The 57,671-nt window shown below is 38.0% G+C and carries 53 protein-coding genes, 1 other RNA gene and 1 pseudogene (1 of these 55 running past the window's edge); 18 read left to right on the top strand and 37 right to left on the bottom strand.

Annotation, left to right across the window (positions count from 1 at the left end; genetic code table 11):
- Positions 1 to 237, bottom strand: partial view of a sulfurtransferase gene (locus ACIQZG_RS14660; RefSeq protein WP_402756171.1) — the start only. The gene continues 573 nt to the left of window position 1, outside the view; only the first 237 of its 810 coding nucleotides appear in the window; the start codon lies at positions 235 to 237; the stop codon falls past the left edge of the window.
- A gap of 10 nt (positions 238 to 247) precedes the next feature.
- Positions 248 to 3,859, bottom strand: a complete 3,612-nt coding sequence (locus tag ACIQZG_RS14655; RefSeq protein WP_402756169.1) for a dynamin family protein — start codon at positions 3,857 to 3,859, stop codon at positions 248 to 250.
- A gap of 612 nt (positions 3,860 to 4,471) precedes the next feature.
- Here ACIQZG_RS14655 and ACIQZG_RS14650 point away from each other — a divergent pair.
- Together ACIQZG_RS14650 and ACIQZG_RS14645 are read left to right on the top strand one after the other, a co-directional pair.
- A complete protein-coding gene (locus ACIQZG_RS14650) occupies positions 4,472 to 4,963 on the top strand; it encodes a DUF4183 domain-containing protein (protein WP_402756167.1) in 492 nt (163 codons plus the stop codon).
- Positions 4,964 to 4,982: 19 nt separating this feature from the next.
- The gene (locus ACIQZG_RS14645; protein ID WP_402756165.1) at positions 4,983 to 5,303 is read left to right on the top strand and encodes a DUF4183 domain-containing protein; all 321 of its coding nucleotides are present in this window, start codon (positions 4,983 to 4,985) and stop codon (positions 5,301 to 5,303) included.
- A 76-nt stretch (positions 5,304 to 5,379) separates the two neighbouring features.
- Here ACIQZG_RS14645 and ACIQZG_RS14640 read toward each other — a convergent pair whose 3' ends face one another.
- The 6 genes from ACIQZG_RS14640 to ACIQZG_RS14615 all read right to left on the bottom strand — a co-directional run bounded on the left by ACIQZG_RS14640 (position 5,380) and on the right by ACIQZG_RS14615 (position 11,262).
- A complete protein-coding gene (locus ACIQZG_RS14640; protein ID WP_402756164.1) occupies positions 5,380 to 6,156 on the bottom strand; it encodes a sulfite exporter TauE/SafE family protein in 777 nt (258 codons plus the stop codon).
- A gap of 63 nt (positions 6,157 to 6,219) precedes the next feature.
- On the bottom strand, positions 6,220 to 6,888 hold the full coding sequence (locus ACIQZG_RS14635) for a response regulator (protein ID WP_402756162.1): 669 nt from the start codon (positions 6,886 to 6,888) through the stop codon (positions 6,220 to 6,222).
- Positions 6,885 to 7,922 carry a PAS domain-containing sensor histidine kinase gene (locus ACIQZG_RS14630; RefSeq protein WP_402756160.1) on the bottom strand — a complete coding sequence of 346 codons (1,038 nt, stop codon included), beginning with the start codon at positions 7,920 to 7,922 and terminating at the stop codon, positions 6,885 to 6,887. Before ACIQZG_RS14630 ends, ACIQZG_RS14635 begins: the two co-directional genes overlap by 4 nt.
- Positions 7,923 to 8,019: 97 nt before the next feature.
- Entirely contained in the window at positions 8,020 to 9,441 is a 1,422-nt protein-coding gene (locus ACIQZG_RS14625) for an MBL fold metallo-hydrolase (protein WP_402756158.1), read from the bottom strand.
- A gap of 20 nt (positions 9,442 to 9,461) precedes the next feature.
- The gene (locus ACIQZG_RS14620) at positions 9,462 to 10,031 is read right to left on the bottom strand and encodes a hypothetical protein (RefSeq protein ID WP_402756156.1); all 570 of its coding nucleotides are present in this window, start codon (positions 10,029 to 10,031) and stop codon (positions 9,462 to 9,464) included.
- A 37-nt stretch (positions 10,032 to 10,068) separates the two neighbouring features.
- Entirely contained in the window at positions 10,069 to 11,262 is a 1,194-nt protein-coding gene (locus ACIQZG_RS14615; RefSeq protein ID WP_402756154.1) for an NAD(P)/FAD-dependent oxidoreductase, read from the bottom strand.
- 560 nt (positions 11,263 to 11,822) lie between these two features.
- Here ACIQZG_RS14615 and ACIQZG_RS14610 point away from each other — a divergent pair.
- The 4 genes from ACIQZG_RS14610 to ACIQZG_RS14595 all read left to right on the top strand — a co-directional run bounded on the left by ACIQZG_RS14610 (position 11,823) and on the right by ACIQZG_RS14595 (position 14,926).
- Positions 11,823 to 12,278 carry a chemotaxis protein CheX gene (locus tag ACIQZG_RS14610; RefSeq protein WP_402756152.1) on the top strand — a complete coding sequence of 152 codons (456 nt, stop codon included), beginning with the start codon at positions 11,823 to 11,825 and terminating at the stop codon, positions 12,276 to 12,278.
- Positions 12,279 to 12,576: 298 nt separating this feature from the next.
- Positions 12,577 to 12,699, top strand: coding sequence for a hypothetical protein (locus tag ACIQZG_RS14605; protein ID WP_402756150.1), 123 nt, complete (start codon positions 12,577 to 12,579; stop codon positions 12,697 to 12,699).
- Positions 12,700 to 12,786: 87 nt separating this feature from the next.
- Positions 12,787 to 13,278: a cupredoxin domain-containing protein gene (locus ACIQZG_RS14600; protein WP_402756149.1), complete on the top strand. Its 492-nt coding sequence runs from the start codon at positions 12,787 to 12,789 to the stop codon at positions 13,276 to 13,278.
- Positions 13,265 to 14,926: a b(o/a)3-type cytochrome-c oxidase subunit 1 gene (locus tag ACIQZG_RS14595; protein WP_402756147.1), complete on the top strand. Its 1,662-nt coding sequence runs from the start codon at positions 13,265 to 13,267 to the stop codon at positions 14,924 to 14,926. Before ACIQZG_RS14600 ends, ACIQZG_RS14595 begins: the two co-directional genes overlap by 14 nt.
- 91 nt (positions 14,927 to 15,017) lie before the next feature.
- Here the strand turns inward: ACIQZG_RS14595 and ACIQZG_RS14590 are convergent, their stop codons facing one another.
- The 9 genes from ACIQZG_RS14590 to ACIQZG_RS14550 form a co-directional block, all read right to left on the bottom strand.
- Complete coding sequence (locus ACIQZG_RS14590; RefSeq protein WP_402756145.1) at positions 15,018 to 15,524, bottom strand: hypothetical protein; 507 nt, start codon at positions 15,522 to 15,524, stop codon at positions 15,018 to 15,020.
- 98 nt (positions 15,525 to 15,622) lie between these two features.
- Positions 15,623 to 15,982: a hypothetical protein gene (locus ACIQZG_RS14585; protein ID WP_402756143.1), complete on the bottom strand. Its 360-nt coding sequence runs from the start codon at positions 15,980 to 15,982 to the stop codon at positions 15,623 to 15,625.
- Positions 15,983 to 16,178: 196 nt separating this feature from the next.
- Entirely contained in the window at positions 16,179 to 16,349 is a 171-nt protein-coding gene (locus ACIQZG_RS14580; RefSeq protein WP_402756141.1) for an RNA polymerase sigma factor, read from the bottom strand.
- Positions 16,350 to 16,510: 161 nt separating this feature from the next.
- Entirely contained in the window at positions 16,511 to 18,418 is a 1,908-nt protein-coding gene (locus ACIQZG_RS14575; protein ID WP_402756139.1) for an ATP-dependent DNA helicase, read from the bottom strand.
- A 343-nt stretch (positions 18,419 to 18,761) separates the two neighbouring features.
- Complete coding sequence (locus tag ACIQZG_RS14570) at positions 18,762 to 19,898, bottom strand: THUMP domain-containing class I SAM-dependent RNA methyltransferase (protein ID WP_402756138.1); 1,137 nt, start codon at positions 19,896 to 19,898, stop codon at positions 18,762 to 18,764.
- 3 nt (positions 19,899 to 19,901) lie between these two features.
- The gene (locus ACIQZG_RS14565) at positions 19,902 to 21,647 is read right to left on the bottom strand and encodes an EAL domain-containing protein (RefSeq protein ID WP_402756137.1); all 1,746 of its coding nucleotides are present in this window, start codon (positions 21,645 to 21,647) and stop codon (positions 19,902 to 19,904) included.
- A 295-nt stretch (positions 21,648 to 21,942) separates the two neighbouring features.
- An RNA gene (gene rnpB / locus ACIQZG_RS14560) (RNase P RNA component class B) lies at positions 21,943 to 22,324 on the bottom strand.
- Positions 22,325 to 22,382: 58 nt separating this feature from the next.
- Positions 22,383 to 22,676: a cell division regulator GpsB gene (gene gpsB, locus ACIQZG_RS14555; RefSeq protein WP_402756136.1), complete on the bottom strand. Its 294-nt coding sequence runs from the start codon at positions 22,674 to 22,676 to the stop codon at positions 22,383 to 22,385.
- 109 nt (positions 22,677 to 22,785) lie between these two features.
- On the bottom strand, positions 22,786 to 24,048 hold the full coding sequence (locus ACIQZG_RS14550; protein WP_402756135.1) for a ribonuclease H-like domain-containing protein: 1,263 nt from the start codon (positions 24,046 to 24,048) through the stop codon (positions 22,786 to 22,788).
- Positions 24,049 to 24,465: 417 nt separating this feature from the next.
- Between ACIQZG_RS14550 and ACIQZG_RS14545 the strand changes: the two genes are divergently transcribed.
- Entirely contained in the window at positions 24,466 to 25,824 is a 1,359-nt protein-coding gene (locus ACIQZG_RS14545; RefSeq protein ID WP_402756134.1) for a flagellin N-terminal helical domain-containing protein, read from the top strand.
- Between the two features lie 90 nt (positions 25,825 to 25,914).
- Here ACIQZG_RS14545 and ACIQZG_RS14540 read toward each other — a convergent pair whose 3' ends face one another.
- From ACIQZG_RS14540 to ACIQZG_RS14530, 3 genes are read right to left on the bottom strand one after another with little or no spacing between them, the layout of a single operon-like run.
- Positions 25,915 to 28,194, bottom strand: coding sequence for a DEAD/DEAH box helicase (locus ACIQZG_RS14540; RefSeq protein ID WP_402756132.1), 2,280 nt, complete (start codon positions 28,192 to 28,194; stop codon positions 25,915 to 25,917).
- Complete coding sequence (locus ACIQZG_RS14535) at positions 28,169 to 28,552, bottom strand: YppE family protein (protein ID WP_402756130.1); 384 nt, start codon at positions 28,550 to 28,552, stop codon at positions 28,169 to 28,171. Before ACIQZG_RS14535 ends, ACIQZG_RS14540 begins: the two co-directional genes overlap by 26 nt.
- 53 nt (positions 28,553 to 28,605) lie before the next feature.
- Positions 28,606 to 28,803: an endonuclease gene (locus tag ACIQZG_RS14530; RefSeq protein WP_402756129.1), complete on the bottom strand. Its 198-nt coding sequence runs from the start codon at positions 28,801 to 28,803 to the stop codon at positions 28,606 to 28,608.
- Positions 28,804 to 29,036: 233 nt separating this feature from the next.
- On the opposite strand from ACIQZG_RS14530, the gene recU reads away from it, so the two are divergent.
- A complete protein-coding gene (gene recU, locus ACIQZG_RS14525) occupies positions 29,037 to 29,657 on the top strand; it encodes a Holliday junction resolvase RecU (protein WP_402756127.1) in 621 nt (206 codons plus the stop codon).
- A 25-nt stretch (positions 29,658 to 29,682) separates the two neighbouring features.
- Positions 29,683 to 32,352: a transglycosylase domain-containing protein gene (locus tag ACIQZG_RS14520; RefSeq protein WP_402756125.1), complete on the top strand. Its 2,670-nt coding sequence runs from the start codon at positions 29,683 to 29,685 to the stop codon at positions 32,350 to 32,352.
- 208 nt (positions 32,353 to 32,560) lie between these two features.
- Here ACIQZG_RS14520 and ACIQZG_RS14515 read toward each other — a convergent pair whose 3' ends face one another.
- The 6 genes from ACIQZG_RS14515 to ACIQZG_RS14490 all read right to left on the bottom strand — a co-directional run bounded on the left by ACIQZG_RS14515 (position 32,561) and on the right by ACIQZG_RS14490 (position 37,465).
- On the bottom strand, positions 32,561 to 32,920 hold the full coding sequence (locus ACIQZG_RS14515) for a YpoC family protein (RefSeq protein WP_402756123.1): 360 nt from the start codon (positions 32,918 to 32,920) through the stop codon (positions 32,561 to 32,563).
- A complete protein-coding gene (nth, locus tag ACIQZG_RS14510; protein ID WP_402756121.1) occupies positions 32,917 to 33,579 on the bottom strand; it encodes an endonuclease III in 663 nt (220 codons plus the stop codon). Before nth ends, ACIQZG_RS14515 begins: the two co-directional genes overlap by 4 nt.
- Positions 33,580 to 33,592: 13 nt before the next feature.
- Positions 33,593 to 34,321: a DnaD domain protein gene (locus ACIQZG_RS14505; RefSeq protein ID WP_402756120.1), complete on the bottom strand. Its 729-nt coding sequence runs from the start codon at positions 34,319 to 34,321 to the stop codon at positions 33,593 to 33,595.
- Between the two features lie 127 nt (positions 34,322 to 34,448).
- Positions 34,449 to 35,744, bottom strand: a complete 1,296-nt coding sequence (asnS, locus tag ACIQZG_RS14500; RefSeq protein ID WP_402756118.1) for an asparagine--tRNA ligase — start codon at positions 35,742 to 35,744, stop codon at positions 34,449 to 34,451.
- A gap of 28 nt (positions 35,745 to 35,772) precedes the next feature.
- A complete protein-coding gene (locus ACIQZG_RS14495) occupies positions 35,773 to 36,966 on the bottom strand; it encodes a pyridoxal phosphate-dependent aminotransferase (protein ID WP_402756116.1) in 1,194 nt (397 codons plus the stop codon).
- Positions 36,967 to 36,982: 16 nt separating this feature from the next.
- Positions 36,983 to 37,465 carry a cell wall elongation regulator TseB-like domain-containing protein gene (locus tag ACIQZG_RS14490; RefSeq protein WP_402756114.1) on the bottom strand — a complete coding sequence of 161 codons (483 nt, stop codon included), beginning with the start codon at positions 37,463 to 37,465 and terminating at the stop codon, positions 36,983 to 36,985.
- A 954-nt stretch (positions 37,466 to 38,419) separates the two neighbouring features.
- On the opposite strand from ACIQZG_RS14490, the gene ACIQZG_RS14485 reads away from it, so the two are divergent.
- Positions 38,420 to 40,225, top strand: a complete 1,806-nt coding sequence (locus ACIQZG_RS14485) for a multicopper oxidase family protein (RefSeq protein WP_402756112.1) — start codon at positions 38,420 to 38,422, stop codon at positions 40,223 to 40,225.
- Positions 40,226 to 40,299: 74 nt separating this feature from the next.
- On the opposite strand, the gene ACIQZG_RS14480 is transcribed toward ACIQZG_RS14485, so the two are convergent.
- Positions 40,300 to 41,739 carry a DHA2 family efflux MFS transporter permease subunit gene (locus ACIQZG_RS14480; RefSeq protein WP_402756110.1) on the bottom strand — a complete coding sequence of 480 codons (1,440 nt, stop codon included), beginning with the start codon at positions 41,737 to 41,739 and terminating at the stop codon, positions 40,300 to 40,302.
- Positions 41,740 to 41,905: 166 nt separating this feature from the next.
- On the opposite strand from ACIQZG_RS14480, the gene ACIQZG_RS14475 reads away from it, so the two are divergent.
- A complete protein-coding gene (locus ACIQZG_RS14475) occupies positions 41,906 to 42,460 on the top strand; it encodes a TetR/AcrR family transcriptional regulator (RefSeq protein ID WP_402756108.1) in 555 nt (184 codons plus the stop codon).
- A 42-nt stretch (positions 42,461 to 42,502) separates the two neighbouring features.
- On the opposite strand, the gene ACIQZG_RS14470 is transcribed toward ACIQZG_RS14475, so the two are convergent.
- The 3 genes from ACIQZG_RS14470 to ACIQZG_RS14460 form a co-directional block, all read right to left on the bottom strand.
- Positions 42,503 to 43,759, bottom strand: a complete 1,257-nt coding sequence (locus ACIQZG_RS14470) for an MFS transporter (protein WP_402756106.1) — start codon at positions 43,757 to 43,759, stop codon at positions 42,503 to 42,505.
- A 46-nt stretch (positions 43,760 to 43,805) separates the two neighbouring features.
- Positions 43,806 to 44,060, bottom strand: a complete 255-nt coding sequence (locus ACIQZG_RS14465; protein WP_402756104.1) for a hypothetical protein — start codon at positions 44,058 to 44,060, stop codon at positions 43,806 to 43,808.
- Between the two features lie 244 nt (positions 44,061 to 44,304).
- On the bottom strand, positions 44,305 to 44,892 hold the full coding sequence (locus ACIQZG_RS14460; protein ID WP_402756103.1) for an NAD(P)H-dependent oxidoreductase: 588 nt from the start codon (positions 44,890 to 44,892) through the stop codon (positions 44,305 to 44,307).
- A 118-nt stretch (positions 44,893 to 45,010) separates the two neighbouring features.
- Between ACIQZG_RS14460 and ACIQZG_RS14455 the strand changes: the two genes are divergently transcribed.
- Positions 45,011 to 45,442, top strand: coding sequence for a MarR family winged helix-turn-helix transcriptional regulator (locus ACIQZG_RS14455; protein WP_402756102.1), 432 nt, complete (start codon positions 45,011 to 45,013; stop codon positions 45,440 to 45,442).
- Positions 45,443 to 45,609: 167 nt separating this feature from the next.
- Positions 45,610 to 46,404, top strand: coding sequence for a YqcI/YcgG family protein (locus ACIQZG_RS14450; protein WP_402756101.1), 795 nt, complete (start codon positions 45,610 to 45,612; stop codon positions 46,402 to 46,404).
- Here the strand turns inward: ACIQZG_RS14450 and ACIQZG_RS14445 are convergent.
- Entirely contained in the window at positions 46,333 to 47,655 is a 1,323-nt protein-coding gene (locus tag ACIQZG_RS14445) for an amino acid permease (RefSeq protein ID WP_402756100.1), read from the bottom strand. The genes ACIQZG_RS14450 and ACIQZG_RS14445 overlap by 72 nt on opposite strands.
- Positions 47,656 to 47,658: 3 nt before the next feature.
- Entirely contained in the window at positions 47,659 to 48,597 is a 939-nt protein-coding gene (locus tag ACIQZG_RS14440) for an arginine deiminase family protein (RefSeq protein WP_402756099.1), read from the bottom strand.
- Between the two features lie 150 nt (positions 48,598 to 48,747).
- Between ACIQZG_RS14440 and ACIQZG_RS14435 the strand changes: the two genes are divergently transcribed.
- Together ACIQZG_RS14435 and ACIQZG_RS14430 are read left to right on the top strand one after the other, a co-directional pair.
- On the top strand, positions 48,748 to 49,482 hold the full coding sequence (locus ACIQZG_RS14435; protein WP_402756098.1) for a glucose 1-dehydrogenase: 735 nt from the start codon (positions 48,748 to 48,750) through the stop codon (positions 49,480 to 49,482).
- A 660-nt stretch (positions 49,483 to 50,142) separates the two neighbouring features.
- The gene (locus ACIQZG_RS14430; RefSeq protein ID WP_402756096.1) at positions 50,143 to 50,634 is read left to right on the top strand and encodes a hypothetical protein; all 492 of its coding nucleotides are present in this window, start codon (positions 50,143 to 50,145) and stop codon (positions 50,632 to 50,634) included.
- Between the two features lie 102 nt (positions 50,635 to 50,736).
- Here ACIQZG_RS14430 and ACIQZG_RS14425 read toward each other — a convergent pair whose 3' ends face one another.
- Both ACIQZG_RS14425 and ACIQZG_RS14420 read right to left on the bottom strand, forming a co-directional pair.
- A complete protein-coding gene (locus tag ACIQZG_RS14425) occupies positions 50,737 to 51,504 on the bottom strand; it encodes a CPBP family intramembrane glutamic endopeptidase (RefSeq protein WP_402756094.1) in 768 nt (255 codons plus the stop codon).
- Positions 51,505 to 51,798: 294 nt separating this feature from the next.
- The gene (locus ACIQZG_RS14420; protein WP_402756092.1) at positions 51,799 to 52,593 is read right to left on the bottom strand and encodes a MerR family transcriptional regulator; all 795 of its coding nucleotides are present in this window, start codon (positions 52,591 to 52,593) and stop codon (positions 51,799 to 51,801) included.
- 644 nt (positions 52,594 to 53,237) lie between these two features.
- Here ACIQZG_RS14420 and ACIQZG_RS14415 point away from each other — a divergent pair.
- Entirely contained in the window at positions 53,238 to 53,633 is a 396-nt protein-coding gene (locus ACIQZG_RS14415; protein WP_402756090.1) for a hypothetical protein, read from the top strand.
- A 104-nt stretch (positions 53,634 to 53,737) separates the two neighbouring features.
- On the opposite strand, the gene ACIQZG_RS14410 is transcribed toward ACIQZG_RS14415, so the two are convergent.
- A complete protein-coding gene (locus tag ACIQZG_RS14410; protein ID WP_402756088.1) occupies positions 53,738 to 54,016 on the bottom strand; it encodes a hypothetical protein in 279 nt (92 codons plus the stop codon).
- Between the two features lie 461 nt (positions 54,017 to 54,477).
- Between ACIQZG_RS14410 and ACIQZG_RS14405 the strand changes: the two genes are divergently transcribed.
- Positions 54,478 to 55,254, top strand: coding sequence for a YgaP family membrane protein (locus ACIQZG_RS14405; RefSeq protein WP_402756087.1), 777 nt, complete (start codon positions 54,478 to 54,480; stop codon positions 55,252 to 55,254).
- A gap of 143 nt (positions 55,255 to 55,397) precedes the next feature.
- Positions 55,398 to 56,189 carry a formate/nitrite transporter family protein gene (locus ACIQZG_RS14400; RefSeq protein ID WP_402756085.1) on the top strand — a complete coding sequence of 264 codons (792 nt, stop codon included), beginning with the start codon at positions 55,398 to 55,400 and terminating at the stop codon, positions 56,187 to 56,189.
- A 234-nt stretch (positions 56,190 to 56,423) separates the two neighbouring features.
- Here the strand turns inward: ACIQZG_RS14400 and ACIQZG_RS14395 are convergent, their stop codons facing one another.
- Together ACIQZG_RS14395 and ACIQZG_RS14390 are read right to left on the bottom strand one after the other, a co-directional pair.
- Positions 56,424 to 56,864, bottom strand: coding sequence for a cell wall hydrolase (locus ACIQZG_RS14395; RefSeq protein WP_402756083.1), 441 nt, complete (start codon positions 56,862 to 56,864; stop codon positions 56,424 to 56,426).
- Between the two features lie 618 nt (positions 56,865 to 57,482).
- Positions 57,483 to 57,671, bottom strand: a pseudogene (locus tag ACIQZG_RS14390) (group II intron reverse transcriptase/maturase); the annotation flags it as partial.

Genomic DNA, 57,671 nt, shown 5'->3' with positions numbered 1-57,671 from the left:
AAGGCCATACCCCTCAAATAGCGAAGCCATTTGTTCTTTACTTGGCATTGGGTGACGCCCATTACCACTCGCCATATCCGATAAATCTTGCTCTAAGTCAAAATACACCGCTCCAGGTGCATGCCCATTTTCAAATGCTTGCTTCCCTGCCGCTTTATCTTGTAAGTCGAAACGTGCATCAACAAAGCGAACTTGATCCACTTGAATTTCCTCAACTGTTTTGAATACTTTTCCCACTTGAATCACCTCATACGTATTGTAATTGTGCGTAAATTGACTTCCATGTTGCTAAGCGACTTTCCTCTTGTAGTACAAGTCTTTCCGTCTCAATTTGCTCTAATGCTTGCTGTAAAATGTAGCTGCGTAAGCGCTCTGCTTCCTCTTGAATAAAGGCATTTGCCCACGTCAGAAGCGACACTTTTTGTACATCTAAATAGCTTTGCGCATCTGGCTTCGTTAGTGCCTCAAGTGCTTCGCTTAGTTTCACTTTTTCATTTTTTTCAAAGAAGGCTTTTTGATTGCGGAAGTGTGATTTGACACTCGCATATTTTGCACTTTCTGCAAACGGCCCTTCAAAGTTCAATAAATCTGGCTCTGAAGATTCAAACGATAGGAACGAGAAGCTACGGTTGTATTCTTTTAGCTCACGTACTTCATCTTTAAAACGCAATTGCATTTTCTTACCGATGAACTGCGATAGACGGAAATTCGTCACGCGCATTTCCTGTGTAAAGTCAAAACGCAAACTTTGCAGTACTTCTTTTAAGGCGTGCTCAAGAGCTTGCTGCGCAGGCATCGCCGCAAAGGTAGACGGATTATAGCCTTCTTTAAAGAATTCAGGGTAACGGTAATAGACACGCTGAAGTACGTAGTAAAGTAACTCATCTAATTCTTGCTTTGTTTCACTTTCCATCATGCTAGTGTTAATCGTGCTAAACTTCGACTGTACATGTTTTTCTAGAGATGTCAGTTCTGCTAATCGCTCATCTTTACGTTTTAAGTTTTCTTCTGTTTGCGCGATTAAATCGCCTAAACGTTCCTCCGTTTTGTCGACTTCCTCAGCAAGTGCTTGCACAGCTAAGGCACTTAACTCTTCATTTAAGAATTTATGGAAGGCCCCCTCAAATGGCGGCATACCAGATGCGAAATTAGCACCCTCTACCTTTTCTTTCAATGCCATTAAGCTTGACACGCCATATAAACGCGGGAAACGAATTCCAAATCGTTGTAATTCTGAACGCACATAGCCTTTTACATCTTCTTGTTCTTCCTCTGTAGTTGCTAAATCGATGGCATTCACAATAAAGAACATTTTATCAAGTTCAAAGGCATCCTTTACACGACCAAGTTGAATTAAGAACTCACGATCAGCCTTCGCAAACGCATGATTATAGTACGTAATAAATAAAATCGCATCGGCATTACGGATATATTCGAAAGCAACGCCCGTGTGACGTGCATTAATTGAGTCGGCTCCCGGTGTATCAACAAGTGTTACACCCATTCTTGTAAGTGGACTATCATAATAGAAGTCAATATTATCAACGAAGCACGATTTATTTTCCTGCGCAACAAACTTTTCAAACTCCTCGCGCTCAACTCGTAGTACTTCACCTAGCTCTGATTTAAACGTCGGATAGCCTTCCTTATACGCACGAATAAAAGATTTGTGAACGTTTAAACGCTCATCCGTTAATTGCACCGCAAGTCCTTCATCTGCACGTTTAAACGCTTCTTCTAATGAAGAAACCGTCAACCCGATTGCCGCATAAGATCCTTGAATATCCTCTAGCATTTGCGCTTCCGTTTTTAAGCGTACATCTGCTGTTTCATGTGGATGGTCTGGCGTTACTGGTCGAATTTTATTAATTGCTGCCGTTGTTGGGTTTGGTGACACAGGTAATACCTTTGCCCCCATCAATGCATTTGAAAATGATGATTTCCCTGCACTAAACGCACCGAATAACGCAATTGTGAAATCCTTTTTTTGCAGACGCTCTACCTTATTTTCGAGATAACGTGCTACTTCGGCAAATCCTTGTACATCCTTAACAGACTGTGCAGTATGCAGTGCACGCTTAATAACACCTTCCACTGGTAGGCTTGCCACGCTTACTGCCTGTTGCGCTTCTTCTTCTTGTACTGCGACTGCTTTAGGTTGTAACATCGATTCATCAAATAAACGAATTTCTGCTAACGCTTGCGCAAAAGCTTTTTCCCATACGACTAATTGTGTATTCGCTTCTTTACGAATTTCATTACTTGCTTGGTGCATAATTGTCGCACTGTATTTTTGATAATCTTCTATTTCTAATACAGCATTTATGGCATCTACCTTCGCTTGCATGCTCGCCATTTTCAGCTTTGATGGTGCAGAGGTTTCAGTTGCAACCGCTTCTAGCGTTGCTGCTTGTGCATCTTTCCATGCATCTGTATTTTGAATATAATAACGTCTTGTCGCTTCTGCCACACGATTCGCAAAGTTTAATACTGCATCGCCCGTAAGTAGAGCACCTGTTTGAATTTGATCTTCTATTAACGAAAACGGTAAATCAAATGTATAAGCGTCCACTGCTGCTGCGCGTTCATCGCTTAACGCCCCAACATCCTTCAGTACTTTTTTCATAAGAGCCTTTAAATGTCCTGAAATTTGAGCGTGTACCACTGTTTGATACGTGCTAAACGCGTCCTCTTTACGACGATTACGCTCTTCCTCCGTTTTTTTCTTCGCAGAAAATAAACCGCCCACTTTAAAGCTTTCTTGCTTACTTTCTAAATATAAACGTAATTTATCACGTAAATCTGCTGGCATAATTGCTGCATTGACAAGTAGCTCTTTGCGCTCATCTTCAAACGTTTCATTCCACGCCTCAATTGAAAATAGCTCCACTTGACGATTTAGCTTATTGTACTGTTCTAAAATATCGGCATGGTGTGCCCAGTCATCCGCACTTAAAATATCTTCATCGATATCTAAACGGTCCTGTCTTTCTTCACTTAAATACGTGTCATGCTCACTTTGAAGTAATCGCAGCGTATTCGTTGCCGTTAATACAAGCTGATCTTGCCAATCATCCATACTATCCATGACAATCTTTTTCACTGTGTCAAAATCATTGTGCGGATGGTCTAATTCACGCAGAGATGTAAAGAATATGCCTTTTGGCTCAACACCCCATGCCCCGAACGAGTTATGCACTGTTGCCTTGAATTCTTCAAAGCTTAGTTCATTTTCTTTATGCTTATCAATCATGTTAACGATTAAATAAACGTTTGGATTATATTTCATCAATTGTTTTGTAAATTGGAAGTTCAATTCTGATTGCACATGATTGTAATCCATCGTATAGAATACGATATCAGCAATATGGAGCGCAGATTCTGTAGACATACGGTGCGCATCATCTGTAGAGTCAACTCCCGGTGTATCCATCACCGTCACACCTAGTGGTAACGTAGAAGCACTATGACCAATTTCAATTTGAGATACTAAGTCCCCATTTTTACTTAGCTCTTTTACCGTTTTAAAATCATAGCCAGCTTCAAATTTTACTGGTTTTTCATTATGCATGTAAACGATTGCAAAGTCCTCTTCAGATTTATGGACTTTTACGATATTGGCACTTGTCGGAATAGGACTAGATGCTAGTAAATTTTCACCCGACAATGCATTAATCATGCTCGACTTACCAGCAGAGAAATGTCCAGCAAAACCAATTACATATTCTTTTTGTTGTAATTTACGTGCAAACAGTGACGTCTTTTCCATACGTTCTGTATCACCGTTGTGCTGATAAATTATGTATTGTAATGAAGCTTGCTTAAGTAATCCCTCTAGGTGTTGATCAAATTCATTCATAAAACAGTTACCCCTTTATCCAATTAATTATTCATAATTAACATTCTACCTTAATCGATATGCAAAGTATAACACTTATTTTCTTTGAAATACGTATACATCAAGGTTTTACGCGCAATATGTCTTCCCCATCTAATGCACTGTATGTTTCCATCCTCTTCATGTAAAAGCTACCATAATAAATAGCTATTTTGCGGTAAAGTTTTTACGTATACCAACAGGTCGGGATGACATTTGATTAAAGAGCGTATTGATCTTAGAGGTTCGTTGATTTTCGTTACGATAGGACGGGTACTCCTATCGCTTCACTTTCGTCACAAAGCAGCGCTTTGCTAGGAGTTTAGCGTCCCATTTGAGACTCGTTGAACAAGGCTTTTAGGAGAACAAATGCGAGGTGATATTCCATAACATTTGTAAAAGAGGATGAGCAACCAATCAACTCACGCACTCCTATCATAAATTATAATAGAAAGCTTTGTTTATCGATTCGCAATTCCCCCCTTATATTACGAGAGGTTATGTCATAAAAAAACAATGTGCATCCATATTTAAAATTGTCAGGTAATTTTATAGAAGCGGGCTCACAACAGAATGAATACATTGAAATACTAAATGAAAAAAGAGGAACTTGTTGATACGTCAACAGGTAAAGAGGAGGAAGGGCGTATGGAGTTTTATAAAAAACGAAAAAAAGTAGTGCAGAGGGTTTTATTGAATGATTGTGAAAATAGCAATATGTCCAATCTTCGCATAAAGGTTAGCTCTGCCAGCATAGATTATTCCCCAAAAAATGTTACCGAAATTACTATACTACCAACTGTCAATAGATATTTTCATATTGCTGATGCTAATCTCAATTTGACAAATGGGGCAACCTTTACTGCAAATCTATTTTTCAATGATTATGGGAATAATATAACGGAGTTTATGATTTTTAGCCCGAATGGGTACGTGAATCTTTATATCAATGGAATGATGCAAGAGAGTGGTGTTTATAATATAACAACAAATACTCTAACATTTATACCCCAGAACGCAACTATTTATAAAAATACTCCAATTATTATTGAATCATTAGGATTCACAGCCAAACTAAATTTGTAGATGAAAGGAGGTGAACATTATGCCACTTTCCATTATTAATATTAATGTGAATGTTACAGGTACTTCGTCAAGATTTTTCAATATCTTAGTAGCACCTTTAACTATCGCTGATGGAACTACTATAGCTGCAACTACTTTCTTGAATGACAGTGGGAATGCTACGGATAGTTTCCCCATAATCACAAATGGTTACTATAATTTGTATATCAACGGTGTATTACAAGAAGGTGATTCGTATACTATTACTGCAACGGAATTGACATTTAACACGGTTACCGGCACAATATCCGCTGGAACTCCAATGATTGTAGAAGCTGTAGAGTTTGTTACTGTAAAATAATGATACGATCATATATTCGAATCAATTATGCCGAGGCGTAATTGATTCTTTTTCGATTGATTGCATGCATATCGACTTACAACAAATCCAACCAAATCTTGACAGCTGTTGCTAATATTAATAAGGATAAAATCCATTGCAGTACTTTCGTGTTCATCCTTTGACCCATTTTGGCTCCTAAAGGGGCAGAAATTAAACTTGCGACAATCATAATTGTAGCCGGCATAACTAAAACCTGACCGGTTGTAACTTTCCCAATTGTTGAACCTATAGATGAAATAAAAGTTATAGCAAGAGAGGTAGCGATGGTTACTCTTGTAGGAATCTTAAACACAACAAGTAAAATTGGTACAAGGATGAATGCCCCAGCAGCTCCCACAATTCCTGAGGCTGTCCCTACAATAAAAGCAATGATTGTTGCTAGCGCCTTATTGAAGTGAATTTCTCCAATCGGTTGATCATCGTTATTTTTCTTTGGCAAAAACATCATAATCACAGCGATGGTAGCTAATATAGCATAGACAATATTGATACTTCCTTCCGATAAATAAGAAGAACCATATCCACCAAGTAAACCACCTACAAGTATCCCTGAACCCATATAAATAATAAGTTCCTTGTTTAAATAGCCACTTTTCCGATAAGCCCACACGCCCCCTATTGTAGCGAAAAAAACTTGTACCGCACTAATACCCGATACTTCATGTGCATTAAAAGCAGTAATACCAAGCAGAGGTGGAATATACAATAGCATCGGATACTTAATAATCGAACCACCAATCCCGACCATACCAGAAATATAGGAACCTATAAATCCAATGATAAAAATAACAATTATGAATGTGATATCCATCATGTCCTCCTGTCTTATAAGTTGATATCATTGTAATAGATAAATTCAACTTATAACCTACTTCTAAATATGAGAAGTAGGTTGAAGATTACGGTTTAAATGAAGATAATCATTGTCTAAACCAAATTGAATAAGTTCAGATTTCTTTTTTAAATTTAACTTTTGCATAATATTCGCTTTGTGATTCTCTACAGTCTTCACACTAATTAGTAACTTCTCTGAAATTTGTTTATTTGTATAGCCAAGAATGATTAAACGCACGACTTCACTTTCTCGTGAAGTTAAAATTGACGACTTACCTCTACCTTTATTAACCATTAGCTTTTCCATGTGTTCAGATGACAGCCCGACATTGTAATACTTTTTTCCATTGTAAACTGACACAATTGCTTCATATAATTCGCCACCATGGCTATTCTTTAAGAGATAGCCATGCGCTTCAATATCGATTGCTTTTTGAATATAATTTTCTTCATTATGCATCGTTAATAAAATAACCTTCACATTTTTCACTTTTTTTACTATATTTTGTGTAGCCGTAAACCCATCTAAGCCATTTGGAATAGAAATATCCATTAATATCACATCCGGTTTTTTACATTCTGCTGTAAGAATTGCTTCCTCGCCATCACTAGCTTCACCAACTATATGGAAGTTTTCATAGCTCTCTAATAATAGAACAATTCCTTTTCTAATTAACACATGATCATCAACTACCATAATCTTAATCACTGCACCACTTCCTTCCAATCAGGAATAGTAATAAATATTTTCGTACCAATCGTTTGTTGTGATTCTAGCGAAAATTCTCCACCAATTTGATAGATTCTTTCAGACATATGTTTTAAGCCAAGTCCTTCATTTTTGGGAGACTTTACATTAAAGCCGATTCCATCATCAGCAATCGTTAAGGATAAACCGTCGAGGGATTCATGTAAAATGATTGATATAGTGGCAGCTTCAGCATATTTTATACAATTATAAATTGCTTCTTGTACAACACGATATAAGTTAATTGAAACGGTAGGATTACAACGATCTTCTGTATTTGTTTCAAAGAGGAAAGTGATATTCTCATTATTTCGCTTCACAGAATTAATTAAGCTTTGTATAGCGGCCACTATTCCTAGTTGATCTAAACTTTGTGGTCTCAATTCATAAGCGTAAGATTTTATGTCATTCATTGCTTTTTCTAATTCCTGACGTACTTCTTCAATATAAGCATTCAGTCGCTCATCATAAATGTAGGATTCGATTGCTTGAAGTGCAACAGAAATAGTAAACAAAGATTGACCAACACCATCATGAAGCTCTTGAGCCAGCCGCTTATGTTCAGTCTCTTGCGCTTCAATGAGCTTCTTAATCATCATTTTTGAAATTCTCGCCTCGTCTTCTTTTATCTTCACACTTTGATCTCGTAAAACTAATAAATATTCCTTCTCATTGTTCATTGTGTCTTGAAACATAAGTGCTGTACTCATTTCAACATCGATTTTCTTTCCGTGATACGTAGGCATTTCCGACAAGAAGTATGGTACTTCATCATTTTGGATTAAATAGCATTTATTCTCTTTTTCATGACGACGTCTATTTACACAAAAAGAACAATATGGAACCTTTCCTTGTAACTTCCAACCCGTTAATCTTTCAGCAGAAGGATTTATCATTAAAATCATTCTTTCTTGATTCATAATGATAATACCATCTTGGATATTTTGGAAAATTTGCTTCAAATACTTATTTTCTAGAGAAAAAGACTCTATCATAAGTGAATCACCTCAAATTACAATATATTTATCCCATTTTAATGCAAAAAGAGGTTTTTAAAAATGAAAAGCTAGTTTGGACTAGCTTTTCATTTGTTTATACGTTAAGTGTTTGCGCTTCTTTTTTCCAACGTGCGTATCCGCCTAATAAATTAACACAGTTTTTCTTTCCTGCGGCTCGTAACACACTAGTCCCAATAGCTGATCGAACACCTGATTGGCATTGCACAATGATTTGTTGATCATCCTGTATGTCATCTATTCGTTTTAAAAGTGTACCGAGCATAATATGCTGTGCACCTTCAATATGACCTTGATTCCATTCGGCTTGATTTCTAATATCAAGTACAGTTACGTCACCTTTACTCACTAATTCTTCAATTTCAAGTGGCGTTACACTGTCATAGGTTTCTAATGAAACTTGAGCAGGTATCGTAAGAAGGATGTTTGTAATATCTCCGTACCCATCGACATTATCAATGCCGATTGATCGTAAAGCGATCAAGATTTCATCAAGGTGCTCTATATTCGTTAGCACATATAGCGGTTGCTCATAGTTCACGAGCCAACCAGCCCAGTTCGTAATCGATTTATTGAAAGGAATATTGATTGTACCTTCGATATGTCCATTTGCAAAAGAGCCCGCTTGACGTGTATCAATTACTTGCACACCTTGAGCGATTAAAGCTTGTACCTCTTCTATAGAAGAAACGCTTTGCAATTGCGGCAAATCTTTGATTAAGCTGGCCCCTACTTTATTGACATGCTTCATAACCGCAAAATAATAAGGCGGTTCTGGTTGTCCGTCTAATAAAGCCTCCATGAATAATTGCTCTTGATCAAAGTGCATAGCCCAGTTAAATTGTTTTTCGTATCCTATTGTAGAGGAAGGTACAGCTCCAAGTGCCTTACCGCACGCACTTCCTGCACCATGAGCTGGCCATACTTGCAAGTAGTCTGGTAAGCTCTTAAATCGCTCTACCGAATGATACATTACTTTAGCGCCAGCTTCTGCTGTTCCTGCCATGCCAGCAGCTTTCTCAAGTAGGTCTGGTCGACCAATATCTCCCACAAAGACAAAGTCCCCCGAGAATAGGCCCATTGGTTTATCTGCTGTACCACCTCGATCTGTTAATAAGAATGAAATACTCTCTGGTGTATGACCTGGTGTGTGCAAAGTTTCGAATATAAGATTACCAATTTTAAAAATATCCCCTCCTTTTAATAATTGATGGTTGATTTTTTCTAGATTTTGATATTGCCACTCTTCTCCACCTTCATCAGAAAGATACAATGTTGCGCCACTGCACTCCGCTAATTCTCTTGAACCCGAAACAAAGTCGGCATGAATATGTGTTTCAAGAGCACCGACAATTTTCAGTTTTTCTGCAATAGCAGTTTCGATATAAGGTAGGACATTTCTCATCGGGTCAACTACAACTGCTTCTCCTGTCGCCTGACACCCAACTAAATAAGATGCATGCGCTAACTTTTCATCATAAAAATAACGTAATAACATGTTCCAATTCTCCCCTCACGTTAACGTGTTTTTTTCTCAGCGACTATATTTAATGCTGCTTGAACATAGCATAGCATTTTTTGGATTGTAGGATCTTTTAACCACCTCATGATAGAAAAAACGGTAATCGACTGTGGCTGACACTCCGCACGATCTCTTACTTCTTTAATAAAAGCTAACCCATTTTTCCCATCTTGCAGAAAAGGATCTGTATATTCTTTCAAATTATTAAGTAAGTAGGCAGAAGACTCTTTATCTTGCATAATACTCAATATAAAGGCACTTATTTCCTCGAACTGTTGGATGACTTTCACCAGAGTAGGAAGTTTTTCTATGAGCATAAATAAAGAATAGATGGTATCAGCATTTATGTTGTATGTGGAAAGCCTTTCTTCAAACACGGATGTTGTTTGCTCATCTTGGATAACAGTTTTACCGAATAGCACAATGTCTTCTATCGAATGCAGGGTTGATTGTAGTTCAGGTAATTTTCGAATTAATTCAACCATTGCTTGTTGAATGTGTGGATCTTCTAATTCACTTAACAAATCTGATGTTGTATTGTGATGTCCTGATTTTATCTCGATCATCTTAAATCACTCCCGTTGCAAGACTTACTATGACTCATTACATGGTGCCTTTTAACATACCGTTCCAATACATAATTGGAAGTAAATCTTTCTTTAATAGATACATACTTTGCCGTTCGATAGCTTGGTTGAATGGCATCATTTCACACGGAGTTTTACTATAATCAAACTCCGCTAACACCAATTTGTTATATCCTGTAACAATTGGACAAGAGGTATAGCCATCATAGCTTTCATCTAAAGGAAGTTCTCTCATCAAAGAGACGATGTTACTTGCTACAACAGGAGCTTGTTTTCGAATTGCTGCACCTGTTTTAGAAGTTGGTAAATTAGCACAATCTCCTAACCCAAAAATGTTATTGTAACGAATGTGTTGCAATGTATGCTTATGAACATCTAACCAACCCTCCTTATCCGACAAAGGACTTTTTTCAATAAAAGCCGGTGCTTTCATAGGCGGTGTAACATGGATCATATTGTACGAAACCACGTCTTGCTCACCTGTATCTAAATGCTCGAAAATTGCCAGTTTTTCTTCTGCTTTAATTTCAATAAGGTTTTTTCTAAAACGCGCATCGATTTGTTTCCTTTGTAAAACCTTCTCTAATGTTTCGCGATATTTAGCGACATCAAAAATAGTAGCATTGGCAGAACCAAAAATAATGTCAGTTTGGTTTCTTACACCTGATTTTTTGAAATGATCCTCCGCCAAATACATTATTTTTTGTGGGGCTCCTCCACATTTAATTGGAGTTGCCGGGTGAGTAAAAAGAGCGGTTCCTCCTTGGAAGGAACGAATAGTTTTCCATGTATAATCCACATGCTGATAAGAATAATTGCTACATACCTCGTAATGACCAATTGCCTCTTGTAGGCCCTTTACACCTTTCCAATTGGTCTCGATTCCAGCAGCAACGACTAAATAGTCATATGAAATTCGTTGCTGCTGATCTGTCACAAGCGTATTTTCAATTGGTAGGAATGTGATAACGGCTTCTTGAATCCAGCTGACACCTTTTGGAATAACAAATTTCATATCTCGTTCTGTAACTTCCTTTTTTGCAACACCGCCGCCAACCAACGTCCATAGTGGTTGATAATAATGCTTATCAACCGGTTCAATAATAGCAATTTTGTTAACTAGTGAACTTGATTGACGCAACAAACGTGCTGCTACAGAAACACCCGCTGATCCTCCTCCAATGATGACAACTTTAAAATGTTTACTCAATTGCACACCCCTCCCTAAAGGAAATAATATTCTCACCAGAAAAAACAGATTTAAATTTCTGAATTTTTAAATTTATAATATCAGAAAGCGTTTTCATTTCCTATAGGGGGTTTCCCCTAAATTCTATGACACGGACCATTTTTGAATCTTATTAAACACTAATTGACATCGATATGCTTAGAAGCTTATATAGCAAGCGGCAAATTTAATAGCACATAGTTTGTAATCTCAAACACCTTGAACAAAGAAAAAACGCTACAAGTAACATGTACTTATAGCGTCCTAATATCTTTAGTTAATGGCCTTGAGATATGCCCTTAGCCCTTTTATTTTAAATGTGCAGTCGCCTGACTCATCACATATTTCCCTACCCCAATATAGATTGCTACTGTTGCTCCGATAAATACGAATGCCATTATTGACCGCTCCTTTTTAATGAATATGAAAATCATTCTCATTAATAATGATAATAATTTTCATATAATTCGTCAAGACATACTTTCATCTTACCCGTTTATCGTGGTAAGATGTAGAAAAGTCGTAAAAAGGATGCGGTTAATATGAGTAATTCGAAGCACTTTCAAACCATTTTAAACGGTACTATCCATGCATTAAAAGCAATACTACCGATGGACCTCCAAGTGAAAGCACCTAGTATTGTCTCTGAACCTTTTGAACAACAGGAAATGGGCGTATTAATCGGGCTCATTGGTGACTTAAAAGGACGAGTAATTATTGATTCTTCTCCTGAGGTCTTCGGTGGAATTGGTAACACAATGTTCGGCATGCCTTTAGAAGGTGAAATGCTTGAATCCTTCACAGGTGAATTTGGTAATATGATTGCTGGCAATTTATGTACAACTGTTGGTCATGAGAACTTAGAAATCGATATAACACCTCCAACCGTTATGGTCGGGAACACAAAGTTGTACGGTTTTGACAAAGCTTTTGCCCTTCCTGTCACTATTCCAGAAGTTGGTCCACTAACTGTTCTTCTAACAATTGAAGAAGAATAAAGTTTTACTAAGTTATTCTAAAGTCTATCTTATAACAATTTTTAACTACCAAAATGCAAACGTTAGCTCTAAAAGACTATATTCTATTTTTTACATATTTAATTGAGTGGGTTGTACCAAAAGTAAGTTTTATTACTTTTGGCACAACCCATTTTTCTTTTTCTATTTCCATCATAAATTTTCACACTTTTTTCACATAATTTACCTCTAAGTGTGATTTTTTTCACATCACAATAAAACGTTTTTTTATATGATGTTTTTAAGAAAGTCCATTTTGTAATCTTAGGAGGGAGCAAGGATGGCAAACAAAAAAAAGTCCGAAGAAAATCTTAAAGGTTCACTCTATGCGGTAATGGGAGTAGGCGTTATTGTCATTTTAGTGTGGGCGTTCTGCTTTAATTTATTTATGGAGCGTTTTTAAGAGCTACTTCAGTATTTCGTAGCGTAAACAGCTGGTGCTATTACGCCGAGATTTCATTAAATTTTATTAAAGAAGGGACGGAGAGATATGCATATACATAAATACGAGAAGTATTGGCTTGTGTTTGGTGTAGGTACATTAGTAGCTTTCCTCATCATTCTCGGCATTGGTGCATTCCATCAAGGCTCGCATCCTAACAATGGGAAGAAAACAATTGATTATGAAAAAGCAAAAGAAATTGCACCCTTTAATAATCCTGGTGTTCACAAGGTTAAAGGAAAAGATTGGGATTATGAAGTTGTTATTTTAGCTTCTGCTTTCTACTATGATCCACCTGAAATCGAAGTACCACTTGGCGCAAAAGTTAAATTCATTGCAACGAGCCAAGATGTTATACATGGCTTCGAAATTGCAGGTACAAATGTTAACATGATGCTTGAACCTGGCTACATATCTGAATATGTAACAGAAATCAATCAAGCAGGTGAATTTTTAATCCTTTGTAATGAATACTGCGGTACAGGACATACGCTTATGCATTCTATGTTGAAGGTGGTGGATCCAAATGAGTCTGAATAATTTGACTACAGTGGATCGTCGTGATGCGAAGTTAGCACTTGCACATATCTATGTGGCATTTATCGCATTACTATTAGGTGGTCTCGCTGGTTTATTACAAGTATTCGTACGCTCTGGCCAGTTCACATTGCCAGCAGGTATTGGTTATTATCAAGTTTTAACTGTTCATGGTGTTTTACTCGGTCTTATATTAACAACATTTTTCATTTTCGGTTTCCAAATTGCTGGCGTTAGTCGCACTTCTGGAACGTTCTCAAATTCACAACGTCGTCTTGGCTGGATTGGTTTCTGGTTAATGACAATTGGTACTACTGCAGCTGCTGTAATGGTTTTATTAAATAAAGCAACTGTCTTATATACATTCTATGCCCCTCTTCAAGCACACTGGATTTTCTACTTAGGCTTAACCTTAGTCGTAGTCGGCTCTTGGGTTGGCGGTGCAGGGCAAGTTTTACGTTATATGCAATGGCGGAAAGAGAACAAAGGTAGCGGTCAACCAAGTCCCTTACTTTCTTTCATGGTTGTCGTAAATAATCTTCTATGGCTTGTAGCAACGTTGGGGGTAGCTGTATCTGTACTATTCCAACTTCTACCATGGTCACTTGGCTTAATTGAACGAGTAGATGTGTTATTATCTCGTACATTATTCTGGTATTTCGGGCATGCTCTTGTATACTTCTGGTTACTACCTGCTTACATGGTATGGTATATTGTCATTCCTAAAGTAATCGGCGGAAAAATTTTCTCAGATTCATTAGCAAGGCTCTCATTCATCTTATTCTTACTTTTCTCTGTACCGGTTGGTTTACATCACCAGCTAACAGAACCTGGTATTGACGGTACATGGAAGTTCATTCAAGTTGTATTAACGATGGCTGTAGTTGTACCATCCTTAATGACTGCCTTCTCGATGTTTGCTATGTTTGAATTACGCGGGCGTGAACTAGGTGGTAAGGGACTTTTTGGCTGGTTCAGAAAATTACCGTGGAATGATTCACGCTTCTTCGTGCCATTCATCGGAATGTTAGCGTTCGTGCCTGGTGGTGCTGGCGGTATCGTCAATGCTTCGTATCAAATGAACCAATTAGTACACAATACAATCTGGATTCCTGGTCACTTCCATTTAACCATTGCATCTGCAGTTGTATTAACATACTTTGGTGCCGCTTTCTGGCTAATCCCGCATTTAACGGGACGCAAACTAACAAAATCGTTAAACACACTTGCTAATATGTCGGGTATTTTATGGGCAGTTGGTATGACAATTATGTCATCTGCAATGCATATCGCTGGTCTACTCGGTGCCCCTCGTCGCTCTGATTACTCTGAGTATGGTGGTGCACAGCAAGCATATGATTGGATCCCATACCAAATTGCACAAGCTGTTGGTGGAACAATCCTATTCATCGCGATTTTAGTTATCATGTATATTGTCGTAAAATTAATTTGGTTCGCCCCAAAAGGCAACGAAGAATTCCCAGTCGGTGATGTACATGAAAGTAGCGGACATACGCCGCCGATATTAGAAAACTTCAAACTGTGGCTTGTTATTTTAGTAGCGTTAATTTTATTCGCTTATACAATTCCACTGATCGATATTATTTCAAACGCCCCTCCTGGTGCAAAAGGCTACAATAACCTTTGGTAGTAAACCTATCCCTTCCTCTTGTGGAAGGGATTTTTTTATGCACTATATCGACAAAATGGCTCCTCAACCTTTTATAAAATCACCCTCTCATCTATAAACCAAAAATGATTAGTATCGATACAATAAAAATGCTAGCTATCCAGCCAAAATGGATGATACGTTGTCTCAAGGGCTTTCTGCGCTCAGTCACCATAACCAGACAAAATAGTAGACTAAATAAGCAAGGAATTAGGATTCCCGCATGGAAAAAGCCATAATATCGTGTAACCATATTTGTCATTAATGTTATACCGACAGGTACTAAAAAAATAAAAGTTTTCTCCCATCTTAAAGGTTCTACATCCACTTTAGGATTTTGTTGTTGCCTTTTGAACATAATAAAAAAGACAATACCTAAAAATATGACCATCAGTATTACTTGTAAAAAAACTTTATTTTTCACCTGAATGTCTATTTTATCTATTTCATCACTATACAGAGTGACTAACTCCTTATCTGTAAGCTCAAATTCTTTTTGCTGATCGACCATTTCAACTAATAGTCCTTTTTCTGTTAAATAGCATTTTATATAGAGTGAAGTACCATTGTCATATTGCATTAAAATATCGCGATCATCACTAATATAGATTACTTCACCTTCATCACGATCTAACCTATTTGAATAAGTTAAAGCTGCGCCTATTTTTTCAAGCGTTTCTAGCCAAGAGGACCGATCAACCTTTTCTTTTCCCAGAAAAATGGATTTAGAAAGTCAACTTCTTTTTGACCAGCCTTATTTTTATAAATATATGAGCTCGTAATTGAGAGCTGTTCATTCGATTCAATGCTATTTTGTTGTTGTGACTGATGTAAAACGTCGAAGGATGAAAATTTAAGTAGTTGACCAAGAAAGAACAAGATTATTACGAATGAACCTATCAAACTGGCTATGTATTTATAATGTGTACTTTTTTTATGCTGTTTATCTTTTTGTTCTACTTGACGGCACGAATTTCGCTGTTCTTCTTGTGTCCACTTTATTTGCACAAATTTTTTCCCTAGTTTTTCATTGTCCATCCTCTGAGACTTCCCCTCTCATCACTCTTTTTAGCGCCTCAAGTGCACGAGTAGTATCATTTTTCACTTTGGATTTTCCGCAAAATAAGGGCTTCTCGAAACTGTACGTTTAACGCTTAGAGCCCAGTATATAATTCATACATGTCTTCAGTCATTTCAATCCGATCATGTGGAACATAAGCTTTTTCGTGTTTTTCTAAAAACCTACGATACGCCGACGTTTAAAGTGATCATAAACAAGATTTCGTGCAACCTTTCGTAGCCATGTTTGCATATTCGAATCTTGTCGAAATATATGTAAATATTGATGGCAGCGTACAAACGAATGCTGCATTAAATCCTCTGATGTTTCACGATTACCTGTCATTAAAAAATATATGTAAATTTATCTTTGTTATAGTTTTCGTACAATATTTTTGTATCAAGTAACACTCATATTCATCTCTCTTACAATCATAGACGATTGAAAGATTCATTTGATTCAAAAAAAAAGTGATTTTGCAAATTAATACAAAATCACTTTCACTATTACTTCATTTCTGGTACTACTGCTAAAATATTTTCAAATGATGCACGTTGCTTCATTTCCTCTTCATTTAACAGAATGTGAATATCCCCATGGTCATTGGATGTACGAATTAAACGTCCCATTCCTTGTTGCAAACGTAGCTGCATGAATGGTAACTCGACTTCTTCAAAAGGATCTTCAGCAAATGAACGTTTTGCATCGAATAATGGGTCATGCGGTGGGAAAGGTAAATCAAAAATAATAACGCGTGTTAAGGCTTCTTCTGGTAAGTCTAAGCCTTCCCATAAATGATACGAGCATAATGTTTTCACTGTACCTTCTTGGAAATCACGAACGATCGCTGATAGTTCACGATCACCTTCAAATGCAACATACATGCGCTCCATTATCGGTAATTCATTTTTAAAGTCTAACATTGCTTGTTTAGATTTAAATAAGATTAGCGTTTTCTCGCCATCTTTTAACAGTTGTTGTACTCGTGCTGTTTTTCGCGGTTGTGCCAATTCATGCAAGTAAATTTTCATGACTTCTTCATAATCAAATGGAGATGGCACTGAGAATGATTGATAATCACGAATTCCTAAACTATAGGCAATATACGAGAAGTCCTTATTCACTGAAAGTGTTGCAGAAGAAAAGACGATTGGTAGTTTTTTCGAGAATAACTTTTCTTCTAATACTTCAGTAATAAGACGTGGCATAATAACGAGTGTTTCTTCACCATCTGTCTCTTCAAGCCAATCTACTGCATCACCTTGCGCAGTGAAAATACGTAATGATGCTTCGTATTGCTCTAAATATTCCTCTGCCATATTCAGTTCATACTCAGGAATCATATACATTTCTGATTCAAAGACGAATTCCTCTAGTAAAACTTCTACATCGGCAATAAGTTGCTTACCATATTTTAATAGTGTCGCAGACTTATTAATTCGTTTACGATCTTCACCAGATTGCACGACATCATCGCGTAGCTGGTCGAAAAATAGCTCATGGTCGTCCTGAAGTTTTTCCATTGCATATAATGTACGTTCACGAACACCATCTACCATTAAACGTTCCAGCAATTGAACAATCGTCGTTGCCTGCACTTTATACGTCATCGCTTTTTGAGCTGCGTATTCAAGTAAATGCCCTTCATCTAATACCATCATTGACACTTCAGGTAAAAGTGCAAGTTGCCCTTCACGTTCACGCGACTCTTTTGTTGCTAAGTGCTCCATTAGGAAATCCTGTGAACAAATAATCAAATCCGTGGATTTACGATAATGCGCGCGATGTAGTGTTTGACCACAACGATTACGCAGGTCACATACCGAGCATTGCATGATTGAATTGTAATTGACTTTTTGCCAATCTTCATCGCTTACAGACGGATAATCACTACGATCTCCGTATGGTTGCACAGCAATCATCGAACCTTGCGCGTACACACCATCTGGAATTGAAAAAGAAATATCATCAATCCATTCATCCGTTTCTACTTTCTCCGCTTCTTCAAAACGCTTTAAGCAAAGATACTGATCACGTGATTTGGCTAAGCGAACATCAATGTCAAGACCGAGTGTTTTTTGTAATTTATAAATATCGCCGCCCTCTTTGACAAGCTGGTCGATTAACGTTTCATCTGCACAAGCAATAAGCGCTGGCTTCCCTGTATAACGCGCATACGATACTGCTGGCAGTAAGTAAGCAATGGTTTTCCCAGTACCTACACCCGCTTCCGCAAATAGTACGTTCTTTTCTTTTAAAGCCTGCTCGATTTGATATGCCATGAAAATTTGCTCATCGCGACATTCAAAGCCCTTCTCTGGTAGTTCATCATACAAAACATCCCCCATCCAGTCACCTAATGACTCGAAAAAAGATCTATCTTTTGATAATGCAAATGGTAAAGATTTTCGCAAGTTAACGTTCCCCCTCTAACAATCATTCCTATTATACACGACGAAACGGAAGGTAAGAAACATCTCACCTTCCGTACCCGACTAATTTTTTCAATATTTAAGGTAATCATCATAACTTAATGTTGATTTCCATTCCGGCTGGGCGCTTTTCGGGGGCGTCCGATGAGCCGCTTCACTCGGAAAGCCTCGCTCCAGGGTCTCGGGGCAACAAGATGTTGCTCACGAAGGCGTTGTCACACGATGTGACGTTTTTAGTCTTCGTTCCTTTATTATAATCCCTCAGGGGTCACCCAGCCTCCACTTCAATCAAATGTCATTCCAAATTTTTTGGTAAAGATCAACATTAGTCTCTTTTAGATTTTTGGCCCCAGAATTGGTAGTAGTTTGTTTCGATGAAGCCGTTGAATAATTTACGTTTTTTCGTTGATTGACGACCGTATAATTCTTCAAAGTTTTTCATCGATGACAGCATATAAACTGACCAAGTTGGGTGATTTTTCATCACTTGTCCTAAATCACGAACGACTTGTTCTACGACTTCCACATCACCAATACGTTCACCATATGGTGGGTTCCCGATCATGACACCATCTGTTAGGCTTGTTGTAAAATCACGCGCTTGCATTTGTTTGAACGTAATAATTTCACCAAAGCCAGCTTCAAGAGCATTTTCTTGCGCGATACTAACCATACGGTGGTCAATATCCGTTCCAATAATTTCAAGCGGTTGATCGTAATTTGCAGTGCTGTCTGCTTCGTCACGTACAGCATCCCAAATTTTAGCCTTCATCCATGGCCACTCTTCTGAGATAAACTCACGATTATAGCCTGGTGCAATATTTTGACCGAACATCGCTGCTTCAAGCGCAATCGTCCCTGAACCACAGAACGGGTCAACAAATGGACGATTTGGGTTCCATTTTGAGATTTGCACAAGTGCTGCAGCTAATGTTTCTTTTAATGGTGCTTCCCCTTGTGATTGACGATAACCACGTTTATGAAGACCTACACCTGACGTATCAATAGTTAATGTAGCCACATCTTTTAAAATTGATACCTCAATTTTGTAAGTTGCCCCAGATTCATCTAAAAATCCAATACGTTTATAATGTTGCTTTAAACGTTCAACGATTGCTTTTTTCGTGATTGCTTGGCAATCCGGTACACTAAATAATTTGGATTTCACGGATTTACCCGATACTGGGAAAGAAGCATCAACCGGTAAATATTTCTCCCATGGAAGTGCCTTTACACTTTCAAATAATTGTTCAAACGAAGTGGCAGGGAATTGTCCTACAACAATCTTCACACGGTCCGCCACGCGTAACCATAGATTTGCACGGGCAATCGCCGTTTCATCTCCCTCGAAGTATACCTTGCCATTATCGACAGTCGTTTTATAGCCTAGAGCTTGCACCTCTTGTGCGACGATTGCCTCTAGACCCATTGCTGATGTTGCTACTAATTTATATTGTGCCATACTTTATTTCCTTCCTTGGTGCTCAATTTCCCAAAACTTAATAAACTCAAGTAATTCATGCATCGGTAAAGGTTTGCTGTAGTAATAGCCTTGGATAATATCACAGTTCATTTTTCGTAGTATATCCACTTGTTGGGCTTGTTCTACACCTTCTGCTACAACTTTCATTTTTAAGCGGTGCGACATTTGTATAATTGCATCGACGACAGCCTGTTTTTCATCCAGCGAGCTAATATGTTGGATAAAACTACGGTCAATTTTCAAGCAATCGAGCGGGAACCGAACTAAATAGCTTAACGATGAATAGCCTGTACCAAAATCATCAATTGAAATTCTAAAGCCAAGCTGTTTCAATCTAACGAGTTTGCTTACTGTTTCAGCCGAACTATTCATTACCGTACGCTCAGTTACTTCGATTTCAAAATTGTTTGCAGGTGTGCCATGATGTTCTAAAATTGATTGTATTGATTCTAAAAAATTTTGTTGCTTAAAATGTATACTGGAAACGTTAATGGCAATCGGCAAATTTTTTCCGTATTTTTGTAATTCGATTACTGCTTCACAGGCTTTATTAAAAATGATTTCACTCAACGGGATAATTAGCCCTGTTTCTTCAGCATAAGGGATAAACTCAGCTGGTGAAACAAAGCCCAATTTTTTATTGTTCCATCGTACAAGTGCCTCTAATCCTTGAATCCCCTGTTTTTCCAACTCAATTTTCGGTTGGAAATACAGTTCAAATTCTTGATTTTCAATTGCTTTGCGTAGTTCAGCATCTAATAGTAGCACACGCTGTGAATCGGTTTGCAATTCATCAAAATAAAATGCATAGCCACTCCGCCCATTTTTCTTTGAATATGACATTGCCTTATCCGCACAGTGAATCAACTCTTCTGCTGTTTCTCCATCCTTAGGATGCATGCTTATACCGATACTTGTAGATATAAAAATGTCCTGACCATCTATATTCATTGGTTGTTCGATGACGCTAATAATTTGTTCAGCGAAGCTTGTGGCTTCTCGTTCATTTTTCACATTTGTTAACGTAATGATAAATTCATCACTACCATATCTAGCAACGATATCTTTATTCTTTAGTAAAGATTGAATTCTTTTCGCTGTTTCAACAAGAATCGCATCGCCGTTCGCATGCCCTAATGTATCATTGACTATCTTAAAACGATCTAAATCTAAGACATACACTGCATGCTGCACTGAATGAGAAATAGTAGAAGTCGATTCTAGTAAACTATTCATTCGCTCAATATAAGCAAATCGATTTGAGACATCCGTTAAGGAATCTGTTACTAAACGTTTCTTGAGTTCATGTTCTGCTATTTTTCTTTCAGACAAATCTGTGAAAATACCACAATAATTTGTGATTTCTCCCTCATCGTTGGTTACACCGAAAATTGTCAACCATTCAGGGTAGATATCTCCCATTTTCCGACGATTCCAAATCTCTCCTTGCCAAATTCCGTCTTGTCGTATCTTTTCCCACATACTTATATAAAAAGGTAGTTCATGTATACCAGATTGCAAAACAGCTGGGGACTTCCCAATTACTTCGTCTCGTTTGTACCCCGTAACGAATTCGAATGCTGGATTCACCATCTCAATTTTTTTATACTTATCTGTAATCATGATACCTTCTGATACATTTTCAAATATTTTCATAATTAAAGCAGTAGGATAATTAGAAATCGAATTTAGCTTATCAAAGCTTGTACGATCATTTACAACGTTCATGTTTTGGCTCCATCCCATCTCATTTGCTACCTTCGTTTAAGAAAAGTGCTAAAAATATGTACACACACCCCAGATTTCGAAAAACGCCACCTCCTGTAGCATTGCAGATTGAAGCTTTTGCACCAACATTTTTATGTAATAGGTACATCACAACCATTATGCAACTTCAATTCTAAGGAGGTGACGCTTTAACTAAGACATCAATTAGAAATTTTTTACTTGTATTATATTACAAAAGAAAAGCTCTCCACCTAATTGGAGAGCGCTTGATAACAAATAGGTAAACATCAAAAAATTCAGTAAGCCATGTTTTGTTCCCGAGTACTCAAACAGCTTACGCCTCGTACAACCGGGTAGTAATCATCTATCTACGAGAGCGTTCTCTCGTCCCTCCATCCGTTCAATTCCTTTTGGAGAGTGCCCCTACCATAATTTGGGTTTCTCACTCGTGGGGTTTACCTCGTTCCACCTTGCAAGTTTCCAAGCAAGCTTCGTCACTGTGGCACTTTCAGGAAGTTTCAACCATATCACAAAGACTTAGGTTTTCCTTCCGCCGTCAGCCTATAGACTGCCTTACCTTATTTTTTCAGTAAGCACGAACACTACGGTCATCGCAGAACCGTGTGAGCATGGACTTTCCTCTACGACGTCTAGCGCCGCAGCGATTACTCGAATTTCATGATGATACGTATATTATACTAGAAATTATTGAGAAATACAACTTATCTGCAAAAATTATTCGTACAACTTGCTACCAAATACATGTTTCTCTAAATTAGAAAGACGTTTTAAAATATCAAAATTAGTTGTGCCATTCACAGGGGCAACAGTTTGTTTTTTCGGGGTTGTATCAATTTCTTCTTTTAATTTTCTATTCTCTTCTCTCAGTTGGGCCACTACTTTTTCAAACGTTTCATAATCTTGAATGATTTCATCAAGAAATGAATCGACTTCTTCCACATTGTAACCTTTAAAATTTTTCTTAAATTCTTTTTCAAGAATTATTTTTGACGTTAATTTAATGTCCATTCACATCGCCCTTCCTTACACAGTACATATACGGATTCATTATAGCATATTTCATATAAATATATCGTTTCAAGCCTTGATAAAACGCTAAATTTGTCGAATTTTGCGCTTACCCAGGAAATATTTTTTTTCCGTTTAATCGTTGAAGTCTTTTTTTAAATAAAATTTCCCATTTCTTTTTTTGCTCTTCACGCAAATCCTCTACGCCTGCTAGAAATTCAATGCCTTGAATTGTGTATCTTATTGCCTGCTGAAAATCTTTTATTTGGTGTTCATAAAGCATCGCCAATTGCTCAAGTGCCTGTATTTTCTTCCGAGATTCCACGAAGTGTAATGATGCTACAAAGGCATCAATTGCTTCATTGAATTGTTTGTTTCTTTTTAATTGAAAGGCTAAATGAAATTGTGCGTCTCCTGCTTCGAGTTCATTGAACTGTGACGTCACCTTTTCTAAAACTTGGACACTTTTGGCGCCCTCTTTTAAATCCGCATACCATTTCCCAATATTCGTGTATGTTGTTACCGACTCATCATCCATTTCTTCAAACAGCAGATTTGTAGAATGGACATAGAGTGTAATGAGCGACAGCAAATCCCATTCATTATGCAACAAAACTTTCATCAATGCATCTGGCACACCACTTTTCACCGCATCTAAATAAATGATTGGTGCTAAAAACCCTGGAATATCATCTTTTCGTAAAAATCCAAGCTTCTCTTCCTCAACAGATTTTAACTTCATACGTTCCATATCATTTTTCCATAAACGCTTTGAACTATGCAGTAAATCGATTTGGCGCTGCGTCCGTAATTTCGGCAATACTTTTTGATTGAGCGTCCAACGTGTTTCAAGTTGTGGCCAATCGAAGCTTTTGCCGTTATACGTCACAACTGTCGCAGTTTTTTGCCACAGTTTTGATTCAAACAACAATGCCGCTTCATGAGCTGGATCTGCTAATACATATTGTGTCAGCACAAAGTCTTCCTCCGTTAATTCTAAGAAACCGAGTAAGAAAATTTGTGTGCCCACACCTTTTAAGCCTGTCGTTTCCGTATCAAAAAACAACACGCACTCTTCCTCATTTAACGCATATGGATGTGAAAACTCAGCATACTGCCATTTAGCAACAGCGTTAAAAAACTCCTGTAGCTGATAATGTCCATGCTGATACGTTCGCGGATAGTGAACCTTTCGTAAAAAGACAATGCCCAATTCATTGTCAACTCGTGTTAAACCAGCTTGCTCCCACTGTGGGGTATAGCTAGGGATTTTAGGTTTTTGAAATGCAGGTTTTGACTCGTTTGCTTTCGGTTTTTCCGTTTTTTTACCGAGCATTTTCTTCATTTGTAGTATTTTATTTTCGTAAGACATTATTATCACTCATTTTCTGCTAATAATTCAGTCGCTGTAAAAGATAAACCCGGAGAACTTGTATACATTTTATCTGATAGTAAATGAAAGAATACCGACCAATATGATCCTGTGTACAAAAAAAACATTGGCTGTGAGACAATCTCTGTTTCTCTTTTACTACAAGTATAACTCATCCTCTCTCTTTATTTCGAATCAATGTGATTTAAATGCATTTAATAGATTCTTTTAAGACAAAGAGCTAATTAACAAAGTTCAACAACAAACAAAACATCAATACACCCCATATAGTTGATTAAGAAGAACTATATCGCGAAACAAATCTAAATACCTATTTTTATTTAACCTAATTTTAACCTTCATAAACGATAATTTTTTTAATCATAGATAAAAATTGAATTGACGGAGGAAATAACAATGATAATCACTCACAATCTATCAGCACTAAACTCATTAAAAAAAATGAATAAGAATAATAAAGCGACATCTGCAGCTATGGAAAAGCTTTCTTCTGGGTTACGAATTAACAAAGCGGCAGATGATGCTGCTGGTCTAGCAATTTCGGAAAAAATGAGAGCACAAATTCGTGGTCTTCACAAAGCTCAACAAAACATTCAAGATGGCATTTCGCTTATTCAAACGGCGGAAGGTGGACTCGGCTCGATTCAAAACCCACTTTTACAGAGATTAAGAGAATTAGCCATCCAAGCAGCAAATGATACATTAACAGATGCAGACCGGGAACATATTCAAAAAGAGATCGATCAAATCAAACAAGGCATTAATGCCATTGCAAATAATACAGAATTTAATGGGATTAAGTTATTGAACGGAGCTAAGACAGGTACGAAAACGATTACCGTGACAAAAGATATCATTGTCCCTGGCTATTATGAAACAACGCCAACTGTTGTCGATTTATCCAAAGCGACGAGTATCACCATTTTTGAACTTAGTAATCCTGGTAATTCTAAATACGAAAAGACTTTCAATATTTCAGATTTAGTAAGTGGTCAACGATGGGAACCTTATCCCAGTAGTCAGGAGGAATATATTTTTTCTGTAGATTTAGTCAATAATACATTTACTACAACTGCATTAAAAAATGGCTATAGTTATTCTGGAAATACTGTTACAGGAGTAAGGATAAATGGATTAAATGAGTATGAAGATGTGGAAGTATGGGCATCAGCTATCGTCTCGCACTCAGCAGGAACCGTCAAAGAAAACCTCGATGCAATTTTAGGTAGTAATTTATCAGATTTCCCCCTCTTTGACTGGAGTACTCCACATGATACATTCATAACTGTCGAATTCCATTCAAGAAAATACATCCCAGAATCAATCACAACAATCACAGAAACAATCGTCGTTGATGTAGCTGAACCGTTAATCTTACAAACCGGGGCTAATCAAGGCGATACGTTCGAAGTTGAATTAGCTGATGGACGAACAACGACTCTTGGTATTGATAATCTTGATTACACAACTAGACTTGGGGCAGTTGATGCACTAGCAAAGATTGATGCAGCAATTGCGAACGTGTCGGCCCAGCGTTCGAAATTTGGATCGTATCAAAATCGATTGGAACATACACATAATAATTCCACAAACTATGCCATAAATTTAGCAGCGGCAGAATCACGAATTCGTGATGCGGATATAGCAAAGGAATCAATGGAGATGGTGAAAAGCCAAATTCTCACACAAGCTTCTCAAGGCATGCTTAACCGAGCGAACCAACAGCAAAAAAATGTGCTAGGTCTATTACGCTAAAGAAATAGTAACAAGTCTGAAGGAAATGGACTTGTTACTATTTTTTATTGAAATTAAGACTAACTGTTCACACTAGCTAAAAAAGTGATGTTAGTCTGCGTATTGGTTCATTAAAATTTGAAGAAGCTCGACAACTTTTTGTCTCATATTGATAATAGAGTCTTGTGGACCAATGCATGAAGGACATCCTGACTCACATTGACAGCTCGACACATGTTGCAGAGTCTCGGTCAGTAAATCCTCCCATAAATCATACACCCTTTCACTAAGCCCAATACCACCAGGGTACTTATCATACACAAAAAACGTTGGTAACTCATTATGCGTTGCCTTTACTTGGGGTACGACCGCAACATCACTACTATCGCATTGAATAAATAATGGAATAAAGGCACTCATAGCATAGGCCGCTCCTATCATGGCCTCGGTTAATTCTGCCTCTGACCATTGTGCTACCCTATTAAACGACAGCCATGATGCACTTGTATACATTTCATCAGGTGGTAATTGAATAGGACCTGAGCCAATGTTGTCGTGTGAGTTAAAACGAATTTTTTTAAAAATCGTCGCTTGTGCCACTAGACCAACATCACCAAAGCTAATGGTACCTCCATGATAATCACGGCTGCGGTCTTCCTCAAGCACCTTCATTTCCACTGCCAAATTGGCGTCTGTGTAATAGTCCACATCTACTTCACGCACAAAGGCTTTTTTCTCTTCCCAATCGAGCCTCTCTACTTGATATTGCACCCCTTGATGCAAATAAATCGCTTCTTCATGCAGTAAGGTCATTGCACTATGACGATCCATCTCCCCTATTACTTTTGTCTGTGCTGGGACGGTCATATCAATAATTACCACATTTTCTTGCGAAGCCGAACGAAGACTAATATCATGCGATGGGAAACGATCACTCATCCAATGCCATTTATCACTCGTTTTAAAAACAACGCCTTCTTCTGCTAAATAATCGAGTAATTCCTGGATCTCGTACTCCCCATATGAATCATCTGCTGAAAAAGGTAATTCAAATGCAGCACATTTTAAGTGGTCCATTAAAATCAGCATATTTTCTGGATAAATACGTGCCTCTTCGGGCGAGCTGCCAAGTAAAAACAGCGGATGCTGTACGACATACTGATCGAGAGCCGTTGACTGTGCCACATAAATAATAAGCGCCTCGTCTTGACGACGCCCTGCACGACCAGCTTGCTGCCATGCACTTGCAATATTCCCTGGGTAACCGGTCATAATACACGCTTGTAATTGCCCAATATCTACACCAAGTTCCAATGCATTTGTACTGACAACTGTTTGAATTGATCCATCACGCAAGCCCCGTTCAATAACACGACGTTCTGACGGCAAATAGCCACCACGATAACCACGCACGGACTCATCCATCAATTTATTCCGTGTAAGTTCCTTTAAATAAGTGACAATCATTTCTACTCGCACACGACTCTTGGCAAAAACTATCGTTTGAATACCTGCTGTATACAATCTTTTCGCTAAATCACTGACTTCTAACACTGCACTACGGCGTACACCAAATGTTTTATGGACGATCGGTGGGTTATAAAACAAAAATGTCTTTTTCCCAATAGGTGCTCCCGAATCGTCAATTAATGCTTGGGTTTCGTTTGTTAATTTTTCTGCTAACTCCTTTGGGTTTTTAATCGTAGCAGACGTACAAATAAACACAGGCTTACTGCCGTAAAATTCGCAAATACGCTTTAGCCTGCGAATGACATGAGCCACATGCGAACCAAATACACCTTTATATGTATGCAACTCATCAATGACGATATACTGCAAATTTTCAAAGAGTGATACCCATTTTGTATGATGCGGCAAAATGCCTGAATGTAGCATATCAGGGTTTGTCATGACAATATGACCTGCCTTACGTACTTTCTGACGAATGCCTGGTGCTGTATCACCATCGTACGTATAACTTAAAATTTCTTCCCCCGTCTGTTCAATCAGGTCATTCAGATCATTTTTTTGATCTTGTGCAAGTGCTTTTGTCGGAAATAAATAAATTGCACGTGCATTTTTGTCTTCTAAAATCTTTTGTAACACTGGTAAATGATAGCAATATGATTTTCCTGATGCAGTAGGTGTAACCGCAGTAAACGATTGCCCACTGTTTGCTAAGTCGAATGCTTCACGCTGATGCGTATATAACTGCCTAATGCCACGTGTGTGAAGCGCTTTGATAAGCGACGGGTGCAATGTGTCTGGAAAAGGAGCGAGTCGCGCCTCACGTCCATCTAACGTGTGCCAATGAAAAATACGCTCTTTTAATTCCTCATCGTAGCGCCACTCATCTAACAGTTCACTAATTGTCCGTTTTTTCGATAGCATCACCTTGTCCCCCCTCTACTAAATTGTAAAAGTTTTTTAGTGTATAGGAAGTGGATTGTATTGCATCGAGAAAACGTTTTTTACTTGTTTCCTTATAAAAAGATTGCACAACAAATTGCTCCATCGATTCCACCGCTGAAGCAATTTGTTGAGTATGCATATATTTAGGACGATTTGCTTTTATCCAAGCATCTGCTTGTTGTTGCCAGTCTTTTAGTAAGCCATGTATTTTGTCAGCATGTGGCTTTACCTCTTGAAAAAAATCTGGTGCGCGGTCCTCTTCACGCATTTTCCAAAATCGTTCTACACATTTTGTACATTCATCTATTAAAATTGAAGTTTGTTCTATTAATAACATACCCTTGCACCTCATTTAGTTTCGAATTCCATATGAGGCTAGTGTACCAAAGTCTATCGATTTTCACTACTGTTAGGGGAACAAGTATTCTTTACTTGCCTACTTTTTTCTGCTAAGCTTACTTTCTGATTTAGTGATTCAATTTGCACAAAAAATTGCATGCTGTGTACGTTGTTTTCCAATGATACTCTCGTTAAAAGTAATTGATTGACGAAATCCAACTGCGCAACTAATTGTTCCAACTTGTTCAACGTAACGCCCCCTTTTTCTTATGTATTTGTATTCCGCACATGTATAGAATTACCTTCATGTGTGACAAAATAAGAGGAAGTTGGAGGAAAGAAGAATTAATTCGCTAAATATTTTAAAATTCATAAACACCTCGGTTTTTTTGGTTATTTCTACCGCCTATTAAGTAGGAGTCTACTACTGATTCATGATAATATATCGTGTATAATAGCAGTATTATAGAAGGTGATAACAAGTGACAATTCGCTATCCGAATGGGAAAGTTTACACGCCGAAACCCCCTATTTCTAAAGCTGAAAAGACGGAAAAGGAAAAAGACTATTCCTTTAGTAACCGCGGAAAAACATTAGAAGATGAAATCGATGAAGCAAACGCTTATTATCTGAACAAGCGACTTGCCATAATTCACAAGAAACCTGTTCCCGTACAAATCGTCAAAGTAGAGTATCCATCAAGAAGTGCAGCTGTCATCAAGGAAGCATATTTTCGAACGCCATCGACAACAGACTACAATGGTGTGTGGAACGGGTATTATGTCGATTTTGATGCGAAGGAAACCTCCTCTAAAACGAGTTTTCCATTAAAAAATATTCATACGCACCAAATGACACATATGCAACAAGTAACGGAACAATTAGGTGTGGCCTTTATTATCATGCGTTTTTCAGCACTTGAGCGCTATTTTATCGTGCCATACGAAGTTTTACAAAAAGCCTGGAGTGCTATGGAAAAGGGTGAACGCAAGTCAATTCCACTGACACAGATCGAGCAAGAAGCTTATGAAATTCAGACAAGCTACTATCCACGAATCGACTATTTAAAAGTTTTACAGCGGTTCATCGAATCTAAAAACTAGGTTTTGAAAGTGAGGAGATTATAGAATGACTGAACGTCGTCAAACACGCGGAGAACTTAAAAAAGCCCGCGCGAGAAAAAATAAAAAAGAAACACCCAAAACACCACTAAAACTATGGCTAAAACGGATTTTCTTAACAGTACTATTTTTAGGAGTGGCCGGTTTAGTAGCCGGTGCTGGTTTATTTGCTTTTTATGCGAGTACAGCACCTGAACTTGATGAGGAACTATTAAAAGATCCCGTTTCCTCTGAGTTTTACGATAAGAACGGAGACAAATTCGCAACAATTGGTGTAGAAAATCGAAAATACGTCAAATTCGAAGATATACCTGAGGATATGGTGAACGCCATCCTTGCCACAGAGGATGTACGCTTTTTCAAACATCATGGTATGGATTTCTATCGTCTTGGTGGTGCCATTCTTGCCAATATACGTGATGGATTTGGTGCTCAAGGGGCTTCCACTCTAACACAACAAGTTGTCAAAAACTCATTTTTACAAAATGAAAAAAAATTAAAACGTAAGGCTCAAGAGGCTTGGCTTGCCTTCCAACTTGAACGCAAGTATTCAAAAGAAGAAATTTTTGAAATGTACTTTAACAAGATGCTGATGTCTGGTCGTATTTACGGCTTTGGTACAGCGGCGCAATATTTCTACGGTAAAGAATTAAGTGAATTATCATTGGACGAAGAAGCACTGCTTGCTGGTATGGTGCAACTACCAAATGCTTATAATCCAATTAAAAATCCTGAGCGTGCCGAAAAACGTCGTAACATTGTTTTAGGCTTAATGCACCAACATGGGAAAATCACTAAAGCAGAAATGGAAGAAGCAAAAGCAGTTGACGTTCAAGCAGGTCTTGCCGATGAAGAGACTCGTCAAACTTTTGCCGGCACAAAATATGATGCCTTCTTAGATATCGTCATCAACGAGCTTGAAGAAAACGGTGATGGCTCAGCTATGGCTGAAGGAATTAAAGTATACACAACACTTGACCCTAAGGCACAACAAGTAGTTGAAGACATTATGAATGATGATCGCAACTTCCCAACAGAAAACATTGAATCTGGTGTAGGTGTAGTGGATACAAAAACAGGTCAGATTTTAGCAGTGGGCGGTGGACGTAATTACGGCGCAGAGCGTGGCTTCAACTATGCCGATGACTTAACTCAGAATCATCCAGGTTCAACAATGAAACCTTTACTCGATTACGGCCCTGCCATTGAATATTTAAAATGGTCGACAGGTCATACACTTGTCGATGAACCTATGAAATATACTAAATCAAACCAAACCATTACAAACTGGGATGGGAAATATATGGGTTCAATGTCTGCACGAAGAGCCCTTTATGCATCACGTAACGTACCAGCAGTCCAAGCATTTAAAGAAGTCGGCACTGATAAAGCAAAAGAATTTATCGGTCGCTTAGGGATTGAAACGAAAAATGTATACGAGGCAGATGCAATCGGTGGGGGCGCTATTTCAATGTCTCCAATCCAAATGGCTGCTTCTTACGCTGCCTTCGGGAATGACGGTGTATACACGGATCCACATGCAATTAAAAAAATTGTTTACCGTGATGGCAAAACATCGAAAGATTATACACCAGGAAAAAATGTAGCGATGAGTGATGCCACAGCTTATATGGTGACAGATATGCTTCGTGACGTTGTTAGTAACAAACCAGACGCGTCTGGCTCGTATGCTAAAGTATCAGGCTTAGATATCGCTGGTAAAACAGGAACAACCAACTATTCAACAGATGAATTTAACAAATATAATTTACCAAGTACAAGTGTGCCAGATTCTTGGTTTGCAGGTTATTCAACGAACTACTCAATTGCTATTTGGAGTGGTTATGAAAAACGATCTGAGCCTATCACAACTTGGGATGAGCGACGTTTACCTCAATATCTGTTTAAGGATATTATGAGCGAATTATCGGCTGACGTTGAAACAGCACGTTTCAAAAAACCAAGTTCTGTTGTAGAAGCAACAGTCGAAATTGGCACAAAACCATTGAAATTAGCAAGTGAATTTACACCTGTTGAAAAACGTCAAACAGAGTTATTTGTACGTGGTACTGAGCCTACTGAAGTCTCAAGCGAATTTGAAGCACCAACAATTTCTGCCCCATATAACGTAAGGGCTGACCTAGATTTAGGTGCGCAATCTATCAATATTAGCTGGTCACATGATCCAACGATAGATGAAGAAACAAACGAACCACTGCCTGTCAAATTCGAAGTAACAGCTTCTCTTGAGGGCGGCGAAACAAAAGTGCTTGATACTACAGAAAGTAACGGACTGACAGTTGCTAATAACCTTTCTGAAGGCAAATATGTTATTTCAGTCATAGCTATTGTTAATGATGTCCGAAGTGAACCAGGTACAACTTCGATTGAAGTGACAAGTATGACTGATGAAGATAAAAAACCTGAAGAACCAGAAACACCAGATATAGGAATACCTTTACCACCTGATGAAAATGATAATAGCAACAATAATCAAGGTAGTGGTAATAATAACGGAAACAACAACAACGGTAACGGCAATAACAATAATGGAAACAACAATGGAAACCAAGGCAATGGAAATGGCAATAGTGGAGGTCAACCCGAAACAACGCCACCAACACCGCCAACTCAACCTCCAACTCCAAATGAGGAAGAGGATGGAGTAGCCGAATAACGTTAAAGCAGGGCAGCATCAAGTGATGACTGCCCTGCTTTTTTGTTGAAAAATTTGTCCTATCCGTCTCTTTCATTATTCTATCCGTCACTTTTTCTATTTTATCCGTCACTCTTCACTTCTTATCCGTCACTTCCTCTGATTTATCCGTCTCACACTCTTCCCCAATTAAAAAAGCAGCCACTTTTAAAGTAGCTGCCCGACCATTCTATTTCTTCGCCGCCTGTAATCGTAGGCGTGCGGTACGTTTTTTCGTTTCTTTAAATAACTCATCAAGCTGTCGGTAACACGCATATTGACCCGGCTTTGTCTTAATAAAGGCTAAGCGCTCCGCCCCATTAATTGGCATTACTTCATAGGTTTCAGAAGAATCCAATGCCAATTCACTCATGTCTGCACTATCAATCAGCAGACGCTCAAATAGCACAATTGCCTCTTCCATCAAGACTTTTGCTTCGCCATTTCGTGTATCATGGGCTGCATGAATGCGTGCCTCTAGTGCTTCCCATTCTGCAAACCAAGTATCGACGACCTCTTTTGAAATTGCTTCTACACGAAAACCGATCATACTTCCTTCACCAACCCTTTTTTCAAACGCTTTTGGCCCTCGCGGCAATCCGCTAATAAAGGGCATGCATGACAGCCAGGGTTTTGTGCCTTGCAGTGATAGCGACCAAAGAAAATTAGCTGGTGATGTGTTTTCGACCATTTCTCAATAGGCGTTTTTTTCATAATTGTTTCTTCGACTTCAAGAACAGAGTCCTTCCACCTACATAACCCTAAACGCTTTGAAACACGTTCTACATGCGTATCTACTGCAAGTGCTGGTACATCAAATGCAACAGACAATACCACGTTTGCAGTCTTACGCCCAACGCCTGGTAACGTCACAAGCGCCTCACGATTTGCCGGAATTTCCCCACCGTATTCTACGAGCAACCGCTCACAAAGTAATTGAATATTTTTCGCTTTATTGCGATACAATCCAATTGAACGAATATCTTGCTGTAATTCCTCTAATGGCACTGCAAGATAATCTTCAGGCTTTTTATACTTTTGGAATAATGTTTTTGTGACCTTATTGACTAGCACGTCAGTACACTGTGCGGATAATAACGTAGCAATTGTCAATTCAAATGGATTATCATGAACAAGCTCACAATGTGCATCGGGAAACATACGATCCATCTCTGCTAAACAATGTTCCCACTGCTTTTTCGTTAACATTCTCGATATCCCCCTACTCTCTCTCTTCTAACCAGTTATAAAACTGAACTTTGTTTGTCGACTGCATTTCTTGCTGCGAAGCGTGATTCGGCTGTCGACTAAAGCTTTGTTTCTCACGGAATTGCTCACTTTGAATTTGCGCGGCTTTCGGTGTCGTAATATTTTTCTTTTTCCATTCCAGCAAAATTCGGTCGATATAACGAATGCTCATTTTACTAGCAAATACCGCTTCCTTCAACGCCTCTTTAATAAGTGCTGGACTATGCTTGTCCTCATCTAACCACGAACCAATTTTTTCGAGCTCTAAAGGAGATAAAAGACGTCCCATTTCTTCTTCAAATAAACGGAATATCTCCCCTTCTTCTTGACGCAATGACGCAGCCGATTGCTTTTGTTCCTTCATTTCAATCGCCTGCATAATGCGTTCCCAAAGCGGGTAAACCGAATATTTTTCATATATTCTTCCGCTTTCATCGACATCGCGTGAAATTTCAAGAAAGCCCTTTTGCATGAGACGTTGTAAACGAGTTGAAATTTCATTATCAGACATTGACAAGCGGCTCGTTAAATCACTCGGTGTTGGGAAGTTGTTCCCCTCCATATGAAAGGCAAGTAAATGTATGACAATGAGTGCCTCTTCATCCTCTATATTTAACTCCTTATAAAACTGAAAAAAAAGCTGAGGAACGATAACATTCCCCTGCTCGGTCCACATGCGGAGCCGGTTATTATTAGTATTCATTTATGCATGACTCCTTCTCTATCAATTACAGCTTTTACGTAATTGTTCTTGCAAAAGTTAGTAAAAGCCGCGTAGCCAACATGCTCACTACGCGACTTTTTAATTGGTGTTAATTCTTTCTAACCTATTATGGGTATAGACGATTTAATAAACGAGGGAATGGAATTGTTTCACGAATATGTTCTGTTCCTGAAATCCATGCCACTGTTCTTTCTAATCCTAGACCGAAGCCTGAATGTGGTACAGAGCCTTGTTTACGAAGCTCTAAATACCATGCATACGCATCTAAAGATAAATTATGTTCTTCAAGACGTGATTTTAGTAAATCATAGTCATGGATACGCTCAGAACCACCGATAATTTCGCCGTATCCCTCTGGTGCGATTAAGTCCGCACAAAGTACAACGTCATCACGATCTGGGTGTGGTTGCATGTAGAATGGTTTGATGCCTACTGGGTAGCAAGTGATGAATACAGGTTTGTCAAATGAATTGGCAATCGCTGTTTCATGTGGTGCGCCGAAGTCATCACCCCATTCAATATCGTTAAAACCTTGTTCATGTAATAGTTTAATCGCATCATCATAAGATATACGTGGGAATGGCGCTTTGATATTTTCAAGAGTTGAAGTATCACGTCCAAGACGCTCTAACTCTATCTTGCAGTTCGCTAAAACTGATTGCACGATATGAGATACGTATTGTTCTTGCACTTCTAAGTTTTCTTCAAATTCAACAAAAGCCATTTCCGGCTCGATCATCCAGAACTCGATTAAGTGACGGCGAGTTTTCGACTTTTCTGCACGGAATGTTGGACCAAATGAGAATACTTTCCCTAAAGCCATCGCAGCCGCTTCCATATAAAGCTGACCTGATTGAGAAAGGTAGGCATCTTCATCAAAGTATTTTGTAGCGAACAGCTCCGAAGTACCTTCAGGCGCTGAACCAGTTAAAATAGGTGGATCCATTTTTGTGAAGCCATTGACATTGAAAAACTCATACGTCGCACGAATAATTTCGTTGCGGACTTTCATCACAGCATGTTGCTTACGAGAACGTAACCATAAATGACGGTTATCCATAAGGAATTCTGTACCATGCTCTTTTGGTGTAATCGGGAAATCTTGTGCCGCATGAATTACTTCAATACCTGTTACTGAAAGCTCGCAGCCAAAGCTTGAGCGTTCGTCTGCTTTTACTTCACCTGTAATGTACATAGAAGTTTCTTGTGTCATACCTTTGGCAATTGCTAAAATTTCTTCGCCTACCTCTTCTTTGACAACAACGCCTTGTACAAAGCCCGAACCATCACGAAGTTGTAAGAAGGCAATTTTACCACTTGAACGTTTGTTAGATAACCAAGCACCTAACTTTACAGTTTCTCCGATATGCTTTGGCATATCTTGAATCATAATTTTTTTCATATAGGTCCTCCGTAGTCGTTTAGAAGGATCAGTCTTGCCATTTTGATTTTACAAAAGTATCAATACGACGGACTGCTTCTTCTAATAATTCTAAAGATGTAGCATAAGATAATCGCATTGTAGTAGGTGTACCGAAACCAGAGCCAGGAATCACTGCTACGTTTGCTTCTGTTAAAATGTCTGCTGCAAATGCATCTACTGAATCATAACCAGTTTTCTCCATAGCTTCTGCTACGTCTGGTAATAAGTAAAATGCACCTTGTGGTTTTAACACTTTAAAACCAGGAATTGCACTAACTTGTGGATAAATTTTTTCAAGACGAGATTCAAATGCTTGGCGCATTTCTTCTACAGTTTCTTGAGACCCATTATATGCTTCCACAGTTGCATATTGTGCCGTTGTTGTTGCATTTGAAGTAGAATGTGATGCAAGGTCAGTCATTGGTTTAATAATTTCTGCATCCCCAGCAGCATATCCGATACGCCAGCCTGTCATAGAGTGAGATTTTGCTACACCGTTTACTACAATTGTACGTGCTTTCACTGCGTCAGAAATTTGCGCAATCGAAAAATGCTCAATACCATTGTATACAAGCTTCTCGTAAATTTCATCTGACACGATTAAAATATCTTTTTCTTCTGCAACAGCTGCTATTTCTGCTAACTCTTCACGAGAATATATCATACCTGATGGGTTACTTGGTGAGTTGATGATGACAGCTTTTGTTTTATCCGTCACAGCAGCGCGTAATTGGTCAGCAGTAATTTTGTAGCCCTGTTCACGTGTTCCTTCAACATAAACTGGTACACCGCCTGCTAATTTCACTTGCTCTGGATATGATACCCAATATGGGATTGGGATGATGACTTCATCGCCCTCATTTAAAATTACTTGGAATAACGTATAAAGAATGTGTTTTGCACCAATACCTACGATAACTTCATTTGGTTTATATGTAAGGCTATTATCGCGTTGTAGTTTGTCGATGATTGCTTTTTTAAGTACTGGAAGACCGCCAGCAGGAGTGTATTTTGTTTGGCCTTTTTCCATAGACTCAATAGCTGCGTCTAAAATGTTACGTGGTGTGTTAAAATCTGGTTCACCAGCTCCTAAGCCGATTACGTCAATGCCTTGTTCCTTTAATTCTTTAGCCTTTGCAGTAATGGCTAAAGTTGAAGATGGTGTTAAAGTCTTTACACGGTTAGCTAATAAATTTTTCATACGGAATCTACTCCTCTTATAAGTTCTTAATGCGTTGCCACCAATCGCCGTCCTTAAACAATATATAGACATAGTTGAGCTTGTCTTTATCGTTTAAGTACGCCACTTCCCACACGGCGCCAGGCTCTTCATAGCCTAATTTCATGTGTAGAACTTTTTGTACATTTCCTTCATTTTTCAAAATCGATAATGCTTCCTTTTCCGTAATACCATCTTTTATAAACACTTCCTTAATCGAATCCTCTTCTAGATTCGATGGAACAAAGACAGCCTTTTTATCACCATATTCGTCTACCCCGAAAACAGTGACATACGAATTTTTACCATTGTAAGTATAAGACTCCGAGACAATTGCGAGGGCTTTGGCATCGAGTGCCAACTGTTCAGCCTGTTCTTCAATTGAACGGAAAGGAGCCTCAGCCTTCCAGAGTACTAAAACAGCAATGACAAGTGACAAAGAAACGGTAAAAACAGAAATGAAAATCAACCAGTTTTTCATATATTCACCTGATCTTCTAAACCGAGCACTGCACCGAACAAATATGCTCGATCTTTTTGAGTGTCAATAACTGATAATAGTCCAAATTTGCTTTTCATTTTTGCCAACCTGCTTTCTTTCCTCATACCACAACATTATACACCAAATTAGCGTTGTCGTGTTTCCTAATTTTATATATTGTACGTTGATATACCAACGTTTTCAAATGATTCGAGCTACTATTTTTGTTTTTTTCTATTCTTCAAAAAATGATAGCCTTTTCATCACAAACTTTCTTGTATTAATGTTCTTAATTTAAAAGATTCCAGGTGTATCGATTAACCAATTTCTGCCATTACTATTATAGTGGTAGGTCGATTTCCGGTGGACGTCTGATGAGCCGCTTCGGGGCAACAGATGTTTTTTGTAGCGAAAGCGCAGCGTCAGCTACAGGAAGTTGGTCACAAAGGCGTTGTCACAGGATGTGACGTTTTTAGCCTTTGTTCCCCTGTTTCGCTCGCACCAGGGTCTCACCTAAGACGCTAATCCCCCAGGAAGCTGTGCTCTGTAGCGAAAGGCGAATGCCTTCAGCTACAGAGCACAGCCTCCACTCCAATCTAATCCGAAAGCCCGCTACTATTTAATAAGCTCTTAAAAAAAATGCTTACATCCATTGATAGAAACTTGTCTCCCTTTATAACTAGTAGTTTCTAGACACTTTCCCTCTGATTACACGGGTGCTGGAGCAGAGAGCAACTACTACTTTTTTGTAGATAGATATTTATGTTACCGATTTGCTCATTATGAGTATTGGCTATAAAATGGCCGATTCCCCTACAAAAAAACAATCTAATTATCCTCCTAATCCCCACACCCAAATAAATTCGTCATTCGCCCAGTTCCATTATTGTTTTCGCCCATATGATTAAAGTGTACAAAAGAAAACGTTAATGAATAAAAAAGGAAGTGAGTTTTTTGAATAAAGATGTAAATCCATCTGACCCAAATACTATTCCTAAATTTGTGGATCAACTAAAAAAGCCATCTGTGGCTAGACCTCGCAGTAATTCCTACTACCCTAAAAACAGTTATTATGAGTTGCAAATGAAAGAAGCAAAGCACCGTTTCCATAAATATTTCCAAATGTCTACCATTTGGGGATATGACGGGCTATATCCTGGACCTACAATCGAGGCGGAAAAAGACCAAACAACTTATGTTAAATATAATAACAGATTACCGACAAAACATTTTCTCCCCGTAGATTTCACGCTCCACAGCGTCAATGATTCACAAGAAGTAAGAACAGTTGTCCACTTACACGGCGCAAATGTTGACTGGGAAAGCGATGGTAACCCCGAGGCATGGTACAGTAGAGATTATATCCATACAGGACCAAAATTCAAAAGAGAAGTACATGAATATACAAATCATCAGCCTGGCACAACGATGTGGTACCATGACCACACAATGGGTATTACTAGGCTGAATGTTTATGCGGGACTTGCAGGTTTTTACCTTCTTCGCGATTCGCTCGAAGAACGACTTCAACTTCCATGCGGACCCTATGAAATTCCGCTAATGATTCAGGATCGTTCCTTTAATGAGGACGGCTCTATTTTTTATCCAGATGCACCGCCTTTCCCAGTTTCAGTTCACCCATCTATCACACCCGGATTTGTTGGCAATACAATCACCGTGAATGGAAAAGTCTGGCCCTATTTAAGTGTTGAGCCTAGGAAATATCGCTTCCGTATATTGAATGCATCTAATAGAAGGGGCTATGTACTAAGTCTTTCAAATGGGCAACCACTCATTCAACTTGGCACAGATGGAGGATTTCTAACAGAACCGGTTACGATTGATTCAGTTGAGTTACTACCGGCGGAAAGAACAGACATTATCATTGATTTTTCAAACTTTGAATGTCAGGAAATCACATTATTAAATACAGATACAGAGTTTCCTAACGAGCATACAAATGTCATTATGCAAATTAGGGTTGACCTTTCCTTAAGAGAAGAAGATACAAGCCAAATCCCAGAGCGTATGGCTGAATCAATGGATCTTCATGAGCACCATGCACATATTAAACGAGACTTGCCATTAAGTGCAACAACAGATGATTTCGGTAGACCAATGCTACTCTTGGATAATCGGATGTACCATGAACCTACTACGGAAAAACCCTCCATTGATAGCATTGAAGTTTGGAATATAATCAATACGACCCCCTTCGCGCACCCTATCCATGTACACTTAATCCAGTTTAAAATACTTGAACGCCGCCCATTCAACGTTGAACTCTTTCAAAGTGAAGGAAGACTTGAATTTACTGGTGAACCTGAGGCACCTCGTGATTATGAGCGCGGCTGGAAAGATACCGTAAAAACAGACGCTGGTATGGTCACAAAAATTATCATGCATTGGAAAGAACATACAGGCCATTACATGTGGCATTGTCATTTCCTTGAGCACGAAGACCACGACATGATGCGGCCAATACTTGTCATCAAAGATGTTCATCCCGTTCAGCAACCACATGCAGATCTAGAACATGCCACTGTTACACCTTTGGTCACAGCCGCTTCACTCCATACTCCACCACAAACAATCGTTCTACCTGCCGAACAAGAAAAGCCACTCAGCATTCCTGTAAACACAGACAAAACAGACGAAAAGTTCACAGATAACAACAAGTCAAAACTTTCGAAGTATCTACAAAATCAATCAATAAATCAACGGAATTACACATCGAAAAAGCGTAAGAAACGACAATAACAAAGACAACGGACCTCTCATTTTCAAAGGTCCGTTGTCTTATTTGTTGAAAATATAATGACATACTATCAAACTTAATTTGCATCAATTTGCTTACTTTTTGAAGGCACAAAAAATGTAATAGCAAGTGCGATCATTGCCAATATTGTCATGAAATGATAAGCATCGCCGGAACCTAAAATGGAGGAAAGTGAACGAATCATATCCTCACTAGCTCCTGCATTCTCCTGTATTAAAGAAGAGGCATGATGTGTAGATTGTGCCGTATAAATCGTAATGACTACTGCCGTCCCAATTGCACCAGCTAGTTGACGAACTGTATTATTGATTGCTGAGCCATGCATTCCAAGTTCTTTAGGTAACGCATTCAGCCCTGCTGTATTCAATGGCATTGTAATAAAGCTTAAACCGATACGAAGGAAAATCGTACGTATCATTATATACAAATAAGTTGTAGATTCTGTTAAATCCGTTACAGCCCACATAGAGGGGATGATAAACAGTAAACCAACAATAAATAAAGGCTTTGCACCAAATCGGTCATATAATTTACCGGTAACGGGTGACATAAAGGCATTCACAAGTGCCCCTGGTAATAATAACAGTCCTGCATCAAATGCTGTAAATCCTCGACCATTTTGCAAATAAATCGGCAGTAAAATCATATCCGCATACATCATTATCGTTATTATCACGTTTAAGAGCGTAGTAATTGCGAACACATTATTTTTAAAGACAGATAAATTTAACAGTGGCTCCTCTGATTTGAATTGGCGAATACAGAAAATAACTGTAATCATTAAACCAATTGCTAATGAAAGCACAACAACGACATCATCCCAGCCTTTACTACCAGCATTACTAAAGCCATATAAAATCAAACCAAACCCAATCGTAGACAAAATAATACTGAGCACATCAAGTTTTGCTTTAGATGTTTCAGATACATTTACTAAATACTTCAATGCCAGTAAAATAACGATTACGACAAGTACAGATAATCCAATAAATAACCAACGCCAAGAATGATATTCTATGACAAAACCTGATAACGTCGGTGCAATGGCCGGCGCAAAAATAATCGCTAATCCTAAGAGCCCCATAGCACTACCACGTTTTTCTGCTGGGAAAATAACCAACACGACACCCATCATTAGCGGCATAATAATTCCAGCACCTGCAGCCTGAATCATACGTCCAGCTAAAAGTACCCCAAAGTTTGGCGCGGATGCACAGATGATAGAGCCAAATAACAAAAACAGCATTGCGCTGATAAATAATTGACGCGTTGTAAAACGTTTCATTAAATACGCAGTAGTCGGCACTAAAACCCCATTAACAAGCATAAAGCCGGTTGCAAGCCATTGTACGGTTGGCGCTGTTACATTAAAGACTTCCATCAGGCTACTTAAGGCCACATTTAATAATGTTTGATTCATTGTCGATAAAAAACAACCTAAAATTAATACCGTTATCAATATTCCTTTATTGATTTCTGTATTTGTTTTTTGCATATATGAAATCCTTTCTTCATTGCTTCATCAACACATAGTCGATAAAATAAATGATAACAGCATAATTATAGGTTGCATATTTACAATATTTACGAAACTGTCGACTAAACAACGAATTAGGAATTACTGTTGATAAAATCAAAAATAATAGATGAAGAGGGATAAAATGTCTAACCATAAAAAACAGGATCCTCGTGCATTACGTTCTAAAAAGATGTTGAAGAATGCGCTATTTTCGTTACTTGCTGAAAATCAGGAGATTTCTCAACTAACAGTGCAAAAAATTACGAGTCGTGCTGAGCTTAATCGTGCTACGTTTTATTTACACTATGACGATATTAATGATTTATTACGTAAAATAGTTCAAGAAATCTTCTACGAACTGTCGTTGAAAGTTGAACCATTACTTCACGTGAAGAACATGGACAATCATGATCACTTGACGGCATTTTTAGATTACATTTATGAATACCGAAAAATTTTCGCTGTATTGATTGAGCAGACAGCGTTCAAAGACAGCTTATTTAAACTAATAAAAAATATGGTACAAATGAGACGACAAGAGAGAAACATTACGGAGACGGAAAATACTGTTGCTATTGAAATTATTGCCGCATCACTTTTAGGTATTATTACTTGGTGGATTAAAGATGGTATTCAATATAGTTCCGAATATATTGCAAAGCAAATTACCTCCATGTACAAAAAGAATCCGCTATAGGGAGATTACAGCAATAAATCGAAAATAGTATGTTGAGTCACATCATACTTCGCTATCAGCATTTTTCCATATCCTATGCGTCACTATAGTCATTAACACCATCGCCAAGCTTATAAATAGAATCGGAAGGTAAATTTGCATGCTAAAGGTTTCAAAAACAACGCCATAAATAACTTGACCGATTGGCACCATACATTGTGAAATAGCCATAATAATTGCCATGACCTTTCCTAAATTTTCATTTGGCGTCTTCTTTTGCACGATCGTAATGACAAAAATTGAAATAATCGTCACGTCCATTGCGATCAAAAGTGCACATAGTATAAATAGCGTAAATGATGGATAGTATCCCATCTCAAGTACAAAAGGCATAATCGACAAAGCCATTGGTGCAAGCAATAAAGCAACGACTAAAACCCATAGATACATCGTCTTAACATGTAACTTTTTCGCAAAAAAGCCCATACATAATGCGCCCAAAATCGTGGCAAAATCAATTAACCCCATTCCTATGCCATACATAGTATCACTACTATCCATTGTGACGCGTAAAATGATGGGCGCCCCCACCACAAATAACGGGGTAAGAATCAAATTCAACAACGCAGCCAACATCATACATTTAAGAATAAAAGAATCTTTTACAACGAATGTAAAACCGATTTTCAAGTCGCTCAAAATGGTCGGTACAATATGACCGTGCTGTTCTCTTTTCACAAATGGAATCTTCATAAACATCTCAACGATCGCTGATAAGAAAAAAAAGATACAACTGATTACAACAAGCATTTCTAAGCCCACTAGACCATATAAAACTCCCCCTAATACAGGTGCCGCCACATTCGACAAGGCTTGAATACCATTGACGATCCCATTCGCCTGTTCCAGTCGATTCTCTTGAACGAGCTGCGGTATACTCGCCATAACTGCAGGTGCATACATGGCGCTAATCAACGCCAGTAGTGTCATCACAATGCCTATGATAAAAACCGAATCATTCCCCACTGATAACAATAGAAAAAAACAAAAAACTATAAAACTACTTATAAAATCAAATATCACCATTAAATTACGGCGATTAAACCGATCCGCAATGGCCCCACCAAGTGGTGACAGTAAAAATGGAAGACTTGAAATCGCAAACAAAATAGCAAAAAGATCAGCACGCCCCGTAATATCTAAAACATAAAGTGCGAGTGCAAATCGTAAGAGGGCAGAACCTAAAATAGAAACCATTTGTCCAATTACCATCAAGTTGAAATCTTTAGAGAAAGGTTTAAGACCGATATTATCTTGCATCACATATGCACCTACCATTCAATTTTTATAGACCGAGCGTCCGTCATCATAAATCAAAAAAATTTGAAACAGGCATATACGAACATAGTCGTTCTATCCCCCATTTATTCAACGTCTTATAGCTGTGCAAAAAACATCTCCTATAGCCCTTTTTAGTACCAAGAGCAGTCTCTATTATGGTAATAAATACCTCAACCTTTTGCAATGCTTCTTGTGGTTTCCATTGAAACAGACCTTCATCAAAAATAACCTCTACTGAGGCAAGGAGAAACGCCACTGTTTCATTTCGATATGACGTCATATAAATATTTTCTTAGATTCCTTGCCGAATAACCTCCGTTAAAATAGATAGTACTAAACTTTTCTGAAGAATTTCTGCATTATTCAGTTTATGAAACTGCTTATTTATTTTTACTTTTTGCTCCAAGCTTTTTAGTGGTCATTTAAAATTTAGTAAACCGCAAGTTTCTAGAGTGAACCATAAAAAACAAGTGGTAGTCAGCTCTCCTTTACTACCACTTGTGAATGTTCTTCCATTCATATTTTTAATAGACAACCTTTTTAAAGTACTGATAGACTTTTTCTAGTTTTTTCGTATGTCCCCCTTTTAAACTCTCCATATTGCCGAATTCAAAAAACTTCACTTTTTTTATGCCAACAAAATTGAAAACTGCTTTTCTCATCAATATTTTATGTGCATTATTCAACCATAGAAGTGGATACTTTGTTGGTCCCTTCATCGTCGATACACAAACAACAGATTTTCCCGCTAAAAGTCCATCTGGAAACAGCCCTTTTTTATCCCTATAAGCAAAATTTGCAGCAAACAATTGATCGATATATCCCATTAGCATTGCAGGGGGTCTGCCCCACCAGATTGGATAGACAAAAACAATCTTATCTGCCCAGGTAATTTGTTCTCTGTATTTCTCAAGTTGTGGATCACGATACATATCCCGTCTACGCTTATGCTCGTTAAATTCTAATAGTGGATTAAATTTTTCTGCATACAAATCTACAACTTGTATTTCCTTTATGTATGGATTTTCTTCACACCCCTTGATAACTTCCTGTAAAAAAGCATAATTTAAACTTTTGTGATTTGGATGCGTGTAAATAATTAACGTTTTCATGACATCCCCCATTACTTATCATTTGATAAGTAAATAATAACCCCTCTTCAATTAGTTGTCAATTGATAATTGTTTTATGATAAGTTTTTTGTTATCTTGTCAGTAAGAGGTGAAATTTATGGACAAGAAAGCCCTATTTAATAAATTCGTATCGTTTACTGCATCCGTTCATCACGTAACACATGATTTAACACAAAACATAAAAACAGATGACATTACATCCGTTCAATATAAAATTCTTGAAAATATCAAAGTCAGTCAACCTGTAACGCCAACCGAAATTAGTGAATGTATGCATATGTCTATGCCTAATACGAGCAGGGAATTAAAGAAATTATATGAAAAAAATTTAATAGAAAAGATAACTGATCAAGAAGACCGCCGAAAACAATATATTCGTCTTGCAAAAGATGGAGAGATCATGATGGACGAAGCGTTTGCCACAATCGAGCTTCGTTTCCAGCAACTACTACAAAATATTTCGAAAGAAGATTTAGCTGAAATCGACCAGGCAATAGACGTTTTGCAAAGAAAGGTATTCAATCCGTAAGGTCGGCAAACAGATATTATAGAGCGGTCCCCTGCACTATAAATCACTTCAGGCATTATCGGAGCATTCCTTCGCATTTCCCTCTTTTAACGACGTTCCATATTCAGTCTGTCACCCATTTCTACCTTCTTTAATAGCCTAGTACTGTATGGAAGGTGGAGGTTCTAGTGAGTAAAGTTTTTGAAAAGATTTGGTTAGACGAGCAAGTAAACACCCTACCCTCATGGCAACAAAATACTTATCAAGCCTTTGTAGACCTGATTGCAAGTGATGAAAATATATATCCGTGCATTCCTGCACGACAAGGTTTTTTATCAAACCAGCTACGTTTCTGTTTTATCGGAGATCCACGCAAAAAACATTCAGCGAAAGAACTCGCTGATTGTATTAGGGAGTATGGGGAAATTGCACGGTATGCAGGGAAATATACGTCACTTGCAGTTTTCTTTGAAACGCCTAAGGAGGTGCTTGAAGGCTTTGATATAGAGGATTACAGGAGCTTATTTTGGAACACCTTAAACAGATTGTCTGCTTTAGATGACAGTAATTGGCCAGGAGATATTCCTACCGATCCATCACATCATGCGTGGGAATTTTGTTTTGATGGGGAACCTTATTTTGTTTTTTGTGCGACCCCTGCGCATACACGACGAAAAAGTCGTTATTTCCCATCACTGTTACTGGCATTTCAGCCGCGTTTTGTGTTTACGGAAATTAACGACTCTACTGTATATGGTCGGAAATTGAAAATGCTGATACGTCAGCGTATTTGTGACTATGACGGGATTCCAGGTCATCCCGATTTGAAATGGTATGGGCAAGAAGACAATCATGAGTGGAAGCAGTATTTTCTAAGTGATGATGACCACAGCGCCCCCAAGTGCCCCTTTCTAAGAATGCAACAACTTTCCCTTCCTCACCTTAAGAAAAGTAGCGACTCCTATCAAAACAATGAAAAATAGACTTACATAAAACCCTATTCTACTAATTTTTTCTCCTAATGTTCCCGAGACAGTTATAATAATTAGCAGCATCCCAACAATCGTTTTCACTCGATCCAATTTGGAAACTTTCATCAGTTTCATGTACGTCACTAAAATAAAAAACCAATTATAAATTAACATCAGTCCTGCTGCCGTTACCATGTATTCGAATATTTTCTCTGGTATTAAGAAGCCAATTAGTATAGTAATAACTAATCCACCTGCTATAAAAAGAATGCCAGATAGTGGTACTTTCATTTTCCCTCTTTTGGCTAAAAAAGCTGGGGCATCATGGTCTTCTGCAAGTGAAGTTAATATCGTCAGCACACCATACAACGAGGCAACCATGGTCGAGAAGCCTGCAATAATGAGAATGCCATTGAAGATATCTGTCACAAAAGGAAGCTGAAATTTTTCAAGTGCTGTAATAAATGGACTCTCTTCTATTTTTAAGTTCTTCCATGAAACGAGCGCCAAAGCAAGACCAATCGAGACAACATAAATAATGGTCAGTCCAACTATCATTACCTTCCCTGCTTTGGGTGCTTGCTTTGGATTTTTTAATTCGATCACTAATAAACCCATGACCTCAATGCCGCCGAACGCGTAAAATGCATAGAGGAGCGCCAACCATATTCCCCGATAGCCTTCGGAAAAGAAGTTTTTATAGGTATCCACCAGTGAATGAACGTCACTGGATTGCCCATTTAGCCCCTTAACTATTATAACTACAGCAACAACGATGAACATGACTATAGCAGCCATCTTCATGACACCAAAAATATTTTGAAATTTTCCAAACCCTTTGCTACCTGTAAGAATAACAAGCAACCCTAGCACAGCAAAAATCGATGTCCCGATCCATAAGGGGAGCGCAGGAAACCAAAACTGTGTGAATATCCCCAATGCCATAAGCTGACTACCCATAATTAACATTTCCGAAATTAAATAGACCCAGCCATTACTAAATCCTGCCCAATCACCAAACGCATTTTTTGCATAAGAACGAAAAGACCCTTTATCAGGATTATCAACCGACATCTTCACAAGTGCATCATAGACGATGTATGTGCCGATTGCAGCTAATAGAAAAACAATTAATACAGCAGGTCCACTTTTCTTAATAGCTATACTGGATCCAAGAAAAAATCCCGTTCCGATTGTACATCCTACTCCGAGAAGGGAAAGCTGCCACCACCGCATCCGACCTTTGTTTATTTTTGACTCCATTCCCTATTTCCGCCTTAGTGGTAAGGTCATACAGCGGATGCCCCCACCAGCTTTCTCTAGCTCGCTTACTTCAATTTCTATAAGTTTTTTCTTTTGCAATAATGGATGTTTTTTAAAGATTTGCCTCATTGTTTTCTTGCTAATCAATAATGTCTCTGGATCTAGATTGAGGAAGTTAATGTCAGGAATCGTATTATATTTTTCTAGCCAATAGGCCTCAAAGCCATGTCGATTTAGAAATTGTTCGGTCATTTCAAATCGAGCGCCAGTCTCCGTCAATACATGCACCGGAAAATAACGCATGAAGCTCTTAGCAATCACTAAATTCTCATTTGCTACATTACAATTCATATCCAAATGTAATGTATCTGAGCTCCTTGGTAAATCAATGATGCCTATTTCCGAAAAACCAGCTTTAAAGATTTTCCCCTTCATTTTTCCCACGCCCTCGATGCTCGTACGAGTGCCTATATTGATGAACACAGCATCTTTATTCAAAATTATAACATCTCCGAACTCTAGCGCTTCCCCACTATTCTTGTCATTTCTAATAAAGCTTTCAGGGAACCACTTTTCCATCTGTAGATGAGCATGAACATACTCCGGACGTCTGAGCGAAATCCCCGCTTCTCCTGGTAAAATAATATTACCAAATACACAAGCCAGATCACGTACAAAAAATCGGTTAATCAGCTGTTCACTCAATTTTTTGATATCTGGTGCTAGCTCTTTTGAGTAGTCAATCACCTTCACCCCAGCATCTTCTAATGCCCCTTTAAATTCCATGAAATTCTCCAAAGCTTTTACATGATGTACCGGCGCACTCCACTGCACATTCTCGGCAGTCTTTAAATCCGGGACGTCCAACTTCGATGGTGCACAAAGCATAACTACCTTAAGCTCCCCATATTCTGACCAACAATTTGGTTGAAATGACAACATAATCTATTCTCCCCTTTTTTAGTTCCTATTCATTGTTAGCCTTACCATCAGCAATAGGATTATGCAAAAAGCATGAACATTTCCATGCCTATCTATTTACACAAAATAATTTTGAATTATAAAATTCCAGGTGATAGGGAGAGGTTTTACATGGGGCGTTTAGCTGGAAAAGCAGCAATTATTACAGGTGGAGCACGCGGTATGGGTGAATCACACGTGCGTAAATTTATCTCAGAAGGTGCAAAAGTAGTACTTACAGATTTAAATGAAGAAGCCGGAACAACATTAGCGCAAGAACTTGGCGAAAATGCAAAATTCATCAAACAAGATGTTTCTAGCGAAGCAGATTGGGCAAACATTGTTGCTGAAACTGAAAACGCTTTTGGTCCAGTCAATATTTTAGTATACAACGCTGGTATTAGTATCGCCTCTTCTATCGCACAAATGACAGTAGAGCAATATCGAAAAATCGTTGACATCAACCAAGTGTCCGTATTCCTAGGCATGAAAGCAATTTTACCTTCTATGCAAAAAACAGAAAGTGGTTCAATTGTGAACATTTCTTCAATGAACGGATTAGTAGCTGGTGCTATTGGTTACACGGATACAAAATTTGCTGTACGTGGTATGACCAAGGCTGCTGTAATAGAATTTGCTCATTACGGCATTCGTGTCAACTCTATACATCCAGGTATTATCGAAACGCCAATGGTTACAGAAAGTGATGCAATTGACCAAATTCGAGCACTAGCTAACCATGTTCCTTTAAAACGCCTAGCACAATCGGAAGAAGTATCCAACCTAGTATTATTCCTAGCATCAGACGAATCAAGCTATTCCACTGGCTCAGAATTTGTAATTGATGGCGGCTTAACTGCACAATAGTGAACTCCTCCCTTTTCAATACAACTGCATATTGTTTCTCATAAATTTATAAAAACAATTAAATGTATAAAAGCCCAGCAATATATAGTTTTGACTTATATATTGCTGGGCTATTTAGTTTGTCTGAATTTTATCTAAAATAATAAATTATTCCTCGACATATAACTATCTAATCTTTACCTAATCACTATATCTATTAAAAAATACTAGATAAATATGATTGAACAGAGTTAGGTAAAATCTGATAGAATAATCCTTTATATTTAATATCAAGTAAACCGGCAATAATAATGAGTACCATAATTATTGCTATCATCGGTTTCTTATTCTTCTTTGAAAACCACTTCAATTCGTTCGCCTCCACTAAAAATTAATACGATCGTTCACATTTTCATTATATAACGATAAAGACTACATTTATATAATTATTGAAGGCAATTACTATTCTCTTAGTAAACATTAGATGTGTTATTGAAACACTTTATCCAACTCTATTGGAGAACCGATACGGGCTAAATGATATTTATCGGTAAAATGATTTGTCACGCATATTAGAAATGTTACATAAATTAAAACCATACTGTACAAAATGTTTTTACACCAATTGAAGATTTTTAATCTCCCCTTTTTAACAACAATTTCAAAAAGAAAGGAATGGCTATGGTGAATTTTAAATCTTTTCGTGGGATTGTTACGCAGATAAATGATTTTATGACTGGGCAAAATGGAGAAGGAGAAGGTTGTTACAAGCTAATGACTATAGAAGATGGACGTGGCGGCATCGTTAATTTTGTCATCTCCCCTTCTACTTACTTCGTAAATCATGAAATCGTGACGGTAGGAAATCACATTACAGGATATTACGACGGAGATGCACCAGTACCTTTAATATACCCGCCACAATATCGCGCGCTAATCGTTGTTAAGGAAAACAACTATCAACAAGTAAAAGTAGACTTTTTCAATGGCCAATTGGTGAGTAGTGATGGCCAACTAAAATTAAATCTCTCTCCCTACACCCCTATCTTTCTAACGAATGGGCAACCCTTTTCAAAAAATCCTGCAAATCGAAGCCTCATTGTGATTTACGGACCTACGACAAGAAGTATACCTGCCCAAACCACACCTTATAAAATTATTGTTTGGTGCTAAATTTATAACTAGAGAAATGTCTTACTTACATTGTTGCCACAACTTCTGTCTTAAGCCTTTCCTGACTAGTTACTATTTGAAGGAAACACCAGTTTAAATTTTTTACTGGTATAAGCACTTTTTATAATTAACTAGAACTATAATTACAGCGACTATTACATATAATAGTGCAGTAATTGTAAGCGTATTAAGGATATCTCCAACTTGAATCCCCATATAATAATTGAAAAATTGATGAATTATAATAGGAATCATAAGATTATGATTTAAGTTGTAAAATGCGGTAATGATGATTGAAATAGCAACAATAGCACTCAAAAAACAAATGATATATTGTACCAATAGTAATCCTGAATACCCCGACAGCAGCCATAACGGTGTATGCCAGAAACCCCAAGCCATTCCAACAATTATAGCTGCTTTTAATGGACTGAATCTTTTCTGTAACTCATTTAACACAAATCCCCTCCACCCTAATTCCTCCCCAAGTGGACCAAGAATTAAATTGTAGCCAAATAAAATAAGAAAAGAAGTCGTTAATTGTTCGGATATAGGTATATTCCACACTTTGTTTGTAATGAAGAGACTAACAACTAAGATCAAAAATTGAACTAAAACAACACTTATTATTGTGGATATTCTGATCTTTTCACTGAATTGACTTTTGATAAAGTTCCATAGATTCCCTTGAGGGTAGATTTTATAGAACATTATTACAAAGACAAATGTAGCCGACCATGATGCTAACACTTTTAATATGCCTACTACATGCTGAGACTTAAATAAAAACATCGACAGCACTGTGACAAGAAGAAACACAAAGAACATACAATACGTCCATAAAATATACTTTTTGATTACTCCATTCAAACTTAACACCCTCCTACATATAAAAAACCAACAGAACAGTTTGCACTCGTTCCATTGGTTTTAAAGTTAAACTATGGTGTTACCCCCAGGTCAATAAAATTTTGAATCGTGCAAGCACAATTCAAAGTCTGTGACATCCGCCGGAGGCTTTATCTCCATTCAGCCGGCTTTTGAAGGCTCACGGAAAAAGGTTAAAACAGCGTTCATCTCGTCATAAAGCTAGATGGAGTTTTCTGTACCTGTCGCTATGCTTTCGGTACATGAATACATTTGCTGAATGAAGATAGAAGTATTTTAATCCTCAACTGGAATATATATTTCTAAAAAGGCCCTTTCTTTGTTATCCAGATATGTAATAAGGCGAGTAGTAATAAAAGCAACCCCTTTTATTTTAAGTCCTTGTTCATTTCCCCATTGTAAAGTAGCCTCAATAACTTGATCCGTAATATCATTTTCGCCATTTTGATATCTACCATCCTCGACAATTGTATAAATGCATTTAGCATATGGTAAATAACCCCCACTTTTGGTTTTATGCTTTTCCACAATATACATCTTTGAATCTAGCAACCCATTTTCGTCAATCGTAAATTCCCTCATAATTTTGCTTAAAATATCGTCCTTCATCATATCCATGCTTTTCAATATAGTCGGATACTCCATAAAGGAGAAAAAGTCCGAAAACTCGCCAATTACTTGAAAGCTTGGAAGTTCCCTGATGGAATATCGATTTAAGTGTTCTTTTAATTCCTGACAAAATTCTTTTGTTTCTTGTATTTTTTGAAGCATATAATTATTATTTCGTATGGTCTCTTCTAATTGCTCAGCCTTACTTTCTAATAACGATTCCAATTCTTCTATTGCGATTCCTTCTTGTAATTTTCGAACTTCTTTCATCGACAAATTTCTCTTTTTATAAAAATCTGCAACTAATAATGCATAGATGTCAAAATCATTATATTTGCGATAATTATTTGTTTCATCTTGGTTTGGTTTTACAATTCCCCTTTCCTCATAATATCTCAGCGCATCTCTTGATACACCTAGAATTTCTAATAATTGACTCGTCTTATATGTATTCCTTTCCATTTCATAGTGCCTCCTAGAGCTATATTATAAAATATTAGATATAACGAACACTTCCCAATTTTTATGAACAGCGAATAACTGCATGCTCAATGTCTTTATGCATGATTAAAACATTATTATCATCATCAACTTGATATATAATTTCTTCAGTATTCAAACATTTAAACAGAGATTCTCTCAATTATTCGTTCATATTTTCATGGTTTGCGAATATAACAAATTCATCTTGTCGATTACATCCGGTAACCAAACTTAGTATCAATATACTTACAATTATCCGTTTAAATTCTCCCAAATCACTTTCCTCCTGAAAATACGTTACTGAAACTCACTGACACCATTGAAACTTCAACATAAAGCATTCCAAGAGATAGTAAACGTAGTGGTATCCATAAAAAACATAACCAACGTCTCAACTTTTAATTCCTCCTTTGAGAAAGGACTCTATTTTCAATTTATTACTCTAAATGATCAAATACCATTCAAGTAATTTACACAAAGCAAAATAAAAAGACAGAGTCTGCTCTTTTGATTAAAATGAATACTTTTGCAGATCGTATCTGTATTATGAATGGATCAATTCTTTAGCAATTCGCTCCGGTATGTGAAGGGAACGCTCTGGTCAGTCACCTATTCGCTCCAGTATGCAAAGGGAACGCTTTGGTCAGTCACCTATTCGCTCCAGTATGCAAAGGGAACGCTCTGGTCAGTCACCTATTCGCTCCGGTATGCGAAGGGAACGATCAGATCAGCCACGTTTTCGCTCCGGTATACAAAGGGAACGCTCTGGTCAGTCACCTATTCGCTCCGGTATGCAAAGAGAACGCTCTGGTCAGTCACCTATTCGCTCCAGTATGCGAAGGGAACGATCAGATCAGCCACGTTTTCGCTCCGGTATACAAAGGGAACGCTCTGGTCAGTCACCTATTCGCTCGGGTATACAAAGAGAACACTCTGATCAGGAGTCAAGTGCTGGACTAAGGCTTGGGGACGATTACAAGCTAATGAAAATGACTAGTGTTTTTTCTCGTGGCAGATAATTGAGGTGAATTTGCTCATTATGAATTATTATAAAGATAATTTACAGAGTTTAACAACAACACCCTCGAGCTTCTTGTACATAGCTCGAGGGTATTGCTTCAATTTACTGCTCTTTTATATTGTTCTGTACTTCATGTAATTCATGTCTAATTTGTTCGAGCAGTTCTTTATTTTGCTGCACCATATCCAAATGCTCTCCATGTTGTACTGCATTTGCGAATGAGTTTTCAGCATGAAAAATTTGATCAAATGCATGCTCAACAGCCATCTCCTCTGGATGTTGCTTCGCATGTTTCAACAAACGGTATGCTTTTTGAACAGAGTTTCCAAATAAAGTACTTGGGTGATCCTGTTTCCAACTTGTTTCTGTACGTTTTCCCAACTTTTTCATTCCTCCCTGCCAATAGATAAACGACCTAGACATAGTATTGTAAAAAGTTCAGAGAATATGCACGAATGATTTTTCGAATACTATGTGAACAAAACAACAACTTCACTAAATACCAATACCCTAATTACTCTTGATAACATTAAGTTTACTCGCAAAGCGAACATCCTTTACTCTTGTTTATCTCCCGACAAACTCACATAAATTACCATAAAAATGTCATAAAAAAGCCCCACTTTTTTGCTTTCATTTTTTAAGGTTTTCTCTTAAAATTAGGTGTTGTCAGACGTCCGGTCTCTGTGCTGAATGCGAATAAAACGAAAGCATTGGGGGATTCTAAAGCTGAAATGGAGGAGTTTGTTTTTCTACATGAATTGCTACTTCAGACACTCTTCCATGTCAGTTGAATAGTTTTCAACGCTCATTCGAAAATTCAGGTAGGAGGGTCCATACAGATGACACATACTCAACAAAATCTCAGCCCAAGAAATGCTTTTGCCCGTTTCATGGCAGGTTCAGCAATGCTAGCATACGGTGCAGCACGGATTGCACGTGATCCGGAAAGCAGTGGTGGGCGACTGCTCATTTTGTTAGGTTCCATGAAAGCTGCAGAAGGCGTCACAAAGTTTTGCCCAGTAAAAGCGATGAATTCATCCATTACGAGTAGCAACATGCTTCAACAAATGGCTAGTGGAAACGCTTCTCAAAATGCATCTGCTAGTACTGGAGCTACGTCGAACAGCAACATGCAATCTGGACAGATGAGTGAAAATATTATGCAGATTGTCGAAAATATTATGCAAATGTTTGCTGGAGGAACAGCAGCTCAAAGTGCAATGGCCGGGGCCCAGAGTATGAGCGGTAGTACTGGACAAGCTACTGCAAATAGTAGTTACTCTCAGCAGAGTGGATCTGCTACTCAAACAATTGCAAATATCGCGCAAACTGTTGCACCACAAGTTGGACAAATTTTGAACGATGTGGCAAGTATTGCCGGATCACAAAATATGGCAGAAACAAATAGCAACGGGAATTCTGCTACGAGTAGTACGCCGAATGGAAATGCGAATTCTAAGAATACTGCAAGTAATAATTCAAATAGCAATAATAGCGCGAATACGAATAGCAGCAGTACTCAGTCTTCCTCTTCTAAAAGTAGTGGCAACAACCAGGTAAATTCTTCAAGTAACAACAAAGCAAATACGAATACAACAACCAAGAATAAGGCTTGAAGAAACAATAATAATCAAAACGCGTGTCACCGCTCATTGCGGCGACATGTTTTCTACCAAATGCTATGTATTAAAATACAAACGCAGACAAAGTAAGACGATTGGATTAAACCAATCTAAATTAAATAGTGTGGTGATTTTAATTGGAAAAAGAAGCATTATCGAAAATAGAAGCATTGGCCTTAAAACGATTATTTATCCATCAAAGTAGTTCTTTTAACTATCTATTAAGAGCAATTCTTGCAAGTTTATTCATTGGTTTTGGAGTTATTGTAGCGTTTAAGACGGGGAATTTCTTTTACGCAGAACATTCTCCATTAGCATATCCCGTTGCAGCATTAACATTTGGTGTAGCGATAATCTTGATTTATTATGGCGGTGGCGATTTGTTCACAGGAGACACTTTCTACTATACATATGCTGCCTTACGCAAGCAGATGGCATGGAAAGATGTCGGTAAGCTATGGATGTATAGCTATGTCGGAAATATTATTGGCGCCATTCTATTTGCTCTTTTGATTTATGCGACTGGGCTTTTCAAAGATCCTTCAGTAAATGGCTTTTTAATAAGTGTCGCCGAAGGAAAAACCTTAGTCTCGACGTCTGAATTATTCTTCCGGGGTATTCTTTGTAACTGGCTTGTATGCCTTGCCTTTTTCCTACCTTATGGAGCAAAGGGCGATGGTCCAAAAATGTTTATCATGATGCTACTTGTTTTTTGTTTCTTTATATCTGGTTACGAACATAGTATCGCAAATTTTGTTACCTTTTCTATTTCTATTGCAACTCAACATCCTAATGCTGTTACTGTGAGTGGCATTCTTCACAATATTATTCCTGTTACAATTGGAAATATTATTGGTGGGGCATTATTTATGGCCTTCAAGTATCACTACTTGAACAAACCATTTATGGTAGAAGATGAGGATGAATAAAAAATACTTCATCAGAATTCAATAGCAAAACCCTATAAAACGACAAGCAGGAACATAATTGACATTTATAATATGTTCCTGTTTTTTGTTTTTATTATGAAGATAAATATTTTTATAATAAAGGCTCCGTATTAAGAGAAAAGATGAGTAGATTATGGAAGATGTTCAGTATACAACTTTAAAGAAGCGAGGCTTTCAATACACATCAAGAATTAATAACAGCTCTTAGACAACCTAACCGTTATAAACACTACCACACGTATCAGGAGCTGGTTCATAGAAACAATGATTTTTAAATTGACCAGTAAAAGGTTGACCATACCATGTTGGAGGACAAGGAGCATAGGGATTAAAATACCAAAGGGCATATTTCGCTGGATGTTGTCTCCAATACTCCAAATTCTGTTTTGCTAATCTTTTTTCAGAGGATCTCGCTCTTTGATAAAATAAATTCCCTTTTTGTACAGCTTCAAAAGAAAAATTTCCTCCTTGCACCTGATAAATGACATCTTCAATTGTTCTTACATCTTGAAAGTCTAAACAATTTGCTACAGCACGATTCACAATTACATTGCCAACATATAACATCCCTTGATTCCCTTCACCCACGGCTTCCGCTCTCATCATCCTTGCCATTAAACTAACGTCTGCATCTCGGTATTTAACTCTTGGCATTTTTTCACCTCAAAACATTATATGAAAGAAAAACTACATTGTTGTCATTGTTAATAATATAAAAATGCCTACAGATAAAAATCATGGAATTCTTTTCATACCTTAATTAGCGGATTCCGGATCGACTTTGACCTGCCACACAATTAAATATTCTTTTAGCACGTCATACCCAGCCAGCCTTATTAAATTTTCTATCCACCCTAGTAGGTCTTGTACGCACGTCCGTCAAGTGCTCATAGTTATTGGCTATTTAACGAAGTTGGACGAGCCGAATGGACAAATGACTTGTCAGAGATATACACCGGAAAGAGACCTACTATAACAAGAAGAGATAAACATTGTTTTAGCAGCTTAAACACCACACCCTGCAAATCCATAGATGTAAGAGAGGGAGAAGAAAGGACTAATTTAACAGGTGGTGAGAAAAATGCCCTAAAGCGCTCACTCACATCCTATAGCTGTTAACGAGCTCGAAGTAAAAGTATGCGCTCCACCACTTTTGTTCGAGGGAACAGACCGCGATAAATTTATAGTTTCCTGAGCAATCGAGTAGGAGGGAGTGATTAACTCCCGACCCCTCACACCACCGTACGTACGGTTCCGTATACGGCGGTTCAACTAAGATGCATAACGCAAATTTTCATAACGAACTTGCAGACTTTTCAGCCCTTGGCTTTCCCAATAGGAATTGCCGAGGGTTCTGTCTAGTATCGGGCTTTTGGATATTCTCCAGTAACTTTTACGTGAGTTGCCCCATTCGTAAGCCTTTCCTTTCGAGGCGCCTAACCCTATGAGTTTTCTCACCTT

Origin of the sequence: Lysinibacillus sp. NPDC096418, from assembly GCF_044762775.1 — a bacterium.
Lineage (GTDB): Bacteria > Bacillota > Bacilli > Bacillales_A > Planococcaceae > Lysinibacillus.
This window is presented reverse-complemented; position numbering and strand designations above follow the sequence as displayed.

Bases quoted from the DNA above. Each gene is read 5' to 3' on its own strand.
- ACIQZG_RS14655 (WP_402756169.1), bottom strand. From the start codon at position 3,859: ATGAATGAATTTGATCAACACCTAGAGGGATTACTTAAGCAAGCTTCA.
- ACIQZG_RS14650 (WP_402756167.1), top strand. From the start codon at position 4,472: ATGAAAAAAGAGGAACTTGTTGATACGTCAACAGGTAAAGAGGAGGAA.
- ACIQZG_RS14645 (WP_402756165.1), top strand. From the start codon at position 4,983: ATGCCACTTTCCATTATTAATATTAATGTGAATGTTACAGGTACTTCG.
- ACIQZG_RS14640 (WP_402756164.1), bottom strand. From the start codon at position 6,156: ATGGATATCACATTCATAATTGTTATTTTTATCATTGGATTTATAGGT.
- ACIQZG_RS14630 (WP_402756160.1), bottom strand. From the start codon at position 7,922: ATGATAGAGTCTTTTTCTCTAGAAAATAAGTATTTGAAGCAAATTTTC.
- ACIQZG_RS14625 (WP_402756158.1), bottom strand. From the start codon at position 9,441: ATGTTATTACGTTATTTTTATGATGAAAAGTTAGCGCATGCATCTTAT.
- ACIQZG_RS14620 (WP_402756156.1), bottom strand. From the start codon at position 10,031: ATGATCGAGATAAAATCAGGACATCACAATACAACATCAGATTTGTTA.
- ACIQZG_RS14610 (WP_402756152.1), top strand. From the start codon at position 11,823: ATGAGTAATTCGAAGCACTTTCAAACCATTTTAAACGGTACTATCCAT.
- ACIQZG_RS14605 (WP_402756150.1), top strand. From the start codon at position 12,577: ATGGCAAACAAAAAAAAGTCCGAAGAAAATCTTAAAGGTTCACTCTAT.
- ACIQZG_RS14600 (WP_402756149.1), top strand. From the start codon at position 12,787: ATGCATATACATAAATACGAGAAGTATTGGCTTGTGTTTGGTGTAGGT.
- ACIQZG_RS14595 (WP_402756147.1), top strand. From the start codon at position 13,265: ATGAGTCTGAATAATTTGACTACAGTGGATCGTCGTGATGCGAAGTTA.
- ACIQZG_RS14590 (WP_402756145.1), bottom strand. From the start codon at position 15,524: ATGCAATATGACAATGGTACTTCACTCTATATAAAATGCTATTTAACA.
- ACIQZG_RS14585 (WP_402756143.1), bottom strand. From the start codon at position 15,982: ATGGACAATGAAAAACTAGGGAAAAAATTTGTGCAAATAAAGTGGACA.
- ACIQZG_RS14580 (WP_402756141.1), bottom strand. From the start codon at position 16,349: ATGACAGGTAATCGTGAAACATCAGAGGATTTAATGCAGCATTCGTTT.
- ACIQZG_RS14570 (WP_402756138.1), bottom strand. From the start codon at position 19,898: ATGGCACAATATAAATTAGTAGCAACATCAGCAATGGGTCTAGAGGCA.
- ACIQZG_RS14565 (WP_402756137.1), bottom strand. From the start codon at position 21,647: ATGAACGTTGTAAATGATCGTACAAGCTTTGATAAGCTAAATTCGATT.
- gpsB (WP_402756136.1), bottom strand. From the start codon at position 22,676: ATGGACATTAAATTAACGTCAAAAATAATTCTTGAAAAAGAATTTAAG.
- ACIQZG_RS14550 (WP_402756135.1), bottom strand. From the start codon at position 24,048: ATGTCTTACGAAAATAAAATACTACAAATGAAGAAAATGCTCGGTAAA.
- ACIQZG_RS14545 (WP_402756134.1), top strand. From the start codon at position 24,466: ATGATAATCACTCACAATCTATCAGCACTAAACTCATTAAAAAAAATG.
- ACIQZG_RS14540 (WP_402756132.1), bottom strand. From the start codon at position 28,194: ATGCTATCGAAAAAACGGACAATTAGTGAACTGTTAGATGAGTGGCGC.
- ACIQZG_RS14535 (WP_402756130.1), bottom strand. From the start codon at position 28,552: ATGTTATTAATAGAACAAACTTCAATTTTAATAGATGAATGTACAAAA.
- ACIQZG_RS14520 (WP_402756125.1), top strand. From the start codon at position 29,683: ATGACTGAACGTCGTCAAACACGCGGAGAACTTAAAAAAGCCCGCGCG.
- ACIQZG_RS14515 (WP_402756123.1), bottom strand. From the start codon at position 32,920: ATGATCGGTTTTCGTGTAGAAGCAATTTCAAAAGAGGTCGTCGATACT.
- nth (WP_402756121.1), bottom strand. From the start codon at position 33,579: ATGTTAACGAAAAAGCAGTGGGAACATTGTTTAGCAGAGATGGATCGT.
- ACIQZG_RS14505 (WP_402756120.1), bottom strand. From the start codon at position 34,321: ATGAATACTAATAATAACCGGCTCCGCATGTGGACCGAGCAGGGGAAT.
- asnS (WP_402756118.1), bottom strand. From the start codon at position 35,744: ATGAAAAAAATTATGATTCAAGATATGCCAAAGCATATCGGAGAAACT.
- ACIQZG_RS14495 (WP_402756116.1), bottom strand. From the start codon at position 36,966: ATGAAAAATTTATTAGCTAACCGTGTAAAGACTTTAACACCATCTTCA.
- ACIQZG_RS14490 (WP_402756114.1), bottom strand. From the start codon at position 37,465: ATGAAAAACTGGTTGATTTTCATTTCTGTTTTTACCGTTTCTTTGTCA.
- ACIQZG_RS14480 (WP_402756110.1), bottom strand. From the start codon at position 41,739: ATGCAAAAAACAAATACAGAAATCAATAAAGGAATATTGATAACGGTA.
- ACIQZG_RS14475 (WP_402756108.1), top strand. From the start codon at position 41,906: ATGTCTAACCATAAAAAACAGGATCCTCGTGCATTACGTTCTAAAAAG.
- ACIQZG_RS14470 (WP_402756106.1), bottom strand. From the start codon at position 43,759: ATGCAAGATAATATCGGTCTTAAACCTTTCTCTAAAGATTTCAACTTG.
- ACIQZG_RS14465 (WP_402756104.1), bottom strand. From the start codon at position 44,060: ATGACGTCATATCGAAATGAAACAGTGGCGTTTCTCCTTGCCTCAGTA.
- ACIQZG_RS14460 (WP_402756103.1), bottom strand. From the start codon at position 44,892: ATGAAAACGTTAATTATTTACACGCATCCAAATCACAAAAGTTTAAAT.
- ACIQZG_RS14455 (WP_402756102.1), top strand. From the start codon at position 45,011: ATGGACAAGAAAGCCCTATTTAATAAATTCGTATCGTTTACTGCATCC.
- ACIQZG_RS14445 (WP_402756100.1), bottom strand. From the start codon at position 47,655: ATGGAGTCAAAAATAAACAAAGGTCGGATGCGGTGGTGGCAGCTTTCC.
- ACIQZG_RS14440 (WP_402756099.1), bottom strand. From the start codon at position 48,597: ATGTTGTCATTTCAACCAAATTGTTGGTCAGAATATGGGGAGCTTAAG.
- ACIQZG_RS14435 (WP_402756098.1), top strand. From the start codon at position 48,748: ATGGGGCGTTTAGCTGGAAAAGCAGCAATTATTACAGGTGGAGCACGC.
- ACIQZG_RS14430 (WP_402756096.1), top strand. From the start codon at position 50,143: ATGGTGAATTTTAAATCTTTTCGTGGGATTGTTACGCAGATAAATGAT.
- ACIQZG_RS14420 (WP_402756092.1), bottom strand. From the start codon at position 52,593: ATGGAAAGGAATACATATAAGACGAGTCAATTATTAGAAATTCTAGGT.
- ACIQZG_RS14415 (WP_402756090.1), top strand. From the start codon at position 53,238: ATGCAAAGGGAACGCTTTGGTCAGTCACCTATTCGCTCCAGTATGCAA.
- ACIQZG_RS14405 (WP_402756087.1), top strand. From the start codon at position 54,478: ATGACACATACTCAACAAAATCTCAGCCCAAGAAATGCTTTTGCCCGT.
- ACIQZG_RS14395 (WP_402756083.1), bottom strand. From the start codon at position 56,864: ATGCCAAGAGTTAAATACCGAGATGCAGACGTTAGTTTAATGGCAAGG.